Here is a 57671-nt window from a genome sequence, read left to right as displayed (position 1 = left end):
TCCATGGATGAAGAAGCCTACTGGAGCCATATCCGCCAATCGCAGACAGAGCAGCGCGCACTGATCGAAGCCATGGTGGTTCCTGAGACCTGGTTTTTTCGCTACCCTGAATCGTTCTCGCTGTTGACCACCCAAGCGCGAGCGCTACAACGCCGGCTCCCTGTAGGGCAACCTTTGCGCTTGCTCAGCTTGCCATGCTCCAGCGGAGAAGAGCCCTACTCCATGGCAATCGCCATGTTCGATGCCGATTTTGCAGCGCACGAATTTCAGATTGATGCGCTGGACATCAGTCAGCGCGTCATAGAACATGCGACCCTTGGCCAATATGGCGTGAATGCCTTTCGCGGCGATGATCCAGGCATCCGCGAGCGGTATTTTCAACGTGAGGCGGATGGCTCCCACCGCATCGATGAGAGGCTACGCGCCGTGGTGCGCTTTCAGTGTGGGAACATACTCGGCAGCACCATGCCGCCTTCGCTGACGGACTACGACATCGTATTTTGTCGCAATCTGCTGATCTACTTTGACCGACCTACGCAGTTGCGGGCGCTGACCAATCTCAAACGCTGGCTGCGCGCCGACGGACTGCTGTTCACTGGGCCAGCCGAAGCAGGCGTTCTAAGCCAACAAGGCTTCGAATCGCTGGATGCCGCACACAGTTTCGCGTTCCGCCGCCGCACCCTGCCATGCCCCCCAGTGCCAGCGCGCCCCATATTGCCTGCGGCGGTCAAGCCGCGCGCGCCTTCGCCTTTGCCATTGCGTGCCACTTCGGCCGTACGCCGAATGGCGCCTTCACCAGCTGCCAAAAGTGAATCGCCGCCAACGGACGATGCAGCGGCTGGACTGCGCAAAATCACCGAGCTCGCCAATGCAGGACGCAGCGCAGAGGCGCTCACTGCCTGCGCACAGCAGTTGACCCAGCATGGGCCGACCGCCGAGTTGTTTTTCTGGTGGGGTTTGATATGTGACGGTGCAGGCCAGGCCGAGGCTGCCCTGCGCCACTACCGCAAAGCGCTTTACCTTGAGCCCTACCACACCCGAGCACTGGCACACCTGGCAGCCCTGCTGGTGACACAAGGCGACCACAGCGGTGCGGCACGATTACAGCAACGGCTGAAGCAGAGAGAAACCCAAGATGCCGGCAAGTCCTGATCGCCATATCCCGCTAGAGCCCCCAGCTATTGACGCCTGCTGGCAGCGCATTGGTGTTCGCGGCGACCGCTCCTGCGAGAGGCTGCTCCAGCATGTTCATTGCCATAACTGCGAACGCTATGCCGAGGCTGCCGCTCTGCTGCTCGATCGGCATGAGCTGGATCTGGAGATGGTGGACGAGGCTTCGTTCGCGGAGAATCAGCAACCTGACCCGCTGGCTGATGGCCAGACACTGTCGGTCCTGATCTTTCGCATTGGGCAAAACTGGTTGGCTCTGCCTTCAACGCTTTTGCTAGAAGTATCGTTGCCCGTGCCCGTTCACGGACTGCCTTACCCCCGCAACCGTTCACTGCGTGGACTGTGCAATGTACGGGGAACCTTGGTTCCCTGTATGGCGCTTGACCTGGTATTGGGCCTGACCACCGAGACCACGCCGCAAGACCGCCCCCACATGCTGATACTGGACACACCTGGCGGCCCACTGGTGACGGAGGTTCAGACGGTGGAAGGCATATACGCGATTCCACTTGCCAAGCTGCAAAAGACGGGCCATGCCAGTGGCCTTGCGGTCAGCCAGTTAGCCTCTGCGGTGATGCAGTGGCAGCAGCACAGCATCACGGTGCTCCATGCTGATCGCCTGTTGCAAGCCTTGTCCAGGAGCCTTAGATGATCCAACAAGCAACACCGCTGGCACATCTCGCGATGTATGGACCAAAGGTCAAGCCATGAGCCTTGATGCCTACAAAGACAGCTCCATGCTGGAGTTGTTCCGTCTAGAAGCGCAGGCACAAACCCAGGTCATGGATTCATGCCTGCTGGTACTTGAGCGTGAGCCAACCGATCCCGCGCAGCTGGAGGCCTGCATGCGTGCAGCGCACTCACTCAAAGGTGCGGCACGCATTGTCGGCTTGGATGTCGCTGTGACATTGGCCCATGTGATGGAGGACTTGCTAGTCTGTGCCCAGAGCGGCAAGGTCCGCCTGAGCTCCACACGCATCGACGCCCTGCTACGCGCTTCAGAGGCATTGAGGCAGTTGAGTGAAGGGATCAGCGTGCAAGGGCTGCCTGCGCTGCAAGCAATCCTGGCAGAAGATACGCAGCAAGATGCGCCGGTACCCGATGCCATGCCGGACTTCAGGCCGGCCTTGCCGGAAGAAGTCTCCGCCATTGAGACCAACGAGCCCGAGCCCGCCGGTGAACTGCATGACCGTATCCTGCGTGTGTCAGCCGAACGCCTGGACCATCTGCTCGATCTGGCGGGACGCTCACTGGTGGCTGCACAGCGTACCAAGTCCCTGGGCCAGGAGTTGGCACAACTCAAACGCCTGCAAGACCATATTGATCGATCCCTGCATGGGTTGCGCGATGCGCTGCTGGGGCAGGAGCTACCGCCTCGTGCCAAGGCCTTGCTATCCGATGTGAACCACTGGACGCTGGAAGCCAAAAGCCAGTTGCAACAACATACAGCGGCTTTCGACAGCTTTGGCTGGGCCTTTGAGCAGCGCAGCCAGCGCATGTATGACACCGTATTGGCCTCGCGCATGCGCCCCTGCGCGGATCTGATGGCTGGCAAGGCGCGCATGGTGCGTGAGCTCAGTCGCAGTCTTGGCAAAGAGGTATGGCTGAATCTGGAAGGCGAAGAGGTACAAGGAGATCGCGACGTACTGGAGACATTGGAAGCACCACTGATCCAGTTACTGCGCAATGCGGTGGACCACGGCATTGAAAGCCCCGCACAACGGTTGGCCAGCGGCAAGCCGGCACAAGGCAACTTGGTACTGCGGGCTCGGCATGCTGCTGGGCTCCTGGTCCTTGAGCTGGAAGACGATGGAGCAGGCGTTGACCTCGCTCGCGTACGTGCCGCAGTCATCGCACGCAAGCTGGCCACCGAAACGATGGCCCAGCACATGCATGAGGAAGAATTGCTGGCTTTTCTGTTCCTGCCGGGTTTCAGCGTGAGCGAGAAAGTCAGTGAGATCTCTGGCCGTGGGGTGGGCCTCGATGTGGTCCAGCACACGCTGCGTCAACTACGCGGTACGGTGCGCGTCCGCCAGCAACAGGGGCGAGGGACGGTGTTCCAGCTGCAACTGCCTCTGACCTTGTCGATGCTGCGCTGCTTGGTGGTGGAGATCGGCGGTGAGGCCTACGCGCTTCCGCTTGCGCAAGTGGAGCAGACTTTGCGTATCCCGGCGGACGCCATCAGCATGGTGGAGGGCCAGCAACATATCTGGGTACGCGAGCGCGCCATCGGTCTGGTCGCTGCCCACCAGCTTTTACAACTGCCGCATGGCAAATCCGATCCGCTGGGCCTCCCAGTGGTTTTGATACCGCACCACGACCGAAGCCTTGCCATTGCGGTAGACAGGATTGTTGGCGAGCAAAATCTGGCTGTCGTTCCCATCGACTCCCGCCTAGGCCTGCTGCGCGGCGTGGAGGCAGGTGCCCTGCTCGATGACGGCAGTCCGGTGCTTATCGTGGATATGGATGACTTGCTGAACTCCGCTGACAAGCTCTTGGGTGCAGGCCAAGTCGAAAGGGTTGCACGGTTGTCTGAAGGGCCGTCACTGCGGCGCAAGCGCGTATTGGTGGTGGACGACTCGCTGACCGTGCGTGAGCTGGAGCGCAAGCTGCTCATTGGGCGCGGTTACGAGGTGACCGTGGCCGTGGATGGCATCGATGGCTGGAACATTCTGCGTGCAGAAAAATATGACCTCCTGGTGACCGATATCGACATGCCCCGCATGGATGGCATTGAGCTGGTAGGCCTGGTAAGGCGCGACGCACAACTGCAGTCCATGCCCGTGGTGGTTGTATCCTACAAAGACCGCGAGGAAGACCGCAGACGCGGCCTTGATGCGGGAGCCGACTACTACCTTGCTAAGTCGAGCTTTCACGATGAAACATTACTGGAGGCTGTACACATGCTGATTGGCGAGGCTGTTGAATGAAGCTTGGACTGATGGTTAACACCCCTGAGTTGGCGCAACGCCTCGAACACGCTTTGGAGCCGCTGCACGACATCCACTGGGTGGCACAAGACGAGACGCAGGCCTTGCGCCTGTGTCGTGATATGCCCCCTGAGCTACTGCTGCTGCAACTGGGCACAGCTGATCGAGTGGCCTTTTCGCAACGTGTCATGAATGAGGCGCCATGCCCTTTGCTACTGCTGGATCTGGCGACCGAGCTCCATACCGAATGGGCATTCAATGCCTTGGGCCACGGTGCCCTTGATGTGGTGCATCTGCCCGAATTGGCGAACGGCAGCGCATTCAATCCAGCGCTGCTGCTGCGCAAGATCCAGAACATCGCCTGGCTGGCCACGCCCCCGCAGCCTGTTACCCAACGAGCCACGCGCACCAGCGCGAAACGCGCGTGCCTGATTGCCATCGGTGCCTCCGCTGGTGGGCCCGCCACACTCAACCAGTTGCTGCGTGAACTGCCTAAAGATCTTGACGCCGCCGTGGTACTGGTTCAGCACCTGGACGACAAGTTCTCTGCGGGCATGGCTGAATGGTTGGCGCGGGAATCAACGCTTCCGGTACGCCTGGTTCAGGCTGGTGAGATACCGCAGACCGGCGTGGTCTTGCTGGCTGGCCGCAATGAGCATTTGACGGTGAGCCGCCGCGGCGACCTGCAGTATTCACTCAAGCCTGATGCGCAAATTTACCGTCCGTCGATCGACATTTTCTTTCAAAGCATTGCCGAGCAATGGCGAGGTGATGCCATCGGTGTGTTGCTAACGGGTATGGGGCGAGACGGGGCAGATGGGCTCAAGGCTATGCGCGAGCGAGGCTTTGCCACCATTACCCAAGACCAGTCCAGCAGCGTGGTGTGGGGAATGCCCAAGGCCGCCGTTGCTATCGATGCGGCAGCGGAAGTCCTGCCTCTGGACCGCATCGCCAACCGCTTGGCCGAACTATGCCGCTGGATGGCGGTAAAGAGAAATTCATGACTCCTATTCCAACTCTGGATGAAAACACCTCTGCCGGGGAGCCTGGCGAGCTTGAAGTCAAGGTTTTACTAGTAGATGACCAAGCCATCATCGGCGAGGCCGTACGCCGCATGCTGAGCCATGAGATCGGCGTGTCTTTCCACTACTGCGGAGACCCGAAAAATGCCATGGAAATGGCTGAACACATCCAGCCGACCGTCATCCTGCAAGACCTGGTGATGCCCGGTGTTGATGGTCTGGACTTGGTGAGCCAATATCGCAACAATCAGAAATTACGCGACCTGCCCATCATCGTTCTGTCATCCAAGGAAGACCCGAAGATCAAGAGCCAGGCATTTGCAGTGGGGGCCAATGACTATCTCGTGAAACTGCCAGATGCAGTGGAACTGATAGCACGTCTCCGATACCACTCCCGAGCCTATCTGGCGATGAAGCAACGCGACCTGGCGAACCAAGCCTTGCGCCTGAGCCAACAGCAACTCCTGGAGAGCAATCTTGCGCTGCAGCGTATGACGAAGCTCGACGGCTTGACTGGCTTGTCAAACCGGCGGCATTTCGATGAGCACCTGGACCTGGAATGGAAACGCGCACGGCGAGAGAGAATTGAACTCTCCCTACTGATGATCGATGTCGATTTTTTCAAATCCTATAACGACAGTTTCGGCCATGTGATGGGCGACGAGACCTTACGCAGCGTGGCCCAGGTCCTTGCACAATCTTGCTCGCGCTCTGGTGATCTGGTCGCCCGATATGGGGGTGAAGAGTTCGCTATCATTTTGCCCAATACCTCGCAAGACGGCGCATGCTCGCTCGCCAATAGTGTGCGGCGCGCAGTCCAGGCACTAGCCATTGCACATGTTGCACCGGTAGCCGATGCCACAGTGACGGTCTCCATCGGAGTTGCCACCATGGTGCCTGAGCAAGACCTCAAACCCATTGCATTGATACAGCGCGCAGACACTGGGCTGTACCAGGCCAAAGAAAGTGGTCGAAATCGCATCGGCGTAGCCTGAGTACGGTAAATTTCTGATTCGATGCGATCTTGATCAGCAGGGGATGGGCTTCCTCCGGCTCGCCAAAGCGCTGGTAGCGTTGGATGGCCGCAAGTCTACGCAGGGTGCGTCAAGGGTGTCGTGCAGACCTGCAAGGACGGATCCTTGCAATGACTGCTCTGGGTGCCTCAGTGATCCAACTTATTGAGTTGGCGGACTGCAACCAGCCTGAAGCCGCCCTCAGCAACTTCGAACCAGGCCCCGACGCGCTCTAGCCAGCGCGGCCCGGTGTCTGGCTCTGACTGCAAACAATCCCACCCCGTTGAACCTCGGCCTACGCTTGTAGCTGGAGAAGATCACGCGCCCTGCTGGTATTTGAGATCAAGTCAAACCGCCCTGAGACCCAGCCTGCGCGGGCTTAAAGGACCTGCCTGTCCCAGGTACTGTTGCCCTGGTAGCGCTGCTGCCAACGGTCGATGCGCCACTGGCCGGCCTTGCGCAGCAACGTGAAGCGGCTCTCCACGATGGGCCAGCGGTTCGAGAAGAATTCCCCGCGCGTGGTCGTGCCCGCCTGGGTGTCGGCCGACTCGGGCTCATCGACGGGGAGCATGCGCTGCTGGGTGGTGATGGTGCATTGGTCAGGAGTTGGCCACTCCAGCGCCAGCAGGTCCAGGTGCAGCGGCAAATCAGGCTTGGCGCTGATGGAGATGCGCGGGTACTTGCGCAGGCGCGGCGTGGCATAGGCCTGGCGCAGGGCCATCGCACCCGCCAGCTGCTGCCACATCACGCCCATGTCCAGATGCGCCTCGGCGCCCCGGGCGCCAGCGATGGCCTGACTCGCCGCGCGCTCCCAGTGGTTCATGGCCTGCACCCAGCTGCGTAGCGCCGCCGTGGGGCAGGCAAAGGCGGGGATCAGTCGGTCGGCCAGCGCGGCGTGAAAGGCGCTGTCAAACGACGAGTCCTCGCCGCTGGCCAGGCTCCGCCAATTGGGCTGCTGAAACGCGGGAAAGTCATCGGGCCAGTGCAGCACAGCCAGCGGTTCCTCGGGCCAGGGCAAGGTTCCGCTGGGCGGCGCCGGCGCAGCGGCACGCAGCGCGGGGGGCAGCATGGCATCCAGGCGCGCGGCTAAGGCCTCGAAGCCGTTGCGGCGCGCCAGGTCGGCAGCGGTGGCGCCCAGGCCGTCCTGGGCAGCCAGCTGCGCGCCAGCGGCCAGCAAAAGGATCACGGCCTCGTCGCCACCCGCCTGGGCGGCGGCCATCAGCGGCGTGCGCCCGTGCTCGTCGGCCTGGTGCTCGGTATCGGCGCCGGCGGCCAGCAAGGCCTGCACCAGCGCTGCCTCATTGCCGCTGGCAGCCCAGCCCAAGGCCGTCCAGCCCATCACGGCATCGGGGGTGTTGAGCGACACACCGCGCGCCAGCAACCACCCGACCGCCTCCGCCTGCTGGGCGATCACGGCCTCGATCAGCAGCGTGCGAATGTTCCACAGGGCCGACAGGTCTTCGCCCGCTTCGGCCAACGCGGCCAACGTGCGGATATCGCCGCGCGCAGCGGCCTGGTTGCCTGCGCCAGCTGAGCCAGGGATAGAGGTTCCAGAAGCAAGCTGTGGCATGGGAGGGAACTGCGATCCTGTCGCACATCGAAGGAGTGATGGATCGGAAGTTTAGTGCCATGCCACGAAAGAGTGAGGTGGGCTGAGAGAACCCTGCGCCGGGGCCCGGAACTCCAATCGCAGAGCACTTACCCCATCACTGACAGTCCCCCTCCCCCGCCCCCCTCCGAGCCCTGCAGCGCAACGGATAAACGCCGCGCAAGCCTTGACTGCTTTAGACTCGGGAGTTATATTTATTAGAGTCTTAAAGCCAACAGAGCATGTTGGCGCTTCGGTACTACTCGCGGACCAGCTTGCGTCCCGTCGCGGTACCTATTTTCTTGCGTGGGGCGCTGTTGCCCCCACCGCCCTGCGTCGTCAACCAACGCCTTGTCCCGCCCGCTGGACGCTGATCCCACGATCGGCAGGCCTTGCTTGCGCCGTCTGTCTCGCCGTCTTTAGCGCCTGCCTTGCGGCTGTGGAACGTGGCTGCCTTGGCTTGGGCGGCTATCGCCCATCGCATTGCATTGCCGCAGGCTTGCCGCCATGGCGCCAGAGACCTCCCTGAGCTCGGCTCAGGCGCTTGCGTGGCGCCAAGAGCTAGCTTGCTTTCTCCACCCGCTTGTATAGGAAATACACTGCATGATGAACACCCGACACTTTGCCCGCACCCTGCTCGCCAGCGCCCTGCTGGCCCTTGTACTGTCCACCCACGCTGGCGATCTGCCCGGCAAGGGCGTCAAGGTGCTGCCCCTGCAAAGTTCGTTGGCCGAGGAAACCTTCCAGACCCTGCTGGTCACGCGTGCGCTGACCAAACTTGGCTATGACGTGCAGCCCATCAAGGAGGTCGAGTACCCGCTGGCGCATCTGGCCGTTGCGCGCGGAGACGCCACCTTCATGGCCAACCATTGGAATCCGCACCACTCGGAGTTCTACAAAAGCGTAGGGGGCGACGCCAAATTGTCGCGCAAGGGGGTGTACGCAGCCGGCGCCGCCCAGGGTTACATGATCGACAAGAAGACAGCCGATCAGTACGGGATCACCCACCTGAGCCAGCTCAGCGACCCCAAGCTGGCCCGGCTCTTCGATACCAACGGCGACGGCAAGGCCGATCTGGTCGGACCCAGCGCCGGTTGGGGTGGCGAAGCCGTGGTGAACCACCAGCTCGCCGCCTTCAAGCTGCAAGGCATGGTGAACTACACCCAGGGCAACTACCCTGCGCTGATCTCGGACACGCTGGCCCGTTATCAGCAAGGCAAGCCGGTGCTGTTCTACGCCTGGACCCCCTACTGGTTGAGCAATGTGCTGCGCTCGGGCAAGGACGTTGTCTGGCTGGAAGTGCCGTTCTCGGCCATGCCCGGCGTACAGGCCGGCACGGACACCCAATTGCCCAACGGCAAGAACTACGGCTTTCCTGTCAACAACGAATACATCGTGGCGAACAAGACCTTTGTCGAAAAGAACCCCGCCGCCGCCAAGCTGTTTGAGATCATGTCGCTGCCCATCGGGGACATCAGCGAGCAAAACCGCCGGATGCACGACGGCGAGAACCGCCAACAGGACGTGGAGCGCCACACGGACAGCTGGATCAAGGCCAACCAAAAGACTTTTGATGGCTGGATCGAGACAGCGCTGAAGGCCGCCGCAAGCTGACCTGGGTTAGCGCTGACCTGGGTTTGCTCTGAACGCTGGGCGATGGGCGCGCAGCTTCTACACCTCGGCAACACCCACGCAGGCCGCCTGGCGCGTCGACCACGCACTCATTGATCAGCGCCTTGTGCACGGATCAGATCGCGCACTGCTATGGCCATCACCAAAAGCGCCAAGCCGGCGGCGGTCAGGGTTGCGGCCGTGTAGAAGCTGATCAATGCCCAGTAAAGGACGGGCTGCTCGGCAGCAAGGATGTCAGGTCCTTTGCGGTTGTTGAGCACCCCGGAGCGCAAGCTCTCCACCACTTCAGTCGCGCCAATAATGCAACCCCAGCCGATCAAGGCCGCGATGGCGAGGGCTGCCATCGACTGCAGCCACGGTCGCCGTCGGCTCGGGGTGTTCGGAAGGCCCATCACCTGCTCACTGCCTTGGCAAAGGCCCAAAGGCCCATGGCTTCGCAAAGGAATGCCGCACTACTGCATCTCGCTGGCCCACACCCGCTGCGCGCGATGCCAGGCAACGCATGGACGTACTGTCTGGCTGCCAGTCCAGCACCAAATCCAGCGCGTCCGTTGCATCCCATGCGCAGGACCGTGCCGCGCCAGGCACTGCTGTAGTGATCGGCCAGGTGCTGCACACTGCCCTCAGGCAACACTGGAAGGTGCCGTGCTTGCATAGGCCCAAAGCGATATTGCTCCACAGGCATTGTTTCCTTTTAGTGAATCCGATGGGTAGGAACCCATCCGTCGCATATTGTCCGATTTCCATCGGGTGGTGGGCGCATAGCATACGCGTCCATCGTCTCCACGTTGAGATGGTGCAATTGTCATGCTGTCAAGAGCGCAAGGCCGCCCCATAGCAGGCATTGGAGGACAAGTTGGATTTAAACACCTTTGAGTCTCGCGCCACGAGGGCAACAGAGAGTATGTTCTCCTTCGCAGCGTTTGTTGCAGCGGCCGAAGATCTGTCGACGGATCCACGCTATGCCGATGCCTGGCTGGATGCAGAGATCGTGAATGCACTGGCTCTGGCCGCATGGGAAGAGCAGGGACGGCTAAATGGACTGCGCAGTGGCAGCAGACCTTCAGGAAGGATGCCATCCAAGACATGGCCGCATTGATAAACGCCGGCAAAGCGAGCCTGTAGCGCGACACATCCGGCCAGTGCTTGCGATCACGGTAGGTGTCATTGCAACCGTCTGGGATCGGCCAATTCAGGCAAAATCCAGATGATCGGGGCAAGCCTGGCACAGGTCTGCAGGGAAGCCCACTTTGAAGAATGGAACAACACCAATGGCACTGACGAAAAAGGGCGAGTTCATGTACGGGACGACGTCGGGAGACACCCAAGCCGAGCTGCGCAGCTACAGCGTTGCCAATGGCCATGAGGCCACCCGGTTTGCCTCGTCCAAATGCGAGTGCGGCTCCCGGACTTTTGCGCTGCAGACCGACGAAGAAGCCGGCGTGGCCATCCGCACCTGCTCCGACTGCGGGCAGGAACACCTGATGGGCGACAGCGAGGATTACATGGAAGAGGCCACCCCCGAGGGGCACGCCTGCGTGTGCGAGAACGAGGTGTTCGAGCTGGTGTCCGGCGTCTCCGTGTACCAGGGCACGCATGATGTGCGCTGGTACTACATCGCTTGCCACTGCGTTGAATGCGATCTGGTGGGGGTCTTCGCAGACTGGAAGTGTGAAGCGGGTGATGCGGCGGCCTTCCTCGCCAAGGTATGAGTGCGCCGCCCGCAGAGGCCCTATTGGCAGGCTTGAGCGGCCCATCAACCAATAGAGCCCTACCCGCCGCCAGCACCTGCACCATGCGCTGAACGCGGATTAAAGCCCTGCGGCACCCTGCCCCGCCCTTTCCCCCAGGGCTCAAAACCCACTCCCCCCCAGCTCCACAAACAGCGCCTCCCCCGCCATCACCGGCGCCAGCCAGGCCTGCACCAGCGGCAGCTCATACGCGTAAAAGTAGCGCGCGCAATCCAGCTTGCCCTGCAAAAAGGCCTGCTGCCCGGCATCAGCGGCCGCCATGCGCCCATGCGCCTTGAGCGCCATGTCCAGCCACAACCAGGCCAGCGTGACATGGCCGAAGGCGGTCATGTAGGCGGTGGCGTTGGCGAGGGCCAGCTGGGCGTTGCCGCTGGCCCAGGCCGCGTCGGTGGCGGCATGCAGGGCTTGGGTGGCCGCATCTAAGCGATCGGCCCAGGGGGCGCATGCGGGCACCGACCGGGCAGTGGCGACGGTTTGCGCGATCTCGGCTTGCAGCAAGGCCCAGGCGGCTCCCCCATCCATGCGCAGCTTGCGGCCCAGCAGGTCGAGGGCCTGGATACCGTGCGTGCCTTCGTGGATCATGTTGAGCCGGTTGTCACGCCAGTGCTGCTCCACCGCATAGTCGCGCGTATAGCCATAGCCGCCCAGCACCTGGATGGCAAGGCTGTTGCCCTCCTGGCACCACTGGCTGGGCCAGCTTTTGGCGATGGGGGTGAGCACCTGCAGCAGCAGCTGCGCGGCATCGCCCTGCTGCGGCGCGCCGGCGCGCTGCGTATCGACCAGCTTGGCACAGTACAGCTGCAGCGCCAGCGCGCCTTCGGCATAGCTTTTTTGCGCCAGCAGCATGCGCTTGACATCGGCATGCTCGGCAATCGGCACCTGGGGCTGCTGCGCGTTCTTCACCACCTTTTGGCCGGCAGCGACCGGGCGGCCCTGCGGGCGCTGGCGGGCATAGTCACGCGATTGCAGGTAGCCGGCGTATCCCAGCATCGTGGCGCCCAGCCCCACCTGGATGCGGGCCTCGTTCATCATGTGGAACATGCACTTCAGGCCCGCGCCCAGCGCGCCCACACGGTAGCCAACGGCCCCGCCCTGCTCGCCATAATGCAGCAAGGTGTTGACGGTGCCCCGGTAGCCCAGCTTGTGGTTCAGCCCGGCCAGCGCAATGTCGTTGCGCTCGCCGGTCACCTGGCCTTCGGTATCGACCAGGACCTTGGGCACGATGAACAGCGAGATGCCGCCCACGCCAGCGGGTAGCTGGCCGCTGTCATCGGGCACCTTGGCCAGCACCAGGTGGACGATGTTCTCGCCCATCGCATGCTCGCCGCCTGAGATCCACATCTTGCGGCCCGTCAGCCGGTAGCGCGGGCCCAGCGGGTCATCTGCAAAGTCGTCACCATCGGGCACGGCACGGGTCGTGATGTCCGACAGGCTGGAGCCGGCTTGGGGCTCACTGAGGTTCATCGTGCCAAAAAAGCGGCCTTGCAGCTGCGGCAGCGCAAAGGCCTTTTGCTGCGCGGGCGTGCCATGGGCCAGCAGCAGGCCGGCATTGGCCGCTGTCAGCATCGAATAGGCCTTGAGCGCAATGCTGGCGGCCGAGACCATGCTGTTGGCCGCCATATCCACCACGCAGGGCAGCTGCATGCCCCCCACCTCGTAGTCGTGCGACGCAGCCAGCATGCCCGATTCGGCATAGGCGGCGCAGGCTGCCGGTGTGCAGTCAGGCAGATGCAGCTGCTGGCCGTCAAAATGCGGCTCCTGCTGGTCCACCAGGCGGTTGAAGGGCTCGAACTTGTCAGCAGCCAGGCGCTCGCACATGTCCAGCACGGCGCCATAGGTCTGCCGGTCATGGCCGGCATAGCGCGCATGGCGGCTGAGTGCCTCTACCTCCAGCCAGTCGTAGAGCAAAAAATCCAGGGTCTGGCGGATGCTGGCGTAGTCGAGTTGCATGTTAGAACGTGTTGAGGATCTCTACGCAGCGGCGTTGGAGAGCAATCGGGATGGATTCGAAGGGATGGAACGCAGCTTGCACCGGGGTGCAAGCAAGGGCCAGCGCGAAGAAATCGCCCGATTTCGCTCCAACCCGTAGGGACACTGTCGCGGCGCGAGGAGATCGTCAGCACGTTCTTAAGCAACCTCAAATAAGGCTGCCGCTCCCATACCGCCGCCCACGCACATGGTGGCCACCACATAGCGCACACCGCGTCGCTGGCCTTCCAGCAAGGCATGGCTGGCGATGCGGGCGCCCGTCATGCCATAGGGGTGGCCGATGGAGATGCCGCCGCCGTTGACATTGAAGCAGGCTGGATCGATGCCCAGCTGGTCGCGGCAGTACAGCGCCTGGCAGGCAAAGGCCTCGTTCAGCTCCCACAGGCCGATGTCCTGCACGCGCAGCCCGTGCTGGGCCAAGAGCTTGGGGACCGCATAAATGGGGCCGATGCCCATCTCTTCCGGTGCGCAGCCAGCCACTGCCATGCCCCGGTAGATGCCCAGCACCTCCAGGCCCCGGCGCTCGGCCAGTACCGAATCCATGACCACGCAGGCCGATGCGCCATCCGACAGCTGGCTGGCATTGCCAGCGGTGATCACACCGCCCTCGATCACCGGCTTGAGCGCCGCCAGCCCTTCCAGGCTGGTGTCGGGGCGGTTGCCTTCGTCGCGGGCCAGGGTCACCTGCTGCAGGCTGACTTCCTTCGTGAGTTTGTCCGTCACCGCCATCTGGGTGCTGAAGGGCACGATCTCACGGTCAAACAGGCCAGCGGCCTGGGCGCGCGCGGTGCGCAGCTGCGACTCCAGCGCATAGGCATCCTGGGCCTCGCGGCTGATGCGGTACTGGCGCGCCACATGCTCGGCCGTTTGCAGCATCGGCATATAGGCATGGGCCGCGCGGGCGATGACGGCCGGATCGCGCTCGCGGCTGGCCCATTCCATATAAGACGTTTGCACGGCGGTGATGTTCTCGCAGCCGCCTGCCACCACCACCTGCATGCCATCGACCAGCACCTGCTTGGCTGCGCTGGCAATCGCCATCAGGCCGGAGGCGCATTGCCGGTCTACCGTCTGGCCCGCCACGCTCATCGGCAGGCCTGCGGCCAGCAAGGCATTGCGTGCCAGGTTCATGCCGGCGGTGCCCCCGGTCAGCACGCAGCCGACGATCACATCGTCCACCTCCGCCGGGTCCACCCCGGCGCGCGCCACCGCGTGCTCGATGCTGTGGCCCATCATCTGGGGCGAACGGGTGTGGTTGAGCGAGCCCTTGTAGGCCCGGCCGATGCCCGTGCGGGCGGTGGAAACAATGGCGGCGTCTTTCATGGCGGTGCTCTTCAATATTGATGGGTTTCGGCCTTCAGGCCCTCAGGCGGCTTGCAGGCTGTCAAAGCCCTGGCGCTGTGCAGCCAGCCGCTGCAGCAGTGGCGACACCGTCCAGTAGCCATAGCGGTTGCCCCGGCTGGCGGCATAGTGCTCCAGCCGCTCCACGATCTGCGCCAGGCCAATCTCCTCGGCCATGAACATGGGCCCGCCCTGAAAATCCGGAAAGCCATAGCCCGCCGCCCAGACCACATCGATATCGCTGGCGCGGTAGGCGATGCCCTCGTCCAGAATCTTGCAGCCCTCGTTGACCATGCTGTAGAGCAACCGCTCGACAATCTCTTGCGCTGCCATATCACTGCGCTGGGCAATGCCATGCGCTTGCGCCAGCTCGGCGGCGATGCGGCTGGCCTCCGGGTCAGGCAGCGCGTTGCGGCCCTCGTAGCGGTAGTAGCCCAGGCCCGTTTTCTGGCCAAAGCGGCCCAGTGCAAACATCTTGCGCACCACGGCGCGGTAGCTGGCATCGGGCGGCAGGCCGCCGGCCTTCTCGCATTCGATGACGGTCTTGGCGCCCACATCGAGCCCGGCCATATCCAGCATGCGGCAAGGGCCCATCGCCAGGCCCAGCGCCTGCACCACCTCGTCGATCTGCGCGGGGCTTGCGCCTTCCATCAGCAAGAACTCGGCCTCGCGCAGGTAAACCTCGGCCATGCGGTTGCCGATAAAGCCAAAGCAGACGCCCGAGACCACCGGCGTCTTGCCGATCTTGCCGGCCAGGTCGATGACGGTCTTGAGCACCTGCGGGGCCGTCTCAGCGCCGCGCACCACCTCCAGCAAACGCATGATGTTGGCCGGGCTGAAAAAATGCATGCCCACCACATCGGCAGGCCGTCCGGTGGCCTGTGCCAGTGCATCCACATCCAGGGTCGAGGTGTTGCTGGCGATGATGGCGCCAGGCTTGCAGACCTCGCCCAAACGGCGGCAGACCTGCAGTTTCAGGGCCATGTCCTCAAACACCGCCTCGATCACCAGGTCGCAGGGCGCCAGCGCCTGGTCGTCCAGCGACGAGGTCAACAGCGCCAGGCGCGCGCTGGGCTGCTCAGCCCCCATGCGGCCCTTGGCCACCCGGGCCTCATAGGTCGAGCGGATCAGTTGCAGCCCGCGCTCCAGCCCCGCAGCTGCGGCATCCACCAGCACGGTGCGGATGCCGGCGTTCAAAAAGCACATCGCAATGCCGCTGCCCATGGTGCCTGCCCCCAGAATGCCCACCTGCTCGATCTTGCCGGCCGGCACCTGCCGCTCCAGGCCAGGAATTTGCCGGCTGCGGCGCTGTGCAAAAAACAGATGGCGCAGTGCGCGCGACTGCGCCGACGGCAGCAAGCGCTTGAAGGCCTCGGCCTCGGCACGGGCGCCGCTGGCAAAGTCAGCGGTCAGCGCCTGCTGCACGCAGAGCACGATGGCCTCTTTGGCGGGGTACTGCGGGCTTTGGCGTGCAGCCTCCAGCGCTGCCGCAATCGCCTGGCTGTGCTCGCCGGGCGGGGCGCTTTGCGCGCTCAAGCGGCGCGGCTGGCCCCCCTGGGCCAGCAGCTGGCGGCCAAAGGCCAGTCCAAACGCCAGCGGGTCGCCCTCCTCCACCGCATCGACGATGCCGCTGGCCAGCGCCTCTTGCGCAGGCACCGGCCGGCCGCTCAGCATCATGTCCAGCGCCAAGCTGGCGCCCACCAGGCGTGGCAGGCGCTGGGTGCCGCCGGCGCCGGGCAGAATGCCCAGTTTCACCTCGGGCAGGCCCAGCCTGGTTCCCTTTTGTGCCACACGGTAGTGGCAGGCCAGGGCCAGCTCCATGCCAGCGCCCAGCACCGTGCCATGCAGGGCTACCACCACCGGCCGCGTCTGCGCCTCGATGCGGTTCAGCAGCGCATTGATGGCCTCGGCAGAAAACGCCGGGTTGTTGAACTCGGCAATGTCCGCACCCGCAACAAAGGACGGGCCTTCGCAGTAGATCAGCAGCAGCGGCAGCGAGGCATCGGCCTCAAACTGCGCCAGCGCGGCGCTCAGCCCCATCAGCAGGCTGTGCGAGAACAGGTTCAGCGGCGGGTGGGAGATGCAGATACGGCCTATCCCGTCTGCGCTGTGAAAGGTGACGTTGCTCATGGCTGGCAGCTCTTGGTGGAAGATAAAAATGCCCCGCTGCAGGGCGCAGGCAGGCACAGCCCCAGGGCGGATCGGCCAGCAGACAGGCCGTTCCAACACCCAGGGAGCTTGGAGACCCAGGTTATCAGTGCGTGGCGTTTTCCACTGTTGCGCTGGCGTCTGCCGCGCGCTCGCGTTCGCGCTTCTGCGCAAAGTGGTAGCCGCTAAAGCCCTTCTGGATGGCAGCCAGGCAGTGCTCGCGGTACTTCTGGAAGCCGCCGGTAAACATGGTCAGGCCCGGGGCCTTGCCCTGCACATTGGCGCCCACATACCAGGTCTTGGCCTTGGACAGCAAGGTGCGCGGCGCCAGCGAATGGACCAGGTCCATCCAGGCCCGCTCCTCTTGCGCGCTGGGCTCGATGCTGCCGAAACCTTGGGCCTGCATGTGGCGGATGGCAGCGGCCGTCCAGTCCACATCGTTCTCGCTGGTGCGCACCACATTGGCCAGGGCCGAGGGGCCATTGGGCCCCGTGGTCATGAACAGGTTGGGGAAGCCATGCATCATGATGCCCAGGCAGGAGGTCGCACCCTCCTTCCACTTCTGCTGCACCGTCAGGCCGTCGCGCCCTTCCACCTCAAAAGCCAGCAGTGCGCCGGTCAGGCCGTCGTAGCCAGTGGCAAAGATCAGCACATCCAGCTCCACCTCGCCCGACTGCGTGCGCACACCCTTCTCGGTGATGGACACGATAGGGTCCGTGATGCAGTCACGCAGATGCACATGGGGCTGGTTGTAGGTTTCGTAGTAGCCGGTGTCCAGGCACGGGCGGCGCGCAAAGATGGGGTAGCCGCGCGGCTTCAAGGCCTCGGCGGTGGCCGGGTCGTCTACCGCCTCGCCAATCTTGCCGCGCACAAACTCGGCCACTTCCTCGTTGGCTTGCTCGTTTTGCATCAGGTCGGCAAAGGTGCCCAGCATCGCCAGGCCGCCTTGCAGCCAGGCATCTTCCAGCAGCGCCTGGCGCTGCGCTGGCGTCACGCTGAAAAACGGGCGGCTCGACTGCGGCCGCACGCCGCCCACATTGCTGTTGCGTGCCAGCTCGCGGATGCCGGCATAGTGGCGCTTGACTTCGGCGACGTACTCGGGCTCCAGCGGCACATTGCGCATCGGCATCGTAAAGCTGGGCGTGCGCTGGAAGACGAACAGCTCACACGCCTGCTTGCCCACTTCCTGCACGATCTGGATGCCGGTCGATCCGGTGCCGATCACGCCCACCCGCTTGCCGCTGAAATCCACCGGCTCATGCGGCCAGCGCGCCGCACGCAGGATCTGGCCGCCAAAGCGCGCAATGCCGTCAATCTCGGGCTCCTTCGGTACCGACAGCGGGCCCGTCGCCATGATGCAGTAGCGCGCCTCATAGCATTCGCCCCGGTTGGTGCGCACCACCCACAGTTGGCGCGCCTCGTCCCAGCGGGCGCTCTCCACGCGGGTGTTGAACTGGTAGTGCTTGCGCAGGTCCAGCCGCTCGGCGACAAAGTGGAAGTAGCGCATCAGCTCGGGCTGCGCGGCAAACTGCTCGGACCAGGTCCATTCCTGCTCGATCTCGGGCGAGAAGGAGAAGCTGTAGTCGATGCTGGGCAGATCGACCCGTGCGCCGGGGTAGCGGTTCCAGTACCAGACGCCGCCCACATCGCCACCGGCCTCGAAGGCCTGGATCTTCAGCCCCATCTCCCGGAACTTGTGCACTGCGCACAGACCGCCAAAACCGGCGCCCACGATGACCGCATCCACCTGGTGGATTGTGTGATTGTCCATTGCTCTTTGTCTCCTGCTGGCTGGTGCCGGCCGCCCCGCCACACCGCAGTGGGGCACCGGCTTGATAGGGGATGGCAGCTCGCCTCCACCTTGTTCTCGCTGCATCATGCCTACTTGCCGACCGGTAAACAACAGGGTTTCCCCGCAAGCGTTTTGGAGGGAGCAAGTCCAGGGTAATCCCGGGCTTGCGACGCTGCTGCGGCTGCTAAACTTTTTACCTGCCGACAGGTATATAAAACAAAACAAGGAGCAACATGCAAGGGCTAATGCAGCAGCGCGCGCTGCGGATTTCCGGCTTGCTGGAACATGCAGCACGCTTTCATCCCCAAGTGGAAGTCGTCTCCCGCACCCCGGATGGGGAGCTCACGCGCTCGAACTGGCTGACCGTGTCCCAGCGCTCGCAGCGCCTGGCCGCCGCCCTGCTGCGCCAGGGCATGGCCAGCGGTGCACGCATTGCTACGCTGGCCTGGAACACGCACCGCCATCTGGAGCTGTACTACGCCGTATCGGGCGCTGGCGCCGTGCTGCACACCGTCAACCCGCGCCTGTTTGCCGACCAGATCCGCTACATCATCAACCACGCGGCCGATGATTATGTGTTCTTTGATTTGAGCTTTGCCGGCCTGGTGGCCGAGCTGGCGCCCAGCCTCAAAACAGTGAAGGCCTATGTGGCGCTGTGCAAACCCGAGCAGATGCCCGCGATGGACCTGCCCGCCCCGCTGCTGTGCTACGAGGACCTGGTGGCCCAGGACGCGGGCGATTTTGACTGGCCCGAGCTCGCCGAAGACAGCGCCTCGTCGCTGTGCTACACCTCGGGCACCACCGGCAACCCCAAGGGCGTGCTCTACAGCCACCGCTCTACCGTGCTGCATTCCTGGGTGGTCTGCGCTGCCGATGGCTTGGCGCTGCGCGCCCGCGATTGCGTGCTGCTCACCGTGCCGATGTTCCATGTCAACGCCTGGGGCCTGCCCTATGCCAGCGCCATGTGCGGCGCCAAGCTGGTGCTGCCCGGGCCGGACTTGAGCGGTAAGGCGCTGTACCAGCTGATGCGCGACGAGGGCTGCACCTTCTCGCTGGGCGTTCCCACCGTCTGGATGGGCTTTTTGCAGCATGTGGAGAGCCTGCCAGCTGCCGACAAAGAGGCCTTGAAGCTCGAACGCATCATGATGGGCGGCTCTGCAGCGCCCCGCGCAATGATCGACCAGTTCGACAGCCTGCTGGGCGTGACCGCCAACCAGGCCTGGGGCATGACCGAGACCAGTCCAGTGGCCACCATCAGCACCTTGCTGCCCCAGCATGAGGCACTGGCCCGCGACGCGCGCATCGATGTGCACGCCCGCCAGGGCAGGCCCATGTATGGCGTGGATGTGGCCATCTTCAATGACGAGGGCCAGCAGCTGCCGCCCGGCGACCCAGCGCCCGGCGAGCTGCGCGTGCGCGGCCCCTGGGTCATCTCTGCCTATTACGGGCAAGAGGCTGGCTCGGCGCTGGATGCGCAAGGCTGGTTCAGCACCGGCGATGTGGCCCGGATTGATGACGAAGGCTTTGTGCAGATCACCGACCGCGCCAAGGATGTCATCAAGTCTGGCGGCGAATGGATCTCGTCGATCGACATCGAGAACCTGGCGCTGGCGCACCCCGCCGTCAAGGAGGCGGCCGTCATCGGCGTGCACCACGAGCGCTGGCAGGAACGCCCGCTGCTGGTCATCGTGCGCAAGCCCGGCACTGAGGTCAGCGGCCAGGAGCTGCTGAACTTTATGAAAGACCGGCTGGCGCGTTGGTGGCTGCCCGATGCAGTGGAGTTTGTTGACGAGCTGCCCCACACCGCCACCGGCAAGCTGCTCAAGACCCGGCTGCGCGAGCAGTTCAAAGGCTACCGGCTGCCCACGGCCACCTCTTCGGCACCCGTCGCCACCTAACCTAAACACGCCCGGTACGCGCACGGCCCCCTAGAAAGGCCGGCGCACCCGCAGCAGCCAGGGCACCGCCTTGGCTGACCGCACCAGGAGACAAGACATGAACGCCCTCACCGCGCAGGCAGCGGCCGCGCGCATCCATCCATTGCTGCCCCAGCGCGATCTGCTGGGCGAATGCCCGCTGTGGGATGTGGCCACGCAATCGCTGTACTGGATCGATGGCCGCGCCCAGTGGGTACACCGCTACTGGCCGGCAGACGGCCGGCAGCAACAGTGGGCGCTGCATGCCCATATCGGCTCGATCGCGCTGTGCCGCAGTGGGCGCTTGCTGCTGGCGCTGGAAGATGACTTCCATTTTCTGGACCCGGACAGCGGCCGGATCACCCCTATGGGCGTGCAGGTGCAACACCAGGGCGAGCGCATGCGCCTGAACGACGGGCGCTGCGACCGGGGCGGCCGCTTTGTGGTCGGCTCGATGAGCATGACGCCGCAGTCGCCCACCGGCAAACTCTACCAACTGAGCGGTGATGGCCGCCTGCGCGAGCTGGACCAGGGTTTTCAGGTAGCCAATGCCACCTGCTTTAGCCCCAACGGCCGCTGGCTGTACTTTGCCGACAGCCCGGCGCGCCAGATCTGGCGCTATGCCTATGACCCGGCCACCGGCGCTTGCGGTACGCGTGAGGCCTTTATTGATACCGCCGCGCTGGGCCTGGCGCCCGATGGCGCCACGGTCGATGCCCAGGGCTACCTCTGGGTGGCCATGGTGCTAAGCGGCCAGCTGGCCCGCTTTACGCCCAGTGGCGAGCTGGCGGCCACGGTGGACTTCCCCGCCGATGCCTTCATCACCTGCCCGGCCTTTGGCGGCCCGGCGTTGCAGACCATCTACCTCACCTCGATCAGCAACAGCGGCAACCTGCTGCGCTCCAGCCACCCGGATGCGGGGGCCGTCTTTGTCATCGACGGCCTGGCCGCAACGGGGCTGGAAGAAGCGCGTTTTGACGATACCAACAGCCCACGCTGAGACGTGGCGGACCTCATTTCTATTTTGACCAGGAGACAAACACCATGACACAACGCTTTGCAGGCAAGGTCGCACTCGTGACCGGCGGCGCACAGGGTATCGGCCGCGCCATCGTGCAGGCCATCGCGGACGAGGGCGGCAGCGTCGGCATTCTGGACCGCGCCGAGGACAAGGCCGCCGAGGTGGCCGCAGCCATCGTGGCCCAGGGTGGCCGCGCCCATGCCTATGGCGGCAATGTGGCCGACCGCGACAGCTTCAGCAGTGCGATTGCCGATCTCAAGCACCGCTACGGCCGCTTTGACATCCTGGTCAACAACGCCATCTGGGTGCGCTACGGCCCGATTGCCGACATCACGCCCGAGGCGCTGCAGCGCATGGTGGGCACCGGCTTCAACTCCATCGTCTGGGGCATCCAGACGGCAGCGGAAGCCATGGACGACGGCGGCAGCATCGTCAACATCGCCTCGGCGGCCGCCTTTATCGGCATGCCCCAGGGCATGGTGTACTGCGGCGTCAAGGCCGGGGCACTGGGCCTGTCGCGCGCAGCAGCGGCGGAGCTCGGGCCACGCGGCATCCGCGTCAACTCCGTATGCCCTGGCTCCATCCCGACCGAAGGCGTGGGCATCAATGTCGATGCAGAAAAAGTGCGGCTGCGCATCGCCAAGACGCCGATGGGCCGCCTGGGCACGGTGCAGGACATTGCCCGCGCCGCCTGCTTTTTCGCGTCGGACGACAGCCGCTTTGTCACCGGCGAATCGATGCTGGTCGACGGCGGCGCCACCCAGTCCTTCATCTGATCGGAGGCGCCGCGATGACTGCTCCCCCCGAGGCCGATGCCCCCATCCTGGAGGCGCGCCAGCTCTGCCGCCAGTTCAGCGGCTTCTATGCCGTCAAGGACGTGAACCTGAAAGTCAAGCGCCACTCGGTGCATGCGCTGATCGGCCCTAACGGCGCCGGCAAGACGACCTGCTTCAACCTGCTGACCACCTTCTTGCGCCCCAGCTCGGGCCAGGTGCTGTTCAACGGGCGTGATATCTCGCGCAGCGACCCGGCCAGCGTGTCGGCACTGGGCCTCGTGCGCTCGTTCCAGATTGCAGCCGTCTTCAGCCACATGACGGTGTTGGAGAACGTACGCATCGCGCTGCAGCGCAAGACCGGTGGCACCTTCACCTTCTGGCGCTCGGTCAAGGTGCTGGGCGCGCTGGACGAGCGTGCGATGGACCTGCTGGACAGCGTGGGCCTGACGCGCTGGAAAAACGTCAAGGCCTGTGACCTGCCCTATGGCCGCAAGCGCGTGCTGGAGCTGGTCACCACCATCGCGATGGAGCCGGAGATGATCCTGCTGGACGAGCCCATGGCGGGCCTGGGCCATGAGGACATCTGGCCGGTGGTGGAACTGATCGGCAAGGTGGCGCAGGGGCGCACCGTGCTGATGGTGGAGCACAACATGAAAGTGATATCGCATCTGTGCGAGACCGTCACCGTGCTGCAGGCCGGCCAGGTGCTGGCCGAAGGCAGCTATGACGAGGTATCGCGCGACCCCAGGGTCATTGAAGCCTATGTCGGAGGGGCCGCCCATGCCTGAGAACAACCAAAACGTTAACAACAACACCACACCGCGCCAGATGCTGCAGGTACAGAACCTGAGCGCCTGGTATGGCGAAACCCTGGCGCTCGACGGCATCGACCTGCATGTCGGCGAAGGCGAGGTCGTCTGCCTGCTGGGGCGCAACGGCGCCGGCAAGACAACCACCTTGCGCGCCATCATGGGCCTGCTCAAAAAGCGCGAAGGCCAGATCCGCATCCAGGGCCAACCCACCGAAGGCTTGCCGCCCGAGGCCATTGCCCACCTGGGTGTGGCCTATTGCCCGGAGGAGCGCGGCATTTTTGCCAGCCTTAGCACCGAAGAAAACCTGATGCTGCCGCCCGTGCTGCACCCCGGCGGGCTGACGGTGGAGGAGATCTACCAGGTCTTCCCCAACCTGCAGGCGCGCCGCAAGAGCCCGGGCACGCGTCTGTCGGGCGGTGAGCAGCAGATGCTGGCCATTGCCCGCATTCTGCGCACCGGCGCACGCCTGCTGCTGCTCGATGAGGCCACCGAAGGGCTGGCCCCCGTCATCGTGCAGAAGATCGGCCAGACGCTGGAGATGATCCGCGCGCGCGGCTACACGGTGCTGATGGTGGAGCAGAACTTCCGCTTTGCCGCATCGGTGGCCGACCGCTTCTACGTGATCGAGGAAGGGCGCGTGGCCAGCCACTTCCACCGCGCCGAGCTGGAGACGCGGCGCGACGAGATCGAAGCGCTGCTGGGACTGTGACAGGCGGAGACAATACGATGGATACTCTTTTCGGAATCCCGACAGCCGCGCTGATCGGCCAGCTCGTGGTGGGCCTGATCAATGGCTCGTTCTATGCGCTGATGAGCCTGGGCCTGTCGATCATCTTCGGCCTGCTGCATGTGGTGAACTTTGCCCACGGCGCGCAGTACATGCTAGGCGCCTTTGTGGCCTGGGGCCTGCTGCACTACCTGGGGCTGAGCTACTGGTGGGCGCTGATCCTGGCGCCGCTGGTGGTGGCGGCCTTCGGCATCCTGCTGGAGCGCACCATGCTGCGCCACCTCTATGCGGTGGACCATGTCTACGCGCTGCTGCTCACCTTCGGCATCTCCATCCTGATGGAGGGCGCGTTCCGGCTGTGGTTTGGCGTCAGCGGCCAGCCCTACCCCAACCCGCTGCAAGGCGGCATCGATGTGGGCCTGAGCTTTTTGCCGATGTACCGCGTCTGGGTGATCCTGGCGGGCCTGGCCGTCTGCCTGGTGACCTGGTACTTCATCGAAAAAACCAAGCTGGGCGCCTACCTGCGCGCCGCCAACGAGAACACGCCCCTGGTGCGCACCTTCGGCATCAATGTGCCGCGCATGCTGACCCTGACCTATGCGCTGGGCGTGGGCCTGGCCGGCTTCAGCGGCGTGATGGCCGCACCCATCTACCAGGTCAGCCCGCTGATGGGCTCCAACCTGATGATCATCGTCTTTGCCGTGGTCGTCATCGGCGGCATGGGCTCGATCATGGGATCGATCATCACCGGCTTCGCGCTGGGCGCCATCGAGGGCCTCACGCGCGTCATCTACCCCGAAGGCGCCGGCGTGGTCATCTTCATCGTGATGATCATCGTGCTGGCCGTGCGCCCCAACGGCCTGTTTGGCAGAGCGCACTGATGCGCCCGCACCGCCCTGCCCCCTGGGTCTCCACCCAAGCTCTTGTCTTTCCCAAGGATTGAACATGCATTTCTTCTCACAACGCACCAACACCATCTTGCTGGTGCTGGCGCTGGTGGCCCTGCTGCTGGCGCCGCTGGTGGCCTACCCGGTCTTTCTGATCAAGCTGATGTGCTACGCGCTGCTGGCCGCCTCGGTCAACCTGCTGATGGGTTACGCCGGCCTGCTGTCCTTTGGCCACGCCATGTTCTTTGGCACCGCCGGCTATGCCGCCGCGCATGCCATCAAGGTCTGGGGTTGGGACGGCTCGGCCGCCATCGTGCTGGCCATGCTCTGCGCCATGGCCGTGGCCGTGGTCACCGGGCTGCTGGCCATCCGCCGCCATGGCATCTACTTCTCGATGATCACCTTGGCCTTCTCCCAGGTCATCTACTTCTTCGCGCTGCGCCTGCCCTTTACCGGCGGTGAGGACGGCATCCAGAACGTGCCCCGGCCGGAGGTGTTTGGCTTTATCTCGCTGGCCGACAACACCACCCTGTACTACTTTGCCGCCACCTTGGTCGCCGCCGCCTTCTGGCTCATCTACCGCATCGTCTACTCCCCCTTCGGCCAGGTGCTGCGCGCCATCCGCGACAGCGAGGCACGTGCCCAATCGCTGGGCTACCAGGTGCTGCGCTACAAGCTGGTGATCTTTGTGCTGTCGGCCGCGCTCGCTGGCCTGGCCGGTGCGCTCAAGGTCATCACCTTCCAGCTGGCCACCCTCAACGATGTGAACTGGACCACCTCGGGCGAGGCGCTGCTTATCTGCATCGTCGGCGGCCTGCAGACCTTGCTGGGCCCCGTCATCGGCGCTGCCATCATCGTCAGCATGCAGAACTACCTGGTCGCCATGGCCGAGTGGGTGCTGATCATCCAGGGCCTTGTGTTTGTCGTCGTCGTGATGCTGTTCCGCAAGGGCATCATCGGCCAGCTCTACGCCTGGCTGGAAACCCGCCAGGCACGCCAGGCGGCACCGCAGCTGGAGGCCCACAACCAGGCCGAGCGCCAAAGCCGCAGCCAAACTGGACAAGGAGCCTAAGCATGAGCGATCCAACATCCGCACCCGCGCAAGCCCCTGCCCCTGCCCCTGCCCCTGCCCCTGCCCCTGCCCCTGCCCCTGCCCCTGCCCAAGCCCCTGCCCAAGCCCAAGCCCAAGCCCAAGCCCCCAGCCATTTCCCCGAAACGCCCGGCTTGCTGCAAGGCCGCCTGGCCCTCATCACCGGCGCGGCCAGCGGCATCGGCCAGGCCATTGCCATCAGCTTTGCCAAGGCCGGTGCCCGAGTAATAGTGACGGATCTGGACACTGCACGCTGCGCGGGCACCCTGGCCCAGGTGAAAGCCGCAGGCACAGAGGGCTGGGTCTTTGCGCTCGACGTCACCGATCTGGAGGCCTGCCAGGCGCTGGCCGCCCGCATCGGCAACGACATCGGCCCGGTGGACACCCTCGTCAACAACGCCGGCCTGCTGATCCGCGAAGGCATCGACCACCCCCAGGCATCGCGCCACCTGCGCCAGGTCATCGATGTGAACGTCTTTGGCCTCTACAACATGGTGCAGTCCTGGCTACCTGCGCTGCGCGCCACACGCGGCTGCATCCTCAACATCGCCTCCGGCGCGGCCTTTATCGCCCAGGGCAACGCCATGGGCTACTCCGCCTCCAAAGGCGCCGTAAAAATGGCTACCCAAACCTTGGCCCTGGACCTGGGCCGCGACGGCATCCGCGTCAACGCCCTGGCCCCCGGCGTCATCCACACCCCCATGACCGAAGCCACCCGCAACAACCCGCAGCGCCTGCAAGGCTTTATCCAGCGGACACCTGCTGGGCGGATTGGGGTGCCGCAGGAGCTGGCTGGGCCGGCGGTGTTTTTGGTGTCGGGGCTGGCTAGTTATGTGAATGGGGTGACGTTGCCGGTGGATGGGGGGACGGTGGCGGTCTAGGGGGTGGATTTTGGTGCGGTGAAGGCTTTGGTTGGTGACGGTCAGCAATCGGTTTTGAACTTGGCGGAGTGCTAGAACGAGCGCCTGTGCGAACTTGATTCAATCAAGCTCTTGCCTTGGTCAGCTCACTTTGCACTTCGTGTAGTTTTGGTCGCTAGAATCTTGATTTGGGAATCACTAACGGAGCGTTTAACCCCGATAGCCACCAGATTTCCGACGCGAAAGAGCTGCTATGCAGCGATAGCTGTCGATCACGTTGGCAAGGCCGATTTCCGGTTTCAGCCAGATAGCTGTATTTATTGCCGGCACTATTCCCGCCTATTTTCAATTGTTGATTTCGATCAGAAACGGTCGATCACGACCGGTCTGGTTATCAACAGATGTGGCCGTCTACGTCCGGTTGTGCTAAGAATATGAACTTATTGAGGTAAGGCCAACGTGATAATGGCGCGTGCTCAAGAGAGCAGGAGCTCGTAGACCTATGACCGTCTAGGCAAAGGAGAACGAGGCCATCACAAGTAACCGTGACTTAGGAAGACTGACATGCTGCAACCCAATGACGTTATCAATGAGTTCTCAAAGGCTCTGGTAGAGGGCCGCGGTGCTGTATTTGTTGGCGCAGGCATATCGACCCCATCCGGAGTGCCAGGATGGGCTGATTTACTGCGGGATATCGCCAGAAAACGGCTGGATATCGACTTGAACCCCAATGATGACCTTCCTTTGATTGCGCAGCATATCGTCAATAGCACGAACAATCGAGGGCCCCTCATTGCTCACTTTCGTGACGTGTTGCAGAAGACCTTTCCGCACAATAAGTACCATGCTATGTTGGCGAAGGCAAACATCAAATGCCTATGGACTACGAACTATGACACTTTGCTTGAGGATACGTTTCGTACCCACTATAAGGTGGTCGTGCATGCTTCTGACGAGTCCATCTCACGTGGGGGAAGAGACAAAGATATCGAGGTGATAAAAATGCACGGCTGCATTGAGTTGTCCGAATCTAACGATTTAGTTGCTACCCAGGAAGATTACGACGATTTTTTTGAGAATAGACCGGCGACCGCGCATCGACTCCGACAGGATTTGATAGACCGACAGTTCCTGTTTCTCGGATACGGATATGGGGACAGTAATATCCGTAACATTGTTGTCGAGGCGCGCAGGTTGGGTAAACAAGCACTGCGCCAACACTACATTGTTGTACGGCGCATTAGGGACAAGGATGCTAGGCCAGAAGAAATTGCAGCGAAGCAGGCTCGTCAGAATCTTTGGCTACGTGACCTATCCCGTGTAGGTATTTCTGCGTGTCAGATCGATGAATACACGGAGTTGGAGGAGATCTTGCAAAGGATTTCGCTCCGCTCAAGAGGCCAGACTGTCTTCGTTACCGGGTCGCATGAGCGAGATGATGCAACTAAGGAGAGCCATCCCAGACGGCTTGGCGAGCTTCTCGCCGAAAAGCAGGGCCTAGTCCTGCTTGATGGTCAATCCTCCGGTACGGGGAGGGAGGTTACATCAGCTTATATGGAGACTTGCCTTCACAAGCGAATCGACATCCTTCCCCGCTTGCGACTTTTCTCGAACCCATATGCGGCTAACCCCAGCTTATCCAATGACATGACACTTCTCTCTGTACTTCGGGAGTGGCGTTCGCCTCTGCTACGATCAGCACAAGTAGTGGTTGTGTACGATGGTCGAATGGGTACGGAAGCTGAGGTAAAGCTTGCGAAGGATGTCGGATGCCGGATTATCCCTGTTCCTGAGAGTCCAGATGGTCTGCCCACTCGACTATTGGAGGACCCTGTGATCAGTCAGCCCCTCGAAGCATTAGACCCCGACTATGCTAGGAAGGCGCGAGAAGGTTATGTGTCACCTGAAGATGTTGTCGAGTGCTTAATGAAAATGCTTTATTCATGAGTGAAAATCGCACTGTTCATATTCGATCCCCATTTCGTTCATTTAGCGCAGGAGATAGATGCCCAACTTTAGTAATGGCTCTTGTTGGTGCAAGTCATCCAAGGCAGATTGAAGAGCAAACTCGGAAAATACAATCTCTTACAGATCTGATTGATGGGCCAGAGATCATTAGCGATTTGAGCATCATCTCTCCTAACAATGAACCACCACTGTGGCAGCGAGTTGTGCGGGAGACACGAGCAGCGGCAGCTTGTTTGCCTGTCTACACAGTATCACGGTCTCGTCAAGGATTGCTAGATCCTAGCGAACTGCTTGATGTGGCCATCGAACAGATGGAAGGTGGGGTGGGTTTGCTCACAATTCATCCAACCCCGAGCAGAGAGATTCAAGAACTGGCGGCAGGACGCCTTGTTCCCTGTACGTCACGCGGAGGTGGTTTGATCATCGCAGACGCGGAGTACCGAGGATGGAAGGAAGAGAATGCATATATCAAGATTCTTCCCCAATTAATAGCTCATGCTAAGCGGAACAGCACCGTGTTGAGCTTGGGAGCGTCTTACCGATCCGCGAACATCTTTGATTCCTGCGATGCCGCCCAAGTAGCTGAGATTAGCGCACAAGCGGAACTAGCGCGTGATATCCGAACTCAGGGCGTCGGTGTAATCATCGAATCACCTGGCCATGCACGACCAAAAGACATAAAGAGACTCGCAGTCGTGTTGCGCGCCTCTGGCGTGCCAATAATGCCTTTAGGCCCGATTCCAACGGACACTGCCATAGGCCAGGATCATATCTCTAGCGCGATCGGTGCTGCACTTCTTGGTTTGGAAGGGTGTGCTCACATTCTCGCAGCAGTCACTCGTGAGGAACACACGGGAGGGATACCCAGCATCGAGTCCACCATTGAGGCAGTTGCTGCGGCGCGTGTTGCAGCTCGAATCATCGACTTGGATCAACTAGATGACGATGAACCAGATCAGGCTGTGGCGAATGCTCGTTCGAATGGGAGAACTTGTGTAATAGGCAAGCGTAGCGGTGGTTGTGATCGTTGTGCAAACGCATGCCCTCTTTGACTCATTACTTTCGACTGCGTGAATGATGGGATTACCTTCGATATCTTGAACCCAGCCATCAGACCAAAGGTTTAGGAGCGTGAGCGCGACAATGTGTGCAAATAGGAACGTCGGATCAAATTGAAAAGATATTCCTAGACAGCTTTCGGGCAATAAGCAGGTCGCTGAAAAGTCATCAACTAAATGACTGCTCGGAGGATTATCCTTCATCGAAGCAACAGTCGGTGGTCTGACAGCACGACCCAGAATTAACAACTCAAAGTTATGAGAAATTACCTTCCAGATACGGAATAAGTGGCGGATTATTCGGATCACCTTTGACGAGATGTCGGATGCGCATCGGAAGTTGGACGTCTTCAGGTACAGCGCTGAACTCGTTGTCAATGATGACGAACTGCGTTTCTGCCAACTCCCCGGCTGCAAGTTCATAGATTAGTCGGTAGAACGAGGCAATCACCTCTGGATTCTCGACAGAACTCACATTCTTGGTTGGTGTGTCGATAATTAGCAGAGATGGCAATCGCGACATGCCTGAGGATGCACAGACACGATGCAGTGCCAGTGCATAACAGGTCTTGAAAAGAGCCATCATTCCTCCGCTGCCAGCGTTGTCGAACGAAAGCACCACTAGGGCGTCATCAGACCCTAGGGGAATACGTGGATAAAACGTGGAGGGGTCTATCTCTACGCGATAGGTGGACCGGACATCGGGGAACTTCGCCCGCACCAAACAATCGAGGAATAGTTCACCGAGAAGCTGAATGTTCTTTCTGTCGCTGAATGCCCATTTTTTTGCCGTTTCAAGTGCCGCACGTATTTCGGCCTCGTCAATCTGCAAAGCTTCTGCTTGATTCCGCTGCTCCTGCAGCACATCAGGCAACTTTCGATATCTCAGCATTGCGTCGAGTCGCTGCTCCAAAGTGGTCAAGGCGCGCTCGTGCTGCAATGCTTGTGATAGAAATGCTGAGTCGTACTCCTTCAGTCTGATGTCTAGCGCGTGGTCCGCAGCACTTCGCGCGGATGCAATCTCCTCGGCGCGAAGGAGCACCGCACGTTTTTGCGCGCGCGTGCGGACTAGCGTTTCTCTAAGCTCGGCGAGCCGCGCGCGCAAGTCCTCGTTGAGGACAGCTTCATCTAGCGCCCCAACTGCTTCGGTAATGTGGTCCGGCTGTCCGCAAACCAAACAGAGTTCCGCATTACGGGCCGGAAGGGTCTGAGTGCAACGAGGACACGACGAGAAGTCAACCCCTCCAAGAACCATTCGTGCGGAAGCAGTGCGCTGGAAGCGAACCGACAGCATTTGAAGCTCATTGGTGTGGCGTTCAAGCTCCACAATACGGAGGTCGATATCTGATGCCGCCTGCTCTAAAGCAATTTGCTCATGGGCTAGGCATCGCGCCTGTTCGCGCAGTTGCTCTGTTGCGTGAGGCGCCGGAGAACGTTGCTGCCTTGCCATTTCCGCAGCCATACGTGCCTGGTCGAGCTCAGCCTTCATCGATTCAATCTTGAGATCGTAGGCATCGATATCATCCAATCCAGCGTCTATCAGTGCTATGGCGAGGGCTTGAGCGCCAGACAGTAAGGCCAAGCGGCGATCACGGACCTCCTGAAGTTGAAACTCCAGCTCGGCGACTTGTTCAGTGCGGTAGCCTAAGATGTATCGCAAGGCATCAACACTTTTCGCTCGTATCGCAGAGTTTTCCGAGGCTAGCCTGAAAAACTCATTGTCCATCCCTGACTGGTCGAGATAGCAGTACCGGAATAAATCCCGGAAGCTTAGACGCTCAAGTCGTTCATCGGGCCTCCCCTTGCGGCGACGCACATAGGGGGGCTCCTCCCTCGCCAAATAGAAAAGCAAGTCCGACAACACCACTATGCCTAGGCTCGGCAGTACCTCGTGGGTGCCCGTCTTCGCTGGAATGAGTACCTGCAAGGTTTCGTCGTTCTCTTGCCATGCTGCAATGATTTGATTCGAGTCCTTGTCTCGATGCAGAGTGAGGGGTGCGTCGTTTACCGACAGTTCCAGGGCCGCCGAGACCATCTCCGCCTGTAACGCGGGCGTCCACGCATAGCTGCCGCCAAGACAATAGTCAATAAGTCGCCCAATGCTGGATTTTCCCGATCCGATTGGTCCGTAAAAGTAGACGGTGCCCTGCAAGTCAATTCTCTCAATCGACTTGCGCAGGCCCAGGTGGAGTTTCTTTAGTCTGAGCCTCATATCGTGATTTCCTCCCCCCACTTCATGTCTGTCAATTCTGGGAACGTGGCATACATGAAGTTCTTCAAATCTGTTCCGCTGCGATTTCCGAAGCTCTTCGCTACAAGCCTCGCCCGATTAGCGAGGTCTTCCAGTGATTCTTGGTCTGCAAGTACGGTAGCCACGGCTTGCCCTTCATGCGTAGGCCAAAGCTGAACTGTCTTACCCTTGACGTCTACGGCAACTAGCCCGCGTGACGCCATTAAAGCCACCCACCGGCGATACCTATGGTCCCACGGGCCATATCGGAATCGGATCATTTTGCTTTCGATAGTGGTCCGCTCGAACTCGGCTACACCTGCCTTGGTTGGGTCTTTTCCTGCGAACTTCAACGCTCGCTCAAGGCAGTTTGGATAGCGCAGCAGAAAGTCCAGCTTTGCGAGCTTGGTTAAACCCTCTACCGGGCGACTTTTGTCACCCGAGTGCGCCACCATCAGCAGCAGCAACCGCGCAATATGGAAGTTGTCGTCTCGCTCAGTCGCGGCGAGTGCACGAGCTAACTCAAGTGCCATCTTGCCCTCCATCGTCTAGCGAAGTACCCCATGCAAACTTGCATTCACCGGACAGCATGCCTGCGATGCCCAACAGCGTGTCTTTCGGCTCGCGACACACACGCTCTGGCTCCTCCTTCGCAAGGTCGTCCATCCTATGCAGGATTCGCTTGTAAATCGCAAGGCCACGTGTTTTCTCATCGGCATGGTCAAAAGCCATTGCTTCCGCGTCCTTGCACTCGACCAGCACGGTGCTGACGAGCTGGTTCGCGATGGCATCAAAACCATCTGGCTCGAGCAACGCCCGTTCCATTAAACGCTGGTCTGCAGCATCCATACGCATGCGTAACGGCTCAAACTGAGTACCGAGATAGGCATTGCGCATCTTCCGATTGAGTACATCCGTTCGGCCTACAGTGGCACCCATGTCTATTCCTGTGCCGCTATTAACATACCGGAAGGCTGGCTGCCGAACCCGTGCAAGCAACTCGGCCGCCGACTCCGGAGTTATGCATTTTCCTCGGATGGCTGCATCGGGTCGCCCGTTCGTAGCCAGATACACGACAGCACCATCTATCCCATCCACTCGCAATCTGCAGGCAGCTTGGACAAGCCCTATCAGCTCGTCCCTCAGACGACAGCACGCAACCGTGGCCAGCGTGGCGCAGCCGGGCAGCTTAGGAATGATAGATGCCGCGAAAGTATCGTCGTAGCCACGAAGTACCGGCCCATGTGCAAACTTGAGCTTACGCAGCACCTGGAAGAGCACTGCGGCATTGCCACCGGTCTTGCCGACAAGTCGGACGAACACTACGTTGTATGGTTCTGGTACATCTAAATACGTTGAGGCTTGGCAACAGCATTGGATGAGGCGCGCAGGACTCGCCGCAATAGAATCAGCCCGCTTCGCCGTGGGTCCCGGAACGTAAGGCGCAGCGTTGGAGACGAACTCATAGCTGTCGATGACATCACCATGCATCGTCTCTAAAACACAGAACCGTGCGATTGAGTCAACCAGCGCACTATCGCTCCAGCGCCATTCCGCATTCTCCCGGCTATCTGTTTTGACTTGGACCGCCACATAGCGGCCAGTCGACAACTCAAGCAGGTAATCCTCATGATGCTCACACCAAAGCGCGCGGATTGAACGTTCGCCCGTTAGGCTCTGCGCGAGTAGCCACACGCCGATGGCCCATTGGTAACGAAATCGCTCCTGTGTCTCATCCCCCCGATCTGATGGTGCCGTTGCAAGCCCATTGGCCTGCTCGGGTAGTCCGAGTGGCACTGGTTGATTTTTCTTTCTGACCATCGGTTCCCCTCCCATACGTTTGCCAACCAAGAGTCTTAAGCCTAAAGACTTGAAGCAACCCAGCTTCGGTATCCCATAGACACCGCAAGCCTCCCGCAAAACACAAGTCCATTGCTACAAAATGTATCAGATTTGGCGATGGAGTGTGGGTTACCCGAAGGGATCAATAGGCGCAATGCGGTCAAAAGCGTTCGGCATATGTTTCACCCCTCGTGCGACGTTTCGTGACGAGGCACACCTTGCAGAGGATGAGGGACCTTGCTTGCACTACTTGTGGTGAATTTCCTAGACTGGTTGCAAATCATATGCAATCTACTAAAAAAGCATCAGCTCAATGACTGCTCGGTTAATAAGCAGGGATTGGCCTATCTGAATTGAATGAGTGCAATCAGCCTGAAGCTGCCTCTAGCAGCCATTACTTACAGGGCCGCTTTTGGCCGTACAAATGGACTTAGAACATCAAACCAGCTGCCCACACTAGCGGGCCAACGAGGGATGCGCATTCCTTGATACCTCTAAACGCTCATTCACAAATTCGAGCTCTGGCGCGAGGAAGTTGACTCTCTCCAAACACCCAGATCCAAATATCTAGGCTTCGCCCAGGAACGGCCCCTTCCCCCGCCCCCCAATCACCTGAGCGACACCCCCACCCCTCCCCCGTAGCAACCCGCTTGAGCCCTCCGCCGTTATTCGCTAATATTTACTTGCCGACCGGTAAATTACTAGTATTCAACCAGGAGACCCTGCATGGCCTACAACACGCTCATCATCGACATCAAGGACAAGATTGCCGTTGTCACCCTCAACCGCCCTCCCGTCAACGCGCAGAACAAGGAGTTCCGCAACGAGATCATGGAGCTGTTTGACGAGCTGTCTGACCGCGACGATGTGGCCTGCATAGTGCTCACAGGCACGGGCAAGGTGTTCTCGGCCGGTGCCGACATTCGTGAACGCCCCAACCTGGCAGGTGAGCCGGGTGCCTATGGCCGCCACAACCGCCTGGTGCGCGAGTCGAACAACGCGATCATGGAATGCTCCAAGCCCATCATTGCGGCGATCAACGGGCCGGCGCTGGGGGCTGGCTTTGGGCTGGTGATGGCTTCGGACATCTGGGTGGCCTCGGAAGACGCCTACTTCTCGATGCCCGAAATCAATGTGGGCCTGGCTGGGGGTGTGACCTTTTTGCAGCGCTATTTCAGCCAATCGCGCGCACGCCGCATGTTCTTTACCGGCATGAAGGTGTCGGCGCAAGAGATGTACCGCCTGGGCCTGATCGAAGCCTGCCTGCCCGCCGACCAGCTGATGCCCTATGCGATGGAGATGGCGCGCGAGATTGCCTCCAAGAGCCCTATCGCCTTGCGCCTGGCCAAGGAAGCCGCGCGCATGACTTTGCTGATGCCCACCCGCGATGCCTACCGCTACGAGCAAGGCAACACCGTGGCGCTGTCCAAGACGGAAGACACGCGCGAGGCGCAGCAGGCGTTTTTGGAAAAGCGCGAGCCGGTCTACAAGGGCCGCTGAGATCTGCTAATAGCCGCTTACTCAACCCTGATGGGTCTTTGCCTCGCCAGCTGCGCCAAGCCTTGTTGGGGGCGGCGAGCCTCCATCGCAGACCTCGTATTGGCTGGGGCCCTGTGAGCGGAACTCACTCACACGTGCCGAGAATCATCGATCACTGCAGCTGGCCCAGGGCTGCCACACCCGGCCAGCGCAGCCTTAACGGCCGCAAGAAAGCATCAGGCGGGGCCCGATGGATGGATGATTTTCGTTGAACTATGATGGTGCCACCGCCCAGAAGCCACAAGCCTACGGATGCGGATCGGTCGTCTACCGGCCGATATCAGGGCAAACAAATTTTGGTGACTATGCAAAAAAACACGACGAAACCCTCCGACGCCCCCGAAGAAGGCAGCAGCACGCGCATGCGTGTGGAAGACCGGAAAGAGCAACTGATAGAGATAGCGGTCCGGCTGTTTGCCAGCAAGGGCTTTGACGGTACCTCGCTGCGCGACATTGCCGACGAAGCCCAGATCACCAAGGCGGCGCTCTACTACCACTTCCCCAACAAGGATGCGCTCTACGAAAGCATCCTCGTCGATGGCATGCGCACCCTTGTCAACTACGTGTCTACGGCCATGGGCAAGGTGGCGAGCCCCGAGGGTAAGGTGCGCGAGTTCATGCTGTCCTCGGCCGACTACATGGACCGCAACCGCGACTCCTGGATCGCCGGCTCCAACATGTTCTGGTTTGGCGACAATGCCAAGCCTCGCACCGAGAACCTGGCCCTGCGCGACCAGTACGAGAAACTGCTGCGCGACGCGATCAAGCAGGCAGTGGACAGCGAGGTGTTCCAGAAGGTGGACCCCACCATTGCCAGCCGCATGCTGCTGGCCGTACTCAACCAGCTGCCCCGCTGGCACTCACCCACCGGGCGGCTCAGCGCCCGCCAGGTGGTGCAGCAGTACATTGACATGATTTTCCAAGGGCTGCTGGCCAGCAATCCAACACGCTAAAGCTAGTACCCATCAACAAGGCCCAGGCGCTGCAAACGCCTGGGCCTTGTTGCTTTGGACAGCCGTCAGAAGCTGTGGATGATGCCCACCCGGTAGGCATTGCTGTTGCCGTTGTTGGTAAAGCCGGCCGCGGTCACCGCACCGGTCAAGGTGTAGCCGGCGCCGTTCTTGTTCTTCACATAGCCGTAGTCCGTGTACAAGGTGGTGCGCTTGGACATCGGGTACAGGTAGGCCACGCCGTACTGGCGCGCATCGCGGTTCAATGGGCCAGTGTCGTTCAGGTCGATGGCATTGAGCAGCAAGGTGCCTGGGCCGAGCTTGACCGAGGCGCCGATCGAGAAGCTGCGGTCATCCTGGCCTTCGTAGTAGCCCACGGAGGGGAAGCCGGCGAGCTGGCCACTGTTGTCCAAGCCGGTGTTCACCGTGGGCGTGATCGCGGCGCCGGGGTTCTTGAAGGTGGCAAACGAGCCAAACAGCTTGAAGGCCTTGAAGTCATAGGCCAATGCCGAGTTGAAATAGCGCGTCGCCGAGCCATCGGTGGGGTTGGTCATGCGCGTGGCCGATACGGCTGCGCTCCAGGCATCGTTCTTGTAGAACAGCGCCAGGGTGTACTGGTGGGCACGGTGCTCGATGTCAATGCTCTGGCGCGTGTACTCGCTGATGGTATAGGCCGCCTTGCCGATAAAGCCGCCGATCGACGGGCTTTGGTAGAGGATGTTGTTGTTCTGCCGGCCGGGCGAGGGCTGGATGCCCTGCAGGTTGCCGCCACCGCCCAGGCCAAAGGGGTCACCCACGGCCTGCACCTCGGTCGGCAGCGATGCCAAGGTACGGCCCATGCGCAGCTCGCCAAAGTTACCGGTCAGGCTGATCAGCGAGCCCCGGCCAAAGGCCTTGGCGCCAAAGCCCTGGTTTTGCTGCTGCGCGCCGTTGGAGGTGTTGATGCCCATCTCCAGCTGGAAGTTGGCCCGCAGGCCGCCGCCCAGGTCCTCGCTGCCCTTGAAGCCCAGGCGCGAGCCCATCATGTGGCCGCTCTCCAGCTTGGTGGCGCGCTGGCCTTGCATCGATACGCTGGCCACGCTGCTGTCGATCAGGCCATAGACCTGTACCGAGCTGCTGCCGCCCGAGGCCAGCCCCCCGGCTGGTGACGTGATCTGCTTGAGCTCCTGGGTCTGCGCGGTTTGTGCCGCCGCCCCCCCGGCCGCTGCAGAGGCGATGAGTGCTGCGAGCAGCGGATGAAGTCTGGGCTTGTTGGCTTTCATGGTTTGTCTCCTGGTGTAGTTTTGGAAAGACGTGGTCGGGCCTGGCCCCATGCACGACCACGGTGAAAACGCTTTGCTCTTTTTTTTAGACCGAGCAGATCCCCACCGCGCTATGCAGTGCTAGGCAGCGCAGTGAGAAAGGGAGTCCCTGCAGTCAAGCGCAGGGGCAGAAGGGGCGGACACGATCCGCCAGATGGAGCGCGGTGAGCGGCGCGGCTATGGGCTAGCGGGCATGGCCACCTCGCGCATCAACGCGTACCAGGGGTCGTCAGGCGCCCTGGCGCCCATGGGCAGGCGCCGGCCAAAGCGCGTGGCTTCGTCCTGCGTGGGCGCGGCCCAGATGTCCTGCCAGTCGTAAACCACCACGCGCTTGGCCACCCGCCATTCGCGCTCGGCGGTGGCCGTGGCGCGGCAGGTGAACAGATCGACATAGCGGCCGCACAAAAAGGTGGCGCGCGGCGCGCCAGCGGCATCGCTGTCCGTCTGGTAGGCCAAGAAATACGCCTCCACCGCAGCGGCATCGCCATTCAGCTGGATCGACAGGTTGGCGATGTTGTGGATGTAGCGCCCCTTGGCCAGCTGGGGCAGCGCCGCCTGGATAAAGCCTTCCGCACTGCCCTGGTAGGCGCCATGGCGGTCGGTGGCATCGGGCCAGTAGGCGGCGCGCAGGGCGGCTTCGTCGCCCCGGTCAATGCCCCGGCAGTAGGAGTAGAGTGCTTCGCGGATCGCCTCGCGGTCGCAGAGCGCCTGGAGCCGCGCCTCCAGCTGGGTCAGCCTGGCTTCGCTGCTCATGGCTGTGCCCCCTGCTGCGTCTGCGCGCGCAGCTCGATCACCGCATCCAGGCACATGGCGCCCTGGGTGCGCACCATCAGCGGGTTGATGTCCACGCTCTGGATGCTGTCAGCATGCTGCATCGCAAACTCCGACAACCGGCACAGCGCCTGCACCAGCGCGGCCTCGTCATACTGCGGGCCACCGCGCCAGCGGCGCAGCAGCTGGCTGGAGCGCACGGCATCGACCAGCGCCTGGGCGCGTGCTGCCGTGAGTGGTGCCGAGGCCAGCGCCACATCCTGGAACAGCTCCACCGCCGTGCCGCCGCTGCCATACATGACCATCTGGCCAAAGGTCGGGTCGCGGTGCAGGCCCAGGATCACCTCCACGCCGCCACTGAGCATCGGGGCGATCAGCACGCCCTCCAGCCGGGCATCGGGCCGCGCTGTGCGGGCGCGGTCCATCAAGGTGCCAAAGGCGCGTTCGACGGCAGCGGCATCCTGCAGGTTGAGCAGGACGCCGCCCACTTCGGTCTTGTGCGCAATGTCGGGCGAGACGATCTTGGCCACCACCGGGAAACCCACCTGCGCTGCGGCAGCGGCCGCCTGCGCGGCACTGCTGCACAGGTGCTCGGGCGGCACCGGCAGGCCGGCGGCCGCCAGCGCGCGCTTGGCGCCGCTTTCGGTATGCACATCGTCCAGCGCCAACGCGGGCGCGCCAGTCTGTGCGGCATCGGGCAACTGGTACAGCGCCTGCCAGCGTTGGCGTATCTTGGCCAGGCCGGCAACGGCGCGCACAGCGCGGGTCGGGTCCTCAAACACGGCCACGCCCTGCTTTTCCAGCGCGCTGCGCACCTGGGGCAAGGCCAGCATCACCAGGATGGTGAGGCGCTCGCGGTGCTGCGCGGCCAGTGCGGCAATCTCTTGCTGGGTGCTGGCAAAGCGCTCGGGCGACAGGCCCACATGCGCCAGGTAGCCCAGCACCGCGCCATAGCGCGTGTGCTCCAGCATCACAGCCAGGGTGCGCGCGGTGCCACTGGCCACCGAAGTGACCTGGGCCGTCATGTCCAGCGGGTTGGCGGCCACCGCAAAAGGCAGCAGCGCCAAGGTGGCTTCGCGCGCGGGGGCGGGCAAGGGCGGCAACTCCATGCCCTGCGCGCCCGCCTCGTCGGCCATCAGCACGCCGATGCCGCCTGAGCCGGTGAAGACACCGAGCTCGTCATTGGCCGGCAGCACGCCGCTGACGGTATAGAGGTAGGCGATGTCCAGCATCTCCTCGATGGACTCGGGCCGCAGCGCGCCGCATTCGCGGAACACCGTGTCGTAGACCTTGTCGTTGCCGGCCAGCGAGCCGGTGTGGGTGGAGGCAGCGGCGGCACCCAGCTCGGTGCGCCCCACCTTCATGATCAGCACCGGCTTGCCGGCGCGGGCCGCCTTGAGCAAGGCGCGGCGCAGGCGGTTGCCGTCGCGGCAGGATTCGACCGCCGCGCAGATGATGCGCGTGTCGGGGTCGCCTGCCAGGTAGTCGATGCTCTCGGCCACATCGACATCGGCCTCGTTGCCGGTGGCGATGATCTTGCTGAAGCCCAGGCCGCGCAAGGTGGCCAGACCATAGGCGGCCGAGCCAAAGGCGCCGCTTTGCGTGGCCAGCGAGATGGAGCCCGGCTGGGGCTGGGCGCCATTGAGAAAGGTGGAGAAGGTCGAGAAAAAGCGCGCCGGCACATTCAGCAGGCCCAGCGAGTTGGGGCCCAGCATGCGCACACCTGCAGCGCGGCACAGGCCGACAATGCGGTCCTGCAGCGCGCGGCCAGCCGCGTCAATCTCGGCAAAGCCGGCGGTCATCACCTGGATGGCCTTGACGCCCTTGGCAATGGCATCACGCACGGCCTCTTCCACCCCAGCCACCGGCACGCAGATGATGGCCTGGTCGACCGGGAACGGGATATCGGACACCTTTTGGTAGGACTGAAGGCCCTGGATCAGCGCGCCGCTGCGGTTGACCGGGTAGATGGGCGCGGCAAAGCCGGCTTCGAGCATGAAGCGCAGTGGGCGGCCGCCAATGCGCTCGGGGTCAGACGAGGCGCCGACCAGCGCCACCGAGCGCGGGTGGAACAAGGCGTCGAGGGACGAAGATGTTGGGCTCATGGCGGGTTCTCTTAGGCGCGGGCGGCGGTGGGGGCGGATTCAGCGGCCACTTCAGCAGCGATCTCGGCGGCCATGTCTGCTGCCAGGCTGTCGAGCTGCTCGTAGCGGTCGCCCCACTGCAGGCTGCAGCCAATCGCATGCATGGCCAGGCGGGCGGCAGGCAGCTCGCGCGACATGCCGATGCCGCCATGCAGCTGGATCGCCGACTCGCCCACCTGGCGGGCCGCGATCGACAGGTAGTGCTTGAGCAGTGCCACCGCATGCGCATCGCCATCCCCCAGGTCAAAGGCCACGACACGCTCGCGCACCATGCCGCGCACGCTCTCATAGGCCACATACATGTCCACCGTGCGGTGGCGCAGTGCCTGGAAGGTGGCAAGCTGCACGCCGAACTGCTGGCGCGTGTTCAGGTACTCGATGGTCTGCTCGACCATCGCGCCAATGGCGCCGACGATCTGCGCGCAGCAGACCAGCGCGCCCACGGTATTGGCGCGCTCGGCAGCAGCCACGGCCGCCCGGCCGCGTTGCAGCACGGCGCTGGCGGGCAGGCGCGTGGCCTTCAGGGCCAGGTCGGCCGTCAGCCGGCTGTCATGGCCAGCCCAGCTTTGCAGGCTGCCGCCTAATTGATCGCGGCTGGCCAGCAGCAGCAAGGCCTCGCCGGCAGCACTGCGGGCCAGGAACAGCAGATGGCTGGCCGGCTCGCTCAGGTCAATGCCGCGCAGGCTGCCCTGCAGTTGCACGCCTTCGGCATCGACCATCGCCGTCAGGCTGCAGCTGCCGTCATGCGCAAATACGGGGGCGATGGAGACTTCGCCGGCAGCAAGCAGCCCCAGCATCTGGGTCACATCGTCACGGCCGGGGATGGCGCCCAGCACCGCTGGTACCACCGCGCAGCGTGCGACCAGCGGCGTGGTCAGGCCATAGCGGCCAGCGGCCTCTGCGATGGACGCCACATCGGCAAAGGTTGAGCCCGCGCCGCCACTGGCCTCGGGCACCAGCACGGCTTGCCAGCCGAGCTCCAGAAACTGCTGCCAGCTGCCGCTGGCCTGGTCGGAGGGCTGGGCTTCGGCCAGCGTGGCATTGACCGCCTGTGCATCGGCCGCCACAGCATTGGCTGCCACCCGTAACGTCGTGTCGTACAGATCGCCCGGAAACATGGGAGAGGCTTGAAAAGGCATGGGTCAGGCTCCAAAGATATCGCGTGCAATCACGTTTTTTTGTACTTCGCTGGTACCGCCGGCCAGGGTGCGCGAGCGGTAGAAAAGGTAGGTGTGGATCAGCTCGCGCTTGAGCTCCACATCAGCCGGGCTGCTCTCGGGCAGGCTCGGAATCAGGCGCGCCGCGTAGTCGGGGCTCATGTCAAAGGCGATGCCGATGATCTGCTGGGCCAGGTCGGAGCAGAACAGCTTGAGCGCCGAGGATTTGGACGAGGCCAGCGTGCCCTGCATCTCTTCGTCGATGGCGCTGATCAGCATCTCCTTGGCGCCGGCCACGGCCGCTTGGGCCAGGAACAAACGCTCCAGCAGCATGTGCTGGCTGGCACCTTGTTGGCTGCGGCCGCGCTCGCGCAGCGGCTGCTCGATTTGTTCCAGCAGGCGCACCAGGCGCGGCACGGTCGCGGGCGACAGGCGCTCGCGGTCGAGCAGGAACTTGGCGCAGGCCCATCCGCCGCCCTCCTCGCCAATCAGGTTGGCCACGGGCACGCGCACATCGCGCAAGAACACCTCGTTGACATGGTGCCAGTGGTCAATCGTCGGGATGGGGCGCACTTCAATGCCGGGCGCATCAATCGGCACCAGCAGCAAGGAGATGCCGGCCTGCTTCTTGCCCTCCTTGGAGGTGCGCACCAGGGTGTACATCATGTCGGCCTCCTGCGCGTGGGAGGTCCAGATCTTCTGGCCGTTGATGACATAGTCATCGCCATCGCGCACCGCCGCCGTGCGCAGCGAGGCCAGGTCGGAGCCGGCGCCGGGCTCGGAATAGCCCTGGCACCACCATTCGCTGCCGTCCACAATGCGCGGCAGGTAGCGCTCCTTTTGCGCAGGCGTGCCAAAGTGCATGATCACCGGGCCGATATGGCCGATGCCATGGTGGTAGAGCGGCGGGCAGTCTTCCTGCGCCATCACTTCTTCAAACAAATAGCGCTGCTGCATGTCCCAGCCGGTGCCGCCCCATTCGATCGGCCAGTTGGGGGCGCTCCAGCCCTTGCGCTGCAGGATCTTGGCCCACTCGCTCATCTCGGCGCGGCCCAGCTTCTCGTTGGCGCGGACCTTGGCTTTTAGCGCGGGCGGGCAATGCTGCTGCGCAAAGTCGCGCAGGGTTTGTCGAAAATCGGCATAGGGATCGGTGGTTGCTGTCATGTTTCCGGGTTCAAGGTCAAATCAAACGACAAGGGGCGGGCAAGGGCTGGGTGCCCCTGGCCCTCATTCCTGGGTAATGTGCTTTTCTCGGATCACGGCGGCCCAGCGCGGGCGCTGGGCATCCAGGTAGGCGGTGAAGTCTTCGGGGCCCAGCAGGTGCAGCTCGCCGCCGGGGCGGGTCACGCCCTCGGCTACCGTGGGCACTTCCACCACCGCGCGCAGATCGCGGTAGATGCGCTGCTGCAGTGCTGCGGGCACCTTGGCAGGCATGAAGAAGCCAAAGAAGCTGCTGCAGCTGTAGGGCTTGAGCTCAGGCGCGGACGACTGGGAGAACGGAGTCAGCGGCAGTGCGCTGCGCACGGGCTTGTCGCTGGCAACGCCCAGCACCTTCATGCGCCCGGCCTGCACGTAGCTCACCGAACTGGGCGCATCCAGCAAGGCCGCTACCTCGCCGGCCATCAACGCATTCAAGGCCGGGGCATTGCCCCGGTAGGGCGCGTGGATGATGTGCGCGCCGACGGCCGAGGCCAGCATCTCGGCACAGATATGCGGGCTGGAGCCGACGCCTGATGAGGCGAAGGCCACCTTGCCATCGTTGGCGCGCATATAGCTGGCGAACTCGGCCAGGTTGTTGGCGGGCACCTGCTTGCCCACATAGAGCACGCTGGGCGACTCGGACACCATCATCAGCGGCTTGAGGTCCTGCGGGTCATAGGGCAGGCGGGGCATCATCAGCGGGTTGGTCAAGTAGCCCAGGCTGCTCAGCAGCAGGGTGTGGCCATCGGCAGGGGCGCGGGCGACCAGGGCGGTGCCAATGGTGGTGCCGCCGCCGGGGCGGTTGTCGATCACCACGGGCTTGCCCCATTTCTCGGCCAGCACCGGCGCAATGGCGCGGGCCACCTGGTCGGTAAAGCCGCCGGCCGCATAGGGCACGACGATGGTGACCTGCTTGTCAGGGAACTCCGCCGCCTGCACCACGGCCCCGGCCCAGGCGCCGATGAACACGCCCCAGGTGGCGGCCCGCTTGAATTTTTGAGAGATAGACACGGCAGGTCTCCATCACAAAATGCGTTGTTGCTATGGGCTGGTCAGCAGTCGCCTAACGCGCGGCAACGGCCTGGGACAAGCGGCTTAGCGCCGCCTGGTCCTGCCAGGCTTTTTGCGGCAGCGAGGCCATCATCGTGTGGGCCAGCCCGCCATCGACCACCAGCTCGGCGCCGTTGACGTACGCAGCCGCATCGCTCAGCAAGAAGCTGACGGCACCGGCTATGTCACCCGGCTCACCAATGCGGCGCAGCGGTACGCGCTGCTCGCGCTGAGCCTTAGCTGCCGGATCCGCATAGGCCAGCGCGGTACCGGGCGTGGCGATCAAGCCGGGCGAGAGCGCATTGATGCGCACACCCAGCGGCCCCCACTCGGTCGCCAGCTGGCGCACCAGCATCAGCGCTGCTGCCTTGCTGGCGCTGTAGGCGCCCAGTGGTGGCGTGGCATGGCTGGCCGATACCGAGGTGATGACCACGATGCTGCCGCCACTGGCGCGCAGGGGCGCCAGCGCCGCCTGGGCCAGCAGCAAGGGCGCCCGCGCATTGAGCGCAAAGGTCCGGTCCCAGTCGGCCACCGGGTAATCGCTCAAGGCCCCGGGAAAAGCCGCGCCCGCATTGCTGACCAGGCCATCGAGCCCGCCCCAGTGCTGTACGGCAGCGGCCACCGCCTGGGCGGCAAAGTCCAGCCCCGACAGATCACCCGCCAGCACCTGGACCTGGGCGCCCAGCGCTTGCAGCTCGGCGGCTAGCGCATCGAGCTCGGCCGCATGCTGGTCCAGCAGGGTCAGCTGCGCTGGGCCGGCTTGGTCGTCGCCTTGGTCATGGGCGTCTTGGGCCAGGCGCAGCGCAATGGCGCGGCCAATGCCGCGTGCGGCACCGGTGACGAGAGTGCGGCCCATCACTGCCCCTTGAGCAGGTCGCAGGCGCTTTCGGAGGCCGGGCGCCAGGCCTCTTCAGGCGCAATGGTGCCGATGATCTTGTAGTAGTCGAACTTGGCCTTGGACTCCGCCGGGGTCTTGACCTGCACCGCATAGAGCGGGCGCAGCACCTGGCCATCGGCCCGCACCTTGACCTGCTTGGAGAAGAAGTCGTTGACCGGCAGCTCGCGGATCTTGGCCGCCACGGCCTTGCCCTCGTCGGTGCCAGCGGCCTGCACCGCCTGCAGGTAGTGCGTGGTGGCGCTGTAGGCGCCGGCCATCAAATAGGTGGGCGCGCCGTTGTTGTAGCGCGCCATGAAGCGCTTGGACCAGGCCCGGGTCTCGTCGTTCTGGTCCCAGTAGAAGGGCAGCGCCAGCTGCAGACCCTGGGCCACATCCAGGCCCATGGCGGTGACGCTGTTGATCGTCATGCCAAACACCGCCACCTTCTGGCCACCGCGGGCAATGCGGTACTCGGCCGCTTGCTTGAGCGCGTTGGACAGGTCCAGCCCGGCGTTGATGATGACAATCGCCTCGGCACCGCTGGCCTGCGCCTGCAGCAGGTAGGACGAGAAATCGGCCGTGCCCAGCGGATGGCGCGTGACCCCGGTCACCTTGCCGCCGCCTTCTTTGATAAAGCGCGTGGCCTCGTCCAGGTAGGCCTGGCCAAAGGCATAGTCCACCGCGATGAAGTAGAAGCTCTTGACGCCCTGCTTCATCAGCGCCTTCACCCCTGCCTTGGGCATCGCGTAGGAGTCGGCGACAAAGTTGAAATTCATCGGCGAGCAGGCCTTGTTGGTCAGGTCGGCCGTCGTGGTGCCTGCGATCAGATAGGGCTTGCTGCGCTCCTTCATCAGCTGGGCCACCGTCAGCGCAATCGACGAGGCAGAGTTGCCGACGATCGTGTCGAACTTCTCCACATCCAGCCAGCGGCGGGTGATGCTCAGGCCGATGTCGGGCTTGTTCTGGTCGTCGGCCACCACCACCTCGATGGGCTTGCCCAGCACCTTGCCACCAAAGTCCTCGACCGCCATCTTGACGGCCAGCGCATGGCCGGGACCGCCATTGCCCGAGTAAGGCCCCGTCTGGTCCCCCATCACACCGATGCGGACCACGTCATCACTGACCTGGGCCCAGGCAGCGGACGGCGCGGCCATGGCCGCCAATAACGACAAAAGCAATGCATGCGGGCGTACAGATTTCACGTTGTCTCCTTGATCAGCTCTTTTTTGCGATGAACCGTGTCTTTGGCCGGCCGTCCAGATCTTGGCGTTGGACTACATACCTGCCGACAGGTAAATAGTACAAACAAAAGCTTGAAAGGCTTTCAGTGCTAACCCTTGGTCGCTGGGAGACGTGTGTTTTGCCTGGGTGGATGTGGCTTCGGAGACCGATGCACCGGCTGTGCTGGCTGACGTGAAAGGCCTGAGACAATGCCGGAGTTGCCCTGCTCTCAGCGGTAGTTGCGCACGCCAAAGCAAGCATGGCCCAAAAGAAAACGCCTCGGCTTTGGACAAGCAGAGGCGCAAAGGCGCCTATAAGGCGCCGCTGGGGGAGGCCGTGACAAGCGTCGCCTGGCGCGACCACTTGCCGATTCTCACAACAACAGCTGCAAGCGCCCTATTCCCAAGCGCTTGTGGCCAGACCGGGTCAGGAAGCCAGGGCCCGCATCTCCGCAATCAGGTCGGACTTGCCTTCAAAGCCGATGCCTGGCAGCGCTGGCAGCGTGACATAGCCGTTGTCCACCTTCACGCCATCAGGGAAGCCGCCATAGGGCTGGAACAGGTCCGGGTAGCTCTCGTTGCCGCCCAGGCCCAGGCCTGCGGCGATGGCCAGCGACATCTGGTGGCCGCCGTGGGGAATGCAGCGGCTGGGCGACCAGCCGTATTCCTTGAGCATGTCCAAGGTGCGCAGGTATTCCACCAAGCCATAGCTCAGCGCGCAGTCAAACTGCAGCCAGTCGCGGTCCTTGTGCATGCCGCCGTGGCGGATCAGGTTGCGGGCATCCTGCATCGAGAACAGGTTCTCGCCCGTGGCCATGGGGCCTTTGTAGACTTCGCCCAGCTTGGCCTGCAGCTCGTAGTCCAGCGGATCACCGGCCTCTTCGTACCAGAACAGCGGGTACTGCGACAGCGCCTTGCCGTAGTCGATGGCGGTCTGCAGGTCAAAGCGGCCATTGGCATCCACCGCCAATTGCTGGCCCGGGCCCAGGATTTTCAGCACCGATTCAATGCGCTCGCAGTCCTCGGCCAGGGTAGCGCCGCCAATCTTCATCTTGACCACCGAGTAGCCGCGCGCCAGGTAGCTTTCCATTTCGCGCTGAAGTGCCTCCAGGCCCTTGCCGGGGTAGTAGTAGCCGCCGGCGGCATAGACAAACACGCGCGGGTTGGCTGTGCCATTGCCATAGCGCTCAGCCAGCAGCTGAAACAAGGGCTTGCCGGCGATCTTGGCCGTGGCATCCCAGACGGCCATGTCGATGGTGCCGACCGCCACCGAGCGCTCGCCATGGCCGCCGGGCTTTTCATTGATCATCATGCGGGCCCAGACCTTGTGCGGGTCCAGGTTCTCGCCGGTCTCGTCCAGCAGGCTGCCGGGCTGGGCTTCGAGCACGCGCGGGATAAAGCGGTCGCGCATCAGCGCGCCCTGCCCGTAGCGGCCGTTGGAATTGAAGCCGTAGCCAATGACGGGCTTGCCATCGCGGATGACATCGGTGACCACGGCCACCAGGCTCAAGGTCATCTTGGAGAAGTCGATGTAGGCGTTGCGGATGTCCGACTTGATGGGACGGGTGGATTCGAGGATGTTGACGATCTTCATGGTGGTCATCGGTTGTGAAAATGTTGGATGAAATATCAGCGGGCCAGTGACGAGCCACCACAGATGGCGATGTCCTGCCCGGTAATGGCGGCAGCCGCCCGAGACAGAAGAAAGCCCACCAGGGCGGCGATCTCGGCCGGCTCGATCAAGCGGCCCATGGGTGGCAGGCGCGGCGCACTGCCGGCGCGGGCCGGGTCGTTCAACATGCCAGTCGCTGTGGCTGCGGGCGAGACCACATTCAGCGTCACGCCCTGCGCAGCCACCTCGGCCGCCCAGCTGCGCGCCAGCGCGATCAAGGCCGCCTTGGTGGCGGCGTACTGGCCGCGCCCTGCCATGCCCTGCGCCACCCGGCTGCCGATAAACACGACCCGGCCTTGGCCGCGCTGCGCCATGCCGGGCACGATGGCATCGGCCAGGCGCGTGGCGGCATCCACATGCAGGCGCCACATCAGCGCGCCGCCGTCATGGTCGAGCTGGCCCAGCGCGCCCACGCGCAGCACGCCGGCGGCATGCACCAGCGCATCCACAGCGGGCAAGGCCGCAGCGGTGCGCGCAATGGCGGCGCCGTCCGTCAGATCAACCGGCACATGCGCATAGCCGCCATGCACGATGGTGGCCTGCGCCACATCGAGCCCCGTGACGCGCCAGCCCGCCGCCAGCAGCGCATCGGCAATGGCGCAGCCGATGCCGATGCTCGCTCCGGTTACGACGACATGGCCCAGCTCAGTCTGCACGGATGCCTCCTTCGCTCACGATCTTTTGCGCACGGTCCATCTCGCTGCGCTGGAATTTCACAAAGTCCTCGGCGCTACCGGGCGTGGGCAGCAGGCCTTGTTCCTTGAGCTTGGGCGCCATATCGACCAGGGCCTTGTTCACCTCGGCGTTGAGGCGCTGCACCAGCGCGGGCGCAGTCTTGGCAGGCGCCCAGAGGCCATACCAGCTGTAGAACTCATAGCCGGGAATGGTCTCGGCCACGGTAGGCACATCCGGAAGGCTGGGCACGCGCTCGGCCGAGGTAACGGCCACCACCCGCAGCATGCCGCCCTTGTGGTACTGGAGGGATCCCAGGATCGGGTCGATAAAGCCATCGATCTGGCCGCCAATCAAATCCTGGAACGCCGGCGCCGTGCCCTTGTACGGAACGATCAGGTAGTCCAGGCCGCCCGCGCGCTTGAGCAGTTCGGTAGACAGATGCCCGGCGGAACCGAGCGACCCCACGGCAAAAGTCATCTTGCCGGGGTGGGCCTTGCCGTAGGCGATGAGCGACTTGATATCGGTCACCGGCAGGTTCTTGTTGATGGCCACCGACAGCGGGGCCTTGGCCACCAGCGCAATCGGCACAAAGTCCTGCGTGACGTTGTAGGGCACGGACTTGAGCGTCAGCGGCGCTGTGACATGCGTGGAGGCACTGAACAGCAAGGTGTAGCCATCGGCCGGCGCGCGGGCCACCGTCTCACCGCCGATCACGCCGCTGGCACCGGGCTTGTTCTCGATGACAAAGGGCTGGCCCAGCTGGTCGGCGAGCTTCTGGCCCAGCATACGGCCCACCGCATCGAGCGTGCCGCCCGGCGGAAAGGGAATCACGACGCGCACCGGCTTGGCCGGGTAGGTCTGCGCAAAGCCGCTGGCGGCCAGGGCCAGGGCGGCGGCACCGATGGCGCTGCGTAGCGCGGTACGGATGAATGGTTGGCGTTGCATGGTGTCTTGTCTCCTGTCGGTTTTTTTCTAGAACGTGTTGACGATCTCAACGCAGCCGCGTTGGCGTGCAATCGGGATGAGTTCGAAGCGGTGGTTCGCAGCTTGCACCGAGGTGCAAGCAAGAGCCAACGCGAAGAAATCGCCCGATTTCACGTCAACCCGTAGGGACAGTGACTTTGCGGACACCCCGTCTTGAGGTGCACGCATCACTTCATTCCGCAAGGACACTGTCGAGGCGCGAGGAGATCGTCAACACCATCTTCGGGACCCCAGGGCGCAGGGGCTCAAAATCCCCTGCCCCGCTTCAACGGCTGTTTAGCGCTTGAGCAGCCCGGCTTGCTTGACGGCCGCGCGCAGTGCCTCCACTTCCTTGGCATTGGGCGCTTCGGTCGGTGGGCGCACGGTGGCGTCGTCGATCACGCCGGCCAGGTACATGCCGCCCTTCATGCGGGCATGCGCCTCGCCGGTGGGTTCGCCACCGCCATACACGGCATCCTTGAGCGGGGTGATGATGGCCTGCACTTCCATCGCCTTCTTCAGGTCGCCTGCCTTCACGGCGTTCCACAGGTCGATGATCAGCTGCGGAATAAACGTCGCAAAACCCACCAGCGCGCCGTCCACGCCCTGCACCATCGAGGCGAGCAGGTATTCGTCGTGGCAGGTCAGGATGGCCTTGGAGGCATCGGCCTCGCGGATCGCCTGGATGTCGCGGGCGTATTTGTTCATGTCGCGCTGGCCCACCTTGAAGGCCTGCAGGTACGGCAGCCTGGCCAGGTCGGCCAGCAGTTGCGACGAGTAGGAGGCACGCGTCCAGGCCGGGTAGACATGGCAGACCAGGTCGGCATGGGGGGCGGCTTTGTGGATGGCATCGAAATACTGCAGCGCATGGCCGGAGGTGAAGCCAAAGCGCAGCCAGTGGTGCGGGGGCATCACATCCAGCGCCACGGCACCGGCTTCCACCGCAGCGCGGGCATGTTCTACCGCATCGGCCAGGCCTTCGCAGACGATGGACGAGATCACCGGCAGGCGGCCCTTGAGCTCGTCAGCCACAATGCGCGTCACCTCAGCGCGCTCGGCCGGGGTCAGCGAGAACACCTCGCCGGTATGGCCGTTGGTCATGATCGCGACCACGCCATCGTGGCCGGCTAGCCAGGAGGCAAGCTTGCGCAGCGCGGGCTCGTCAATGCGATGGTCAGGGGTGAAAGGGCAAGAGATGGCGGGAATAATTCCACGATAATTCGCGATGGCAGGCATGTTTTTGTCTCCGTTAGGGGTGCGAGTGGTCAACGGTGTTCATCATTTCGCAGGCTGCCTCTGCTGTCCAATACCCGAAACGCATACATGTATCTAAGAACGTGTTTACTATCTCCTCGCGCCGCGACAGTGTCTTTGCGGGATGGGATGCGAGGCGCAATACCGCAGCAATAGTCATGCTATTTCTAGGATTTGGAACAACGCACACGTCCCGCAAAGCCACTGTCCCTACGGGTTGGAGTGAAATCGGGCGACTTCTTCGCGCTGGCCCTTGCTTGCACCCCGGTGCAAGCTGCGAACCAGCGCTTCGAACTCATCCCGATTGCACTCCAACGCAGCTGCGTAGAGATCGCAAACACGTTCTATAGCCTTAGCAGACTCCAAAGAAGGAAACCCATGGGACCCGGCAACCGTCCGCTCGATCTGGAGTGGCTCGAAGACTTCATGGCACTGGCCGATACCGGCAACTTCTCGCGCGCAGCCGAGGCCCGCGCCATCGCCCAGCCCGCCTTTAGCCGCCATATCCGCTCGCTGGAAGACTGGGTCGGCGTGGAGCTGTTTGACCGCAGCGCCCACCCCGCCGCGCTCACCCCCGCCGGCCAGCGCTTTCTGCCGCTGCTGCAAAACGTGCTGGCCAACCTGGAGGCCGCCCGCATCAAGGCCCGCGCCGCGCACGACACAGCGGCCGCCAGCCTGCGCTTTGCCGCCACCCATGTGCTGTCGCTCACCTTCTTTCCGCGCTGGCTGGTGGGCATGGAAGCGCAGCTGCGCATGGGCCCGATCCAGACGATGAGCGACAGCTCACTCGCCTGCGAAGACCTGATGCTGCAGCGGCGCGTGCAGTTTGTGCTGTGCCACGGCCATGCCGCCGTGCCCGGGCGCCTGGACGAAGGCCAGTACCCGGTGCTGCGCCTGTCCGATGACCTGCTGCGCCCGGTCAGCGCCGCCGCACCCGATGCACCCGGCCAGCCGCTGCACCGCATCGGCCAGGACAGCGCTGTGCCCGTGCTCGCCTACAGCGAAGCCTCGGGCCTGGGCCGCATCATGCGATCGCGCATGCGCGGCATGTTTGCCGATGGCGCAGACGCCGTGCACTCCCCCCAGCCCGGTATGGCGCATGGCGTCGCCGTCGTCTTTACCGCCCACCACGCAGCCTTACTCAAAACCATGGCCCTGGAAGGCCGAGGCGTCGCCTGGCTGCCCCACAGCCTTATCACCGAAGAGCTGCGCAGCGGCAGCCTGGTGCCCGCGGGCGACGACCGCTGGAACGTACCGGTGGAGATCCGCCTGTACCGCCAACGGTCGGAGATGGCGCCTGCGGCGGAGGCCTTGTGGGCGCTGGTGCAGGGGCAGGGGCAGCAGGCTGGGGGTGCGGATGGGAAGCAGGCCGGCTAGGCCCTGAAGCGCTGCGGTCATCGCGCCGCTGCAGAATGGGCATGGATGGGATGACCCCATACCCAGGTGCTGCGCATCGTGTTTTCAACCGGAGTGGATGATGGATCTCGCTATCGCGGCCTTCGCTGTGCTCGCCGTCCCTGTCGTGCTTTTCTTGCTCTGGGACCAGAGGCGGCTCGGCAAGAAAGCCTTGCATGATGCCAAGCGTGAACGGCCATTTCCGGCGGAGCCCGCGAAGGCTGGCTCGCGGGATGATGCAGGGGCCAATGGCAGCGGCGGTGATGGCTGTGGGGGCGATGGGGAATAGTTGCTCTTGACAGCACTTCCAGCCTGCGACCGCAACATCCAAACCAAGGTAATGCGCCTATCTGCTCAACCAAATCTCCACTGCCGAACGCTCAAACAGTGGCTTTGCCAAAGCGCTGCAGCCAGCTATTGAAGGATGCGGGCAACACACTCTGGTTCGCATCCAGGATCGTGCATTTATCAACCTTTTTCAGCTTGACGCCGTTGGTGGTAGCGCCCGTGATTTTCTCCAGCTGCGCCTCTAGCTTGTAGCTGACGCAGTAATCGCCAGGCAATGCTCTTGCGCCTGCGGCTAGTTGGCCCACCATGGCCTCAATGAGCCGATTCATCGCCAGCTCCGCAATTTTCATGGCGGCGGCTTGGGATTCGGGTGGCAGTTCGGCCAGCGCGGCAAAGGGCTGGCTGTTTACTTTTCCAAATTTGGTGCGGTAATCCTCGTCCTCGACCAGAGCAGCCAGCGTGGAGAGAATATCGTTGCGCGATTGGAATAGCGCACAGCCAAAAATATCGGCATGGTTTTGGAGCCGATTTTCTGCATCGGCCACCAGCTGATCACCTGAGACGGGATAGGCTGGGATGCGACCCATACGAAAAGGCTTTATCGAGCGATCAGGAAAGGTTTGATCCATAGAAGTGTTCCAATTTTCTAGCGCATGTGCGCGATAGAAACCGGCGTTTTAACGTCAGACGCCTGGATACTACATCCTCTACTGAACAAGGCATTCGAGCATTCTGTGCTCGTCGTACACTGCCAGCCTCTGCCTTTTAACGAGCTTTGTCCAAGCCAATGACAGCGCCCATGTTCCCTGACAGCATCGACACCCCCATCCAAACACCCCGCCTGAGCTTGCGCCTTGCCGGCCCCGGCGATGGCAAGGCTGTGTATGCAGCGGTCGTAGAAAGCCTGGCCAGCCTGCGCGCCTGGCCCACCTCGCTGCCCTGGGCACTGTATGAGCCGTCGGTATCGGCGTCCGAAGACTTCTGCCTCGCCAGCATGCGTGATCGCGAAAACGGCACTGGCCTGGCCTTTCTGGTGTGGGACCAGGAACAACGGTTGATTGGCAGCGTGGGCCTGCACACGATCCGCTGGGACATTCCCAGCATGGAAATTGGCTTTTGGATGCGCAGTGGCGTGCACCGAAACGGATTTGCGAAAGAGGCGGTCACGGCAGTGCTGCAGTTGGCATTCACGCAATTGAAAGCGCGTCGTGTGTTTGCACGCACCGATGAAGATAACGCGGGCAGCCGTGCGACCTGCGCCAGTGCGGGGATGCTATTGGAGGGGGTGATGAAAAATGAGCGCATCACGCCGTCAGGGCAGCTAAAGAATGGCTGCGTGTATGCGTCAACCAGGTAGCCTGCGATTGCCGTAATCGAGCCAGCGCAGATCTGGCGCAGATTGGCTGCTGCAGGTTATAAACCGCGCCTTAATGCCCTGCACCCCAAAGCAATCTCCGAAGCAGCCCGAGGATCCTCCGCTGCTGTCACTACTCGGGCTTGCCCTTCATCCCCAACAATTCGCTCGCACTGATGATGGCCTGGGCGATGTCTTCGACGGATACGCGCTTTTTCATGGCCTGCTCGCGCAGCATTTCGTAGGCGCGGTCTTCACTGACCTGGTGGGTGGCAATGAGGATGGCTTTGGCGTCGGTCACACGGCGTTGGCCCAGCAGCTTGTTTTGCAGCTTGTGCACATGTTGCTGCATCTGCCGGTGCTCCTTGTGCATCTGGCGCGCGACAACCAAGGTGGAGAGCAGGCCAAAGGAGCGTATGGGCGAAGGCAGGATCGCCTGCGCCTTGAGCTCCAGCACGGCAGACACAATGGTGGGGTTTTCATAGTTCACCACCGCGACCAGCGCAGGCGCCTGCTCACCACTCGCCCACGCCATGAGCAGGTGCAGAAAATCAGGGCGCACCGCCAACAGGACGATATCCGGGTCGTCCGGCAATTGCTGCACCGGAGGCCAAACGCTGCGCACCTGGCAGCCGATGCGCTGGAGCTGCTGGGCCAGCAGCAAGCCATCGGCATCCTCGGGGTGCATCAGGATGATTTTGAGTTGGCGCAGCTCCTTGAGGTGCTGCGAGGTGGCGCGGGGCTGCTGCGGGTTCACGCTCAGACCTCGATCTTGGCCGTCCAGTCGCCCAAGGAATGGGTGACCAGATAAGGATCCGGCGATACGGCACGTTTGGCCTCGCGCAGTATGGTGAACTCCCCTTGCGCATTGGCCCGCCCAATGCGGGGGTAGACCCAGGTGTGGTGGTTTCCGGGATCGATGCGCACACGCCCCTGCGGGGCATCAAACTCGCTGCCCAGCAGGTGAGGCAGCAACTCGCTGATGGTGTCGCTGCCCGAGCGGCGAAAGGCGTTGGCAAACATATGCAGCTGAAAATAGGAGGCTTCCCAGCACAGATTGGGGCGGCAGTCATCGCCGAACAGCCGCTTGAGGTGGGCCAGGCAGCGCTGGTTGGCGGCAGATTGGATCGACTGAAAATAAGGCGCCGAGGTGATGTGGCCGGCTGCGATATCAAAGCCCATTTGTCCGATCTCGGCCTCCGAGGTGGTGAGGCTGCAGATGGGCATTTCTTTGGTGTTGAAGCCGGCATCGGCATAGGCGCGGTAGAGCTGGGCGGTGGAGTCTCCGACCACCGTGGAAAAAATAAAATCAGGGCGCTTCTGGCGGATATCTTCCATGACGGCTTGGTAGTCCTGCTCGGTGGCCGCCAGTGGCAGGTAGCGCTCGCCGAGGATTTCGCCCTCGGGGTGCTGCAGCACCAACTCGCGCAGTATGCGGTTGGATTCATAGGGGTAGATGTAGTCGGAGCCGATGAGGTACACGCGCGCACCAAAGCTGCTGGTCATGAAATCGGCCAGCTGCACGCTGTTCTGGTTAGGGGCCGCGCCGGTGTAGATGATGTTCGCTGAGAACTCGAAGCCTTCGTAGAGCGTGGGGTAGAACAAAAGCTTGTTCCATTTCTCGACCACGGGCAGCACAGCCTTGCGGCTGCTGGACATATAGCAGCCAAAGATGGTGTTGACGCGGTCGTGCATGATCAACTGCTCGGCCAGGCGCGCGTACTCGGCAGGGTTGGACGCGGGGTCATAGCGCACGGCCACCAGCTCACGCCCGAGCACGCCGCCGGCGTTGTTGATTTCGTCGATGGCCAGCAAGCTGCCCTGCAGTTGCGACTGGCCAATGATGGACGTGGTGCCCGTTTCCGAAAAAAGAATGCCGACACGCAAGGGATCGTTGTTTGCCAAAACCTGTCTCCTGGTCTATCCCACTCCAATGCTTGGGGCATCGGGGCGGATGCGGGGTAAATGCATAAATGCATAAAGCGTGCCAGCCAGCTTAGCGCAGCAGCAGGCGCTGGCCGGTCTCATCGGTGCAGGGCTGGGCAACACCCTGCACATCTAGCGCCCGGCGGCCAGGCGCGCGCCCATCCTGGTCAAGCGCGGCAGCAGCTGCACGGCCTCATCCGCGATGTCGTAGCCTCGCCAGCCGAAGATCTGGCGCACATAGGCATCGGCCTGTGCATCGACGGCCAGACAGCAAACTTGCACCCCTGCGCGCTTGGCCTCCTGAACAGCATGCCGCGCATCTTCGATCAGGTATCGCTTGTCGTGCACATCGATGTCGTGTGGAGCACCATCGGTGACCACCAACAGGCTGCGCTGCCCTTCGGGCTCGTTGCGCAGCAGGCTGCTGGCGTGGCGCAGGGCCGCGCCCATGCGCGTCGAATAGCGCCCGCGCAGGGCTTGGACCATGGCTGCCGTGGCGCGGCTGTGTACCTGGCCAAAATCAAGCAGGCGGTAGTAGTTGACTTCGGCACGGGTGTTGGACGAGAACGCATGGATGGCCAGACGCTCGGCGCTGCGCAAGCACGCCTCGGCCAGCATCAGCGCGGCTTGCTTCTCCAAGGCCAGCAGGCTCTGGCCCTGCAGGCCGATGTCGTTGACCGATTCGGAGATGTCCAGCAGCACCAATATGCTGGCAGGGCGTGGGCCCTGACCGCTGCGCATGAAAATGCGCGGGTCAGGGCGTAGCTGCATGCGCATGTCCACCTGCACGTCGATGGCCGCATTGAGGTCCAGCGCATCGCCCTCCCACTGGCGGCGAAGCCGATGGCGCCGGTCAAGCACGCGGGGATGGGGCAGCGCCAGACTGTCGACCCTGGTGGTACTGGACAGGCGCGCACTGCTGATCTCGCTCAGGCCCTGCCACGCGGGGAGTTTTTCGACCACCTGGCACCAATCGGGCTTCATATGCTCGCTCCTGTAGTCCCATTCCGGGTAGTGAAAGCGGGTGATCTCCAATTCTTCGGCGGCCTGAGGCGTTTGCGCCGGCTCGGGCGGCTCTTGGGCATTTCTTGTGCGTGCCGCTTGCAGTTGCGCGGTAGTCTGGGGCAGCTGCAAGGCCTCGTCCTGGTTATCGTCGGACTGGGGATGCGCCCAGAGGTAGCTGTTGTCATCCCGGTAGAGCGTGGGCCCGGCATAGTGCTGTGGGTCCATCCGCACGCGCATCTGCCCGAGGTCATTGGCGAGGATGGAGGCGATGGCGCGGAATGCCGCATAGTCTTCAAGCCCATGCTTTTTCACCATGCCTTCAAACAGCTCCCGCGCCTTGTTGACCCAGTGGTTGCCGCTGTGGCTGTCCGCCAGCAGCAAGATCCGGTCAAGCCGCGCCATAAAGGCGACGAAGCCCAGGTTTTCCGGCTCGGGCTCGGGCGCGATATGCGCCTGGAACCAAGGGCCTATGCCGGGGTAGTCGCGCAGCAACAGGCGTTCGGCGCGGGCGTCTTCTATGGCCGAGACCAGCACCATGCCCATGGGCTTCAAGGCCTGGCTGGGCTGGCGTGCGGGTGAATGCAGCAGATGCGCCGCAGCGTGCGCAACCATGGCGGTGTGCCGGTGGGCACGCTCGGCCACAGGCAGATCGAGTAGCGGCGGTAGCATCAAGCGCGCAGCGCTCGATGCTGCTCCACCGTCTGCAGCAAGCAAGATGGCACGCTGCGCGGGGGCGGGCCTGGCCGCTGCGATCCCCAGCAGCCCCCCCGCCTCCTGGTGCGGACTGGCAGCCTGCAAGGGGTGGACTTGCACCCGGCTCAACGCCAGGCAGGAGGCGAGCCTGGCCAGGCGTTCAAAACTACGTGTGTCGTCGTCGATCCAGGTTGCGGCGGCGCGCTCGCTGAACCGGGAGGCGGATGATGGGGCCATGGTGCTGTGCTTTTTTAGCTTGCAAATTTGGCTTGCACGAGTTGCTTCAGCGCTTGGCAGGTGTCGGGGTCATCCGTCAAGGCCTGCGTGATCGTCATGTCGCAACTGTCGGCGGGCGATACGCCATCGCGTATCAGCAAGCCGGCGTAGATGAGCATGCGGGTGGAGGCACCTTCATCGAGGCCATGGTGCTTGAGCGCGCGCGTGCTGTGGGCCAGCGTGACCAGACGCTCGGCCAGCGCAGGCGCTATGCCCGCTTCGTGCGCGACGATGTCGGACTCGGTGGCGGCATCGGGATAGTCAAACTCCAGCGCGGCAAAGCGCTGGCGCGTCGAGGGCTTCATGTCCTTGGCGCTGCTCTGGTAGCCCGGGTTGTAGGAGACCACCAGCTGAAAATCCGGATGTGCATGCACGACTTCGCCTTTCTTGTCGAGGGG

The 57671-nt window shown here is 62.7% G+C and carries 48 protein-coding genes (2 of these 48 cut by a window edge); 22 read left to right on the top strand and 26 right to left on the bottom strand.

Features of this window, described 5'->3' with window-relative positions:
- The 5 genes in view from N4T19_RS01540 to N4T19_RS01520 are tightly spaced (at most 55 nt apart) and all read left to right on the top strand, a layout consistent with a single transcriptional unit that may run on beyond the window.
- Positions 1–1152: the 3' portion of a CheR family methyltransferase gene (locus N4T19_RS01540; RefSeq protein WP_260719267.1), read on the top strand. The gene continues 108 nt to the left of window position 1, outside the view; only the last 1152 of its 1260 coding nucleotides appear in the window; its start codon lies off the left edge, out of view; the stop codon is at positions 1150–1152.
- Positions 1136–1822 (top strand): chemotaxis protein CheW, encoded by a 687-nt coding sequence (locus N4T19_RS01535; protein WP_116925148.1) that lies wholly within the window; start codon positions 1136–1138, stop codon positions 1820–1822. Before N4T19_RS01540 ends, N4T19_RS01535 begins: the two co-directional genes overlap by 17 nt.
- A 55-nt stretch (positions 1823–1877) precedes the next feature.
- On the top strand, positions 1878–4100 hold the full coding sequence (locus N4T19_RS01530; RefSeq protein WP_260719266.1) for a hybrid sensor histidine kinase/response regulator: 2223 nt from the start codon (positions 1878–1880) through the stop codon (positions 4098–4100).
- Positions 4097–5104 (top strand): chemotaxis-specific protein-glutamate methyltransferase CheB, encoded by a 1008-nt coding sequence (gene cheB, locus N4T19_RS01525; RefSeq protein WP_182345407.1) that lies wholly within the window; start codon positions 4097–4099, stop codon positions 5102–5104. Before N4T19_RS01530 ends, cheB begins: the two co-directional genes overlap by 4 nt.
- Positions 5101–6117, top strand: coding sequence for a response regulator (locus N4T19_RS01520; protein ID WP_116925145.1), 1017 nt, complete (start codon positions 5101–5103; stop codon positions 6115–6117). The genes cheB and N4T19_RS01520 overlap by 4 nt, the downstream gene beginning before the upstream one ends.
- Before the next feature lie 397 nt (positions 6118–6514).
- On the opposite strand, the gene N4T19_RS01515 is transcribed toward N4T19_RS01520, so the two are convergent.
- The gene (locus N4T19_RS01515; RefSeq protein ID WP_260719265.1) at positions 6515–7705 is read right to left on the bottom strand and encodes an ankyrin repeat domain-containing protein; all 1191 of its coding nucleotides are present in this window, start codon (positions 7703–7705) and stop codon (positions 6515–6517) included.
- 621 nt (positions 7706–8326) lie between these two features.
- Here N4T19_RS01515 and proX point away from each other — a divergent pair.
- Positions 8327–9337, top strand: a complete 1011-nt coding sequence (proX, locus tag N4T19_RS01510) for a glycine betaine/L-proline ABC transporter substrate-binding protein ProX (RefSeq protein WP_260719264.1) — start codon at positions 8327–8329, stop codon at positions 9335–9337.
- 107 nt (positions 9338–9444) lie between these two features.
- On the opposite strand, the gene N4T19_RS01505 is transcribed toward proX, so the two are convergent.
- A complete protein-coding gene (locus tag N4T19_RS01505) occupies positions 9445–9699 on the bottom strand; it encodes a hypothetical protein (RefSeq protein ID WP_133248085.1) in 255 nt (84 codons plus the stop codon).
- A gap of 512 nt (positions 9700–10211) precedes the next feature.
- On the opposite strand from N4T19_RS01505, the gene N4T19_RS01500 reads away from it, so the two are divergent.
- Together N4T19_RS01500 and N4T19_RS01495 are read left to right on the top strand one after the other, a co-directional pair.
- On the top strand, positions 10212–10454 hold the full coding sequence (locus N4T19_RS01500) for a hypothetical protein (protein ID WP_260719263.1): 243 nt from the start codon (positions 10212–10214) through the stop codon (positions 10452–10454).
- A 172-nt stretch (positions 10455–10626) separates the two neighbouring features.
- On the top strand, positions 10627–11067 hold the full coding sequence (locus tag N4T19_RS01495; protein WP_116925141.1) for a hypothetical protein: 441 nt from the start codon (positions 10627–10629) through the stop codon (positions 11065–11067).
- Positions 11068–11208: 141 nt separating this feature from the next.
- Here N4T19_RS01495 and N4T19_RS01490 read toward each other — a convergent pair whose 3' ends face one another.
- The 4 genes from N4T19_RS01490 to N4T19_RS01475 form a co-directional block, all read right to left on the bottom strand.
- A complete protein-coding gene (locus N4T19_RS01490; protein ID WP_260719262.1) occupies positions 11209–13056 on the bottom strand; it encodes an acyl-CoA dehydrogenase in 1848 nt (615 codons plus the stop codon).
- 177 nt (positions 13057–13233) lie between these two features.
- Positions 13234–14418 carry an acetyl-CoA C-acyltransferase gene (locus N4T19_RS01485; RefSeq protein ID WP_260719261.1) on the bottom strand — a complete coding sequence of 395 codons (1185 nt, stop codon included), beginning with the start codon at positions 14416–14418 and terminating at the stop codon, positions 13234–13236.
- Between the two features lie 42 nt (positions 14419–14460).
- The gene (locus N4T19_RS01480; protein ID WP_260719260.1) at positions 14461–16566 is read right to left on the bottom strand and encodes a 3-hydroxyacyl-CoA dehydrogenase NAD-binding domain-containing protein; all 2106 of its coding nucleotides are present in this window, start codon (positions 16564–16566) and stop codon (positions 14461–14463) included.
- 124 nt (positions 16567–16690) lie between these two features.
- Positions 16691–18355 (bottom strand): flavin-containing monooxygenase, encoded by a 1665-nt coding sequence (locus tag N4T19_RS01475; RefSeq protein WP_260719259.1) that lies wholly within the window; start codon positions 18353–18355, stop codon positions 16691–16693.
- A gap of 254 nt (positions 18356–18609) precedes the next feature.
- On the opposite strand from N4T19_RS01475, the gene N4T19_RS01470 reads away from it, so the two are divergent.
- From N4T19_RS01470 to N4T19_RS01425, 10 genes are all read left to right on the top strand, one after another.
- Positions 18610–20274 (top strand): long-chain-fatty-acid--CoA ligase, encoded by a 1665-nt coding sequence (locus N4T19_RS01470; protein ID WP_260719258.1) that lies wholly within the window; start codon positions 18610–18612, stop codon positions 20272–20274.
- A 97-nt stretch (positions 20275–20371) separates the two neighbouring features.
- Positions 20372–21292 carry an SMP-30/gluconolactonase/LRE family protein gene (locus N4T19_RS01465; protein WP_260719257.1) on the top strand — a complete coding sequence of 307 codons (921 nt, stop codon included), beginning with the start codon at positions 20372–20374 and terminating at the stop codon, positions 21290–21292.
- Between the two features lie 44 nt (positions 21293–21336).
- Positions 21337–22089, top strand: coding sequence for an SDR family NAD(P)-dependent oxidoreductase (locus N4T19_RS01460; RefSeq protein WP_116925134.1), 753 nt, complete (start codon positions 21337–21339; stop codon positions 22087–22089).
- Between the two features lie 14 nt (positions 22090–22103).
- Positions 22104–22877: an ABC transporter ATP-binding protein gene (locus N4T19_RS01455; RefSeq protein ID WP_116925133.1), complete on the top strand. Its 774-nt coding sequence runs from the start codon at positions 22104–22106 to the stop codon at positions 22875–22877.
- Positions 22870–23610: an ABC transporter ATP-binding protein gene (locus tag N4T19_RS01450; RefSeq protein ID WP_260719256.1), complete on the top strand. Its 741-nt coding sequence runs from the start codon at positions 22870–22872 to the stop codon at positions 23608–23610. Before N4T19_RS01455 ends, N4T19_RS01450 begins: the two co-directional genes overlap by 8 nt.
- A 17-nt stretch (positions 23611–23627) precedes the next feature.
- Positions 23628–24509 carry a branched-chain amino acid ABC transporter permease gene (locus N4T19_RS01445; RefSeq protein WP_021028133.1) on the top strand — a complete coding sequence of 294 codons (882 nt, stop codon included), beginning with the start codon at positions 23628–23630 and terminating at the stop codon, positions 24507–24509.
- Positions 24510–24573: 64 nt separating this feature from the next.
- Entirely contained in the window at positions 24574–25587 is a 1014-nt protein-coding gene (locus N4T19_RS01440) for a branched-chain amino acid ABC transporter permease (protein WP_260719255.1), read from the top strand.
- Positions 25588–25589: 2 nt separating this feature from the next.
- Complete coding sequence (locus tag N4T19_RS01435) at positions 25590–26486, top strand: SDR family NAD(P)-dependent oxidoreductase (protein WP_260719254.1); 897 nt, start codon at positions 25590–25592, stop codon at positions 26484–26486.
- Positions 26487–27029: 543 nt separating this feature from the next.
- Positions 27030–28412, top strand: a complete 1383-nt coding sequence (locus tag N4T19_RS01430; protein ID WP_260719253.1) for an SIR2 family protein — start codon at positions 27030–27032, stop codon at positions 28410–28412.
- A complete protein-coding gene (locus tag N4T19_RS01425) occupies positions 28409–29485 on the top strand; it encodes a phosphomethylpyrimidine synthase ThiC (protein ID WP_260719252.1) in 1077 nt (358 codons plus the stop codon). Before N4T19_RS01430 ends, N4T19_RS01425 begins: the two co-directional genes overlap by 4 nt.
- A 262-nt stretch (positions 29486–29747) precedes the next feature.
- Here the strand turns inward: N4T19_RS01425 and N4T19_RS01420 are convergent, their stop codons facing one another.
- The 3 genes from N4T19_RS01420 to N4T19_RS01410 are packed head-to-tail and all read right to left on the bottom strand — an operon-like array spanning position 29748 to position 33542.
- Positions 29748–31703, bottom strand: coding sequence for a hypothetical protein (locus N4T19_RS01420; protein WP_260719251.1), 1956 nt, complete (start codon positions 31701–31703; stop codon positions 29748–29750).
- The gene (locus N4T19_RS01415; protein WP_260719250.1) at positions 31700–32254 is read right to left on the bottom strand and encodes a hypothetical protein; all 555 of its coding nucleotides are present in this window, start codon (positions 32252–32254) and stop codon (positions 31700–31702) included. The genes N4T19_RS01420 and N4T19_RS01415 overlap by 4 nt, the downstream gene beginning before the upstream one ends.
- Positions 32244–33542: a DUF4297 domain-containing protein gene (locus N4T19_RS01410; protein WP_260719249.1), complete on the bottom strand. Its 1299-nt coding sequence runs from the start codon at positions 33540–33542 to the stop codon at positions 32244–32246. The genes N4T19_RS01415 and N4T19_RS01410 overlap by 11 nt, the downstream gene beginning before the upstream one ends.
- A gap of 747 nt (positions 33543–34289) precedes the next feature.
- Here N4T19_RS01410 and N4T19_RS01405 point away from each other — a divergent pair.
- A complete protein-coding gene (locus tag N4T19_RS01405; protein ID WP_260719248.1) occupies positions 34290–35063 on the top strand; it encodes an enoyl-CoA hydratase/isomerase family protein in 774 nt (257 codons plus the stop codon).
- Between the two features lie 344 nt (positions 35064–35407).
- Complete coding sequence (locus tag N4T19_RS01400; protein ID WP_260719247.1) at positions 35408–36055, top strand: TetR/AcrR family transcriptional regulator; 648 nt, start codon at positions 35408–35410, stop codon at positions 36053–36055.
- Between the two features lie 65 nt (positions 36056–36120).
- On the opposite strand, the gene N4T19_RS01395 is transcribed toward N4T19_RS01400, so the two are convergent.
- The 12 genes from N4T19_RS01395 to N4T19_RS01340 form a co-directional block, all read right to left on the bottom strand.
- A complete protein-coding gene (locus N4T19_RS01395) occupies positions 36121–37314 on the bottom strand; it encodes a porin (protein ID WP_182345392.1) in 1194 nt (397 codons plus the stop codon).
- 216 nt (positions 37315–37530) lie between these two features.
- Entirely contained in the window at positions 37531–38106 is a 576-nt protein-coding gene (locus tag N4T19_RS01390) for a nuclear transport factor 2 family protein (RefSeq protein ID WP_260719246.1), read from the bottom strand.
- Positions 38103–40229, bottom strand: a complete 2127-nt coding sequence (locus tag N4T19_RS01385) for an acetate--CoA ligase family protein (protein ID WP_260719245.1) — start codon at positions 40227–40229, stop codon at positions 38103–38105. Before N4T19_RS01385 ends, N4T19_RS01390 begins: the two co-directional genes overlap by 4 nt.
- A gap of 11 nt (positions 40230–40240) precedes the next feature.
- A complete protein-coding gene (locus N4T19_RS01380; RefSeq protein WP_260719244.1) occupies positions 40241–41407 on the bottom strand; it encodes an acyl-CoA dehydrogenase family protein in 1167 nt (388 codons plus the stop codon).
- A gap of 3 nt (positions 41408–41410) precedes the next feature.
- Entirely contained in the window at positions 41411–42589 is a 1179-nt protein-coding gene (locus tag N4T19_RS01375; RefSeq protein ID WP_260719243.1) for an acyl-CoA dehydrogenase family protein, read from the bottom strand.
- A gap of 63 nt (positions 42590–42652) precedes the next feature.
- Positions 42653–43636 carry a Bug family tripartite tricarboxylate transporter substrate binding protein gene (locus N4T19_RS01370; protein WP_260719242.1) on the bottom strand — a complete coding sequence of 328 codons (984 nt, stop codon included), beginning with the start codon at positions 43634–43636 and terminating at the stop codon, positions 42653–42655.
- Positions 43637–43688: 52 nt separating this feature from the next.
- Positions 43689–44531, bottom strand: coding sequence for an SDR family NAD(P)-dependent oxidoreductase (locus N4T19_RS01365; RefSeq protein WP_260719241.1), 843 nt, complete (start codon positions 44529–44531; stop codon positions 43689–43691).
- Positions 44531–45754 (bottom strand): ABC transporter substrate-binding protein, encoded by a 1224-nt coding sequence (locus N4T19_RS01360; RefSeq protein WP_260719240.1) that lies wholly within the window; start codon positions 45752–45754, stop codon positions 44531–44533. Before N4T19_RS01360 ends, N4T19_RS01365 begins: the two co-directional genes overlap by 1 nt.
- Before the next feature lie 445 nt (positions 45755–46199).
- Positions 46200–47366 (bottom strand): mandelate racemase/muconate lactonizing enzyme family protein, encoded by a 1167-nt coding sequence (locus tag N4T19_RS01355; protein ID WP_182345385.1) that lies wholly within the window; start codon positions 47364–47366, stop codon positions 46200–46202.
- 35 nt (positions 47367–47401) lie between these two features.
- Positions 47402–48100, bottom strand: a complete 699-nt coding sequence (locus tag N4T19_RS01350) for an SDR family NAD(P)-dependent oxidoreductase (RefSeq protein WP_260719239.1) — start codon at positions 48098–48100, stop codon at positions 47402–47404.
- Positions 48090–49064 carry a Bug family tripartite tricarboxylate transporter substrate binding protein gene (locus tag N4T19_RS01345; protein ID WP_182345384.1) on the bottom strand — a complete coding sequence of 325 codons (975 nt, stop codon included), beginning with the start codon at positions 49062–49064 and terminating at the stop codon, positions 48090–48092. The genes N4T19_RS01350 and N4T19_RS01345 overlap by 11 nt, the downstream gene beginning before the upstream one ends.
- A gap of 315 nt (positions 49065–49379) precedes the next feature.
- Positions 49380–50318 (bottom strand): dihydrodipicolinate synthase family protein, encoded by a 939-nt coding sequence (locus N4T19_RS01340; RefSeq protein WP_260719238.1) that lies wholly within the window; start codon positions 50316–50318, stop codon positions 49380–49382.
- 396 nt (positions 50319–50714) lie between these two features.
- Here N4T19_RS01340 and N4T19_RS01335 point away from each other — a divergent pair, with 396 nt between their 5' ends.
- On the top strand, positions 50715–51713 hold the full coding sequence (locus N4T19_RS01335; protein ID WP_260719237.1) for a LysR family transcriptional regulator: 999 nt from the start codon (positions 50715–50717) through the stop codon (positions 51711–51713).
- Between the two features lie 398 nt (positions 51714–52111).
- On the opposite strand, the gene N4T19_RS01330 is transcribed toward N4T19_RS01335, so the two are convergent.
- Positions 52112–52648, bottom strand: coding sequence for a hypothetical protein (locus tag N4T19_RS01330; RefSeq protein ID WP_260719236.1), 537 nt, complete (start codon positions 52646–52648; stop codon positions 52112–52114).
- 170 nt (positions 52649–52818) lie between these two features.
- Between N4T19_RS01330 and N4T19_RS01325 the strand changes: the two genes are divergently transcribed.
- The gene (locus N4T19_RS01325; protein ID WP_260719235.1) at positions 52819–53376 is read left to right on the top strand and encodes a GNAT family N-acetyltransferase; all 558 of its coding nucleotides are present in this window, start codon (positions 52819–52821) and stop codon (positions 53374–53376) included.
- 130 nt (positions 53377–53506) lie between these two features.
- Here the strand turns inward: N4T19_RS01325 and N4T19_RS01320 are convergent, their stop codons facing one another.
- The 4 genes from N4T19_RS01320 to N4T19_RS01305 all read right to left on the bottom strand — a co-directional run.
- The gene (locus N4T19_RS01320; RefSeq protein WP_243419268.1) at positions 53507–54130 is read right to left on the bottom strand and encodes an ANTAR domain-containing response regulator; all 624 of its coding nucleotides are present in this window, start codon (positions 54128–54130) and stop codon (positions 53507–53509) included.
- Positions 54131–54132: 2 nt separating this feature from the next.
- Positions 54133–55278 (bottom strand): transporter substrate-binding domain-containing protein, encoded by a 1146-nt coding sequence (locus N4T19_RS01315; protein WP_260719234.1) that lies wholly within the window; start codon positions 55276–55278, stop codon positions 54133–54135.
- A gap of 153 nt (positions 55279–55431) precedes the next feature.
- The gene (locus tag N4T19_RS01310) at positions 55432–57234 is read right to left on the bottom strand and encodes a nitric oxide reductase activation protein NorD (protein WP_260719233.1); all 1803 of its coding nucleotides are present in this window, start codon (positions 57232–57234) and stop codon (positions 55432–55434) included.
- 14 nt (positions 57235–57248) lie between these two features.
- Positions 57249–57671: the 3' portion of a CbbQ/NirQ/NorQ/GpvN family protein gene (locus N4T19_RS01305; RefSeq protein WP_260719232.1), read on the bottom strand. Its footprint extends 420 nt past the window's final position; only the last 423 of its 843 coding nucleotides appear in the window; its start codon lies beyond the right edge, outside the window; its stop codon occupies positions 57249–57251.

The sequence above is a fragment of the Comamonas squillarum genome (assembly GCF_025309455.1).
Classification (GTDB): domain Bacteria; phylum Pseudomonadota; class Gammaproteobacteria; order Burkholderiales; family Burkholderiaceae_C; genus Comamonas; species Comamonas squillarum.
The sequence above is the reverse complement of the archived record's forward strand: the minus strand, read 5'-3'. Positions and strand labels throughout refer to the sequence as shown.

Excerpts from the sequence above, each read along its gene's own strand:
- N4T19_RS01535 (WP_116925148.1), top strand. The coding sequence starts at position 1,136 with ATGCCGGCAAGTCCTGATCGCCATATCCCGCTAGAGCCCCCAGCTATT.
- N4T19_RS01530 (WP_260719266.1), top strand. The coding sequence starts at position 1,878 with ATGAGCCTTGATGCCTACAAAGACAGCTCCATGCTGGAGTTGTTCCGT.
- cheB (WP_182345407.1), top strand. The coding sequence starts at position 4,097 with ATGAAGCTTGGACTGATGGTTAACACCCCTGAGTTGGCGCAACGCCTC.
- N4T19_RS01520 (WP_116925145.1), top strand. The coding sequence starts at position 5,101 with ATGACTCCTATTCCAACTCTGGATGAAAACACCTCTGCCGGGGAGCCT.
- N4T19_RS01515 (WP_260719265.1), bottom strand. The coding sequence starts at position 7,705 with ATGCCACAGCTTGCTTCTGGAACCTCTATCCCTGGCTCAGCTGGCGCA.
- proX (WP_260719264.1), top strand. The coding sequence starts at position 8,327 with ATGATGAACACCCGACACTTTGCCCGCACCCTGCTCGCCAGCGCCCTG.
- N4T19_RS01505 (WP_133248085.1), bottom strand. The coding sequence starts at position 9,699 with ATGGCAGCCCTCGCCATCGCGGCCTTGATCGGCTGGGGTTGCATTATT.
- N4T19_RS01495 (WP_116925141.1), top strand. The coding sequence starts at position 10,627 with ATGGCACTGACGAAAAAGGGCGAGTTCATGTACGGGACGACGTCGGGA.
- N4T19_RS01490 (WP_260719262.1), bottom strand. The coding sequence starts at position 13,056 with ATGCAACTCGACTACGCCAGCATCCGCCAGACCCTGGATTTTTTGCTC.
- N4T19_RS01485 (WP_260719261.1), bottom strand. The coding sequence starts at position 14,418 with ATGAAAGACGCCGCCATTGTTTCCACCGCCCGCACGGGCATCGGCCGG.
- N4T19_RS01480 (WP_260719260.1), bottom strand. The coding sequence starts at position 16,566 with ATGAGCAACGTCACCTTTCACAGCGCAGACGGGATAGGCCGTATCTGC.
- N4T19_RS01475 (WP_260719259.1), bottom strand. The coding sequence starts at position 18,355 with ATGGACAATCACACAATCCACCAGGTGGATGCGGTCATCGTGGGCGCC.
- N4T19_RS01470 (WP_260719258.1), top strand. The coding sequence starts at position 18,610 with ATGCAAGGGCTAATGCAGCAGCGCGCGCTGCGGATTTCCGGCTTGCTG.
- N4T19_RS01465 (WP_260719257.1), top strand. The coding sequence starts at position 20,372 with ATGAACGCCCTCACCGCGCAGGCAGCGGCCGCGCGCATCCATCCATTG.
- N4T19_RS01460 (WP_116925134.1), top strand. The coding sequence starts at position 21,337 with ATGACACAACGCTTTGCAGGCAAGGTCGCACTCGTGACCGGCGGCGCA.
- N4T19_RS01455 (WP_116925133.1), top strand. The coding sequence starts at position 22,104 with ATGACTGCTCCCCCCGAGGCCGATGCCCCCATCCTGGAGGCGCGCCAG.
- N4T19_RS01450 (WP_260719256.1), top strand. The coding sequence starts at position 22,870 with ATGCCTGAGAACAACCAAAACGTTAACAACAACACCACACCGCGCCAG.
- N4T19_RS01445 (WP_021028133.1), top strand. The coding sequence starts at position 23,628 with ATGGATACTCTTTTCGGAATCCCGACAGCCGCGCTGATCGGCCAGCTC.
- N4T19_RS01440 (WP_260719255.1), top strand. The coding sequence starts at position 24,574 with ATGCATTTCTTCTCACAACGCACCAACACCATCTTGCTGGTGCTGGCG.
- N4T19_RS01435 (WP_260719254.1), top strand. The coding sequence starts at position 25,590 with ATGAGCGATCCAACATCCGCACCCGCGCAAGCCCCTGCCCCTGCCCCT.
- N4T19_RS01430 (WP_260719253.1), top strand. The coding sequence starts at position 27,030 with ATGCTGCAACCCAATGACGTTATCAATGAGTTCTCAAAGGCTCTGGTA.
- N4T19_RS01425 (WP_260719252.1), top strand. The coding sequence starts at position 28,409 with ATGAGTGAAAATCGCACTGTTCATATTCGATCCCCATTTCGTTCATTT.
- N4T19_RS01420 (WP_260719251.1), bottom strand. The coding sequence starts at position 31,703 with ATGAGGCTCAGACTAAAGAAACTCCACCTGGGCCTGCGCAAGTCGATT.
- N4T19_RS01415 (WP_260719250.1), bottom strand. The coding sequence starts at position 32,254 with ATGGCACTTGAGTTAGCTCGTGCACTCGCCGCGACTGAGCGAGACGAC.
- N4T19_RS01410 (WP_260719249.1), bottom strand. The coding sequence starts at position 33,542 with ATGGTCAGAAAGAAAAATCAACCAGTGCCACTCGGACTACCCGAGCAG.
- N4T19_RS01405 (WP_260719248.1), top strand. The coding sequence starts at position 34,290 with ATGGCCTACAACACGCTCATCATCGACATCAAGGACAAGATTGCCGTT.
- N4T19_RS01400 (WP_260719247.1), top strand. The coding sequence starts at position 35,408 with ATGCAAAAAAACACGACGAAACCCTCCGACGCCCCCGAAGAAGGCAGC.
- N4T19_RS01395 (WP_182345392.1), bottom strand. The coding sequence starts at position 37,314 with ATGAAAGCCAACAAGCCCAGACTTCATCCGCTGCTCGCAGCACTCATC.
- N4T19_RS01390 (WP_260719246.1), bottom strand. The coding sequence starts at position 38,106 with ATGAGCAGCGAAGCCAGGCTGACCCAGCTGGAGGCGCGGCTCCAGGCG.
- N4T19_RS01385 (WP_260719245.1), bottom strand. The coding sequence starts at position 40,229 with ATGAGCCCAACATCTTCGTCCCTCGACGCCTTGTTCCACCCGCGCTCG.
- N4T19_RS01380 (WP_260719244.1), bottom strand. The coding sequence starts at position 41,407 with ATGCCTTTTCAAGCCTCTCCCATGTTTCCGGGCGATCTGTACGACACG.
- N4T19_RS01375 (WP_260719243.1), bottom strand. The coding sequence starts at position 42,589 with ATGACAGCAACCACCGATCCCTATGCCGATTTTCGACAAACCCTGCGC.
- N4T19_RS01365 (WP_260719241.1), bottom strand. The coding sequence starts at position 44,531 with ATGGGCCGCACTCTCGTCACCGGTGCCGCACGCGGCATTGGCCGCGCC.
- N4T19_RS01355 (WP_182345385.1), bottom strand. The coding sequence starts at position 47,366 with ATGAAGATCGTCAACATCCTCGAATCCACCCGTCCCATCAAGTCGGAC.
- N4T19_RS01345 (WP_182345384.1), bottom strand. The coding sequence starts at position 49,064 with ATGCAACGCCAACCATTCATCCGTACCGCGCTACGCAGCGCCATCGGT.
- N4T19_RS01340 (WP_260719238.1), bottom strand. The coding sequence starts at position 50,318 with ATGCCTGCCATCGCGAATTATCGTGGAATTATTCCCGCCATCTCTTGC.
- N4T19_RS01335 (WP_260719237.1), top strand. The coding sequence starts at position 50,715 with ATGGGACCCGGCAACCGTCCGCTCGATCTGGAGTGGCTCGAAGACTTC.
- N4T19_RS01330 (WP_260719236.1), bottom strand. The coding sequence starts at position 52,648 with ATGGATCAAACCTTTCCTGATCGCTCGATAAAGCCTTTTCGTATGGGT.
- N4T19_RS01325 (WP_260719235.1), top strand. The coding sequence starts at position 52,819 with ATGTTCCCTGACAGCATCGACACCCCCATCCAAACACCCCGCCTGAGC.
- N4T19_RS01310 (WP_260719233.1), bottom strand. The coding sequence starts at position 57,234 with ATGGCCCCATCATCCGCCTCCCGGTTCAGCGAGCGCGCCGCCGCAACC.